We start from the raw sequence: 54,184 nt of genomic DNA, 5'->3' as shown, positions 1-54,184 counted from the left end.
AAAAGAGGGCCTGGTGTTAATTCTAGGACAACGCCAGTGAAATGCTTGGCAACTTCATGAATGCCAATTTTCATTTCCCCAGCCGCAGGGTCGAGGATGGTTGCTTTGCCTCTTCGGATGGATTTAAGCACAACAAAATGCTTGAAATCCCAATGCAGGATGCAAGGCATTTTTATCATGCTCAAGCTATCCATATCGATTCGAAGTGAGCGAGTAAGGAAATTCAGTTGTTCTGCAATTTCAATTATTTGAATAAGAGTGCTGCCTCGTGCAGAAATTGGAAATGACTGCCGAAGAGTGCGCAGATCAACCGAAAGACCATAACGTGAAGAAATCATGGCGAGACAGGCAAGACCACATTCGGCAGTCTGATCCTGCATAATCAATTTCATTTAATATGATCCGCTCGACCAGTAACGCCTGGAACGCCGGTATTCAAAATATCTACATTGACCAAGTCGGTTAAATACATGTTTATTTCTCGATCGTCGCCATCCAGTTTGGCTGAAAGTTCGGTCATGAGAATTCCGGGGTGTTTCTCGACAACCTTTAGGATGTCACAAGCCTCTTTGTCGATTCCAATAATATTTCCGTTGACAATTGCTGCGGCTTCATTTATTTGAAAGTATGTAGAGTTTAAATAAAGTGATAAATTGCCGCCCCTCATCTCATTGGGGCTGATTAGGTAGCTTAAATCAAAAGACGAATTGGATCGCCTTTTCTTTTGAGTGAGGAGTAGGTATTCGCTTTGAATTTCCGCGTTGACAATCAAGTCGGCTAATGTTTTTCCGAGATCATTCAAATTATTTTCTTTCTGAAAACTCTTGCGAGCGACCAGATAATCCGGAAGTTTTTGAGTGCAAACCCACGTTGCATAATCAATTACTTTGGGCGGATGTACACCTATTGCAACGTGAAAACTAGTCCCGGGTAATGGTTCTGTGTCATGCCACCAACCTCTGGGAAGATAAAGAATGTCGCCTCTTTCAAGAGTTAAATCCATAATTGGCATGGCCGGCCGCTTCGCCTTTTGAGTTTGGCTAGTCTCAAAATCCAGCGGCAAGACATGCGTTGGCTCAAATATCTGCCACCGCTTGCGGCCGATCTATTGCACGGCGAAGACGTCATGGGTATCCCAGTGCGCACCAAAAGAGCCGTCGCCACCCATACAAAGATAGCCATTGGCTGTAACAGGTGATTGTCCAAGTAGCGCACTGACTTCTCCGCACTGCGCGGCAATTGCTGGCGAGAGTCTGTGAATTTTATTTAGCGATAAAGTCGCACCTTGCCGAAGCAACGCTTGGAGTTTTCCAGGGTCAAATCGAAATTCCGAAGCTATATCAGGGTCGCCTCTCGATTGGGCATAGTATGACCAATGAATCACTCCTTTTAAAAATACATTCACGCGAGGCGGTTGAGCATTGATCGCATGAAGTATCGACTCCAAATCGGCTAATAAAAAAGGAATTTCTAATGCGGCACTCTTTAGCAAAAGAGGGCGCTTTTCAAGGTAATTCGATAGAAAATCTTCTCGATCGGGAAGCCTTAGCAGCGATTTCATTATTTACTTTTCGTCTAGAAAATACAGCGGTGCTGCGGCACCGAAGCCAAACTGCAAAATCTCTATGACATTCTTTTTTGCATAGCTCGAGCCTCCGACTTGATACACTCTTATCGAATTGATATTGAGCTGTGGCACCGCGCCTCCGAGAATTGAAACGTTAGGGTTTTTGCCAATCAGTTTGGTTGCCTCATCAGCAGAAATCTCGATCATTCCTGTGTTTGAAAGATCGTGTGTACCCACAAGTTCAGCATATTTTTCCAAATTGATGCTTGAAGGCTTCATTGCCGAGGTTGATGGTTGCCCGAGCGAGCCTGTCATTTGCATAACAAGCGCACCGAAAATAAATGCGTTTCGCAAAATCATTTGGCAGAAGACAGTCAATTATTCATCGCCATCTAGACCCCATCGACTCACATCAGAGCTAGGCCCAAAGAAGATTCGAAAGCATCCGATCCCCTCGCCGTCTACTGTAATGTTGGCGATGTTTTCTCCCATCACTGTGAGAACAGTCGTAACTGATTGGCCATTAGCCGCCGTTACAATACCGGTCATTGTGCCGGCGGCGTCGTCAACAGAGGCGGCATAAGTATTTCCGCCGACGACAAATTTAATTCCACTGGAGGTTTCAACGATGTCCTGAATGGTCACTCCATTTAGGGTAATAGGCTCAAATCCCCCTCCCACGATTAGCTCTTCAGCTCGCGATAAAGTTCGGGAGTTTGGGATTGGAGAAAAGTTGCTCACGCTTCTGTTTCGAATGCTAATAAACATGGGTTGTATTGTCTGGGTTACCTGGTTGTAATGTGGGCTGTTTTATAGAATCCGATGAGCGGTTCAAAAGCCCATTCCAATATAGATCGACGTTCCTTAAGAACGTCAGCGTCAACTGACATGCCGGGTACTACGTTGACTTTGGTTGCGCCGTGGCTTAGTTCTCCTCCTTTCAAAATCGCTTTAACTCGATAAAGTGGTTCATTGCTCTGCAATGATGTAAGACTTGGGAGTAGCCCTGCTGGCAATTCCTGCTGATTGATTGGCGCGCTGCTTATCGATTCCACGGTCCCTTGAAGCATTCCAAATTTTTGATACGGATAAGCGCCAACTCTGACCCATATTTTTTGACCTTGCTCAATGAAGCCAATATTTTTCGACGCCGCGTATAGCTCTATGCCAATAGTGTTCTTTTTGTCGTTGCCAAAGGATTGAATTGTGGCCAGCGACTGTCCGTTTTGCACGTTGCTCCCAGAGCGGACGTGAAGTGCTGCTAGACGCCCTTTCACCGGAGAAGTAATGACCCAACGAGTTCGATCATTTACTGCCGCTTCCTGATCCAATCCTGCCAAATCTCTTTCGAATTTGCTTAAGGCGGATTTAAGCAGGATTTCGTTGCTTTTAATATCGGCAGATACGTCATTTAAATCCCCGATGGAATTGGTTAGGGCTCTCCTGGCCGTGATTAATTTGCTTTGAATGTTTAATAGCCCTTCTTCTTTTTCATGGATTTGAAGTTTGGAGAAGAAGCCTTTTTCCTCTAGATCGCGATATTGATTGACGCGAGCGGCGGCGTGCTTCTCAATGCGACTGGATTTTGCAAGATCAAGTTTCGAATTTTCGATATTTGCTTCTATTCCGCGGCTCTTGGCGCGCAGCGCGATAGCTCGCTGCTGGGCCGTTTCTATCGTGATTTTTTTTCATCATTTATCGCTTTGCGGCGACGATCAATAGTCTTCGAAACTAGCTCGGAGAAATTTCCTTTTTCGGTGTTGTGATCACTCGTTATTCGAAAAAGACTCTGGCCTGCCTCTAGGGGAGCACCCTCTTTTGCCAGGATTTCAACAATGGTTCCAGCCTCCTTCGGCCCAACAGATATCACGCCTTCATTGAAAATCACCCAGCCTGGTAAGCGCGCCTTTTTTTGAAATTTTCCAAAATATGAAAACAAAAAGGCGGCAATTAAAATTATTGCAGCACAAATCGCAATCAAATCCAATGAGGCGTGTCTCGCCAGGTGAATGTTGCCTAAATATTGAGCCTGACTATTGCTGGCGGCTTGCCTTCTAAAAAGTAGGCTAATCTCGTCATCTTGTTTCATCTCTTTTCCACATCGTGTGCTCCTAAGGCCAAGTTCCACTTGCTCGTACTATGAGCATAACCTTGAGCAATAAGAAAAATGTCAGCGCTTTGTTGCCTATTGAGAAAAATGATGTGGGCGAGAAAAACGGTCTTGGAATTGAGTAAAAATTGCTAAGCAGACGTGCGTTTGTTGGTTTTGAATTGCGTCTAATTTGTGAAAGCAATGAGCGGGATTCATCCGTGAGTTTGGAACTCTCTGGCTCGAGGCGAGAGAGTCAGGCGTACAGAACCTGAGCAGAAATGAGCACTCGGGGCGTTAGTGCTCGAAAGGCGGGAGATCGACTGCGCCATCGGGCGGCGAACCTAGCGACTTTGCTCTGCTTAGGTCTGAGGCGGGAGAGGGGCAGAGGCTCGTGCGAGCCTTGGAAGAAGACGGAAGACCGGACTCGCCGATTTCGCTACGCTAGCAATGGTCACCCGTACGTGTAGGGGTGTACGAAGACCGCAAAGCGGGCAAACGGTATTGACAAGACCGCGTCAGCGGCAGGGCGTCGGTGTTACTTCGCCAGATGCCCTAGCGGCAGCGCGCTGCTGGCCTTCACCTCGCCCAGCGAGAAGCTGGTGTGCAGGTCCTTCACGTTCGGCAGGTTCATCAGGTGCTGGCGCGCGAAGGCCGAGAAGCTGTCGAGGTCCTGCGCCACCACCTGCAGCTCGAAGGTGCCGGTGCCGCTGATGTAGTGGCAGGCGATCACGTCGGGCAGCTTGCGGATCGCGTCTTCCAGCCGGCGGGTGGCCTCGTGGGTAACGCGCTCGGTATCGACCCGCACGAAGGCGAGCACGCCCAGGCCGATCTTGTGGCGGTCGATCTCGGCGTGGTAACCCTTGATGAAGCCGGCTTCCTCCAGCGCGCGCACCCGGCGCCAGCAGGGCGCGGCCGACAGGCCCACGCGCTGCGCAAGCTCGGCATTCGTGAGGCGGCCGTCGGCCTGCAGTTCTTGCAGGATTGCGAGGTCGAACTTGTCAATGCTTTCCATGGATGGCAATCTTAAGCAAGATTCTTTCTGGAAGCGGGTTTTTCAGGGCAAAGAACGCAAACACCTGTCGCGGACCCCGGCATACACTTTGCACGATCATGGGCTCGTGCCCTACCCGGGCACAGACCCACAGTAATCAGCCAGGCTCACAAGGCCCTGCCATACGGAGACAAAGAACATGAATGCACCGCTACCTGCGCACATTCGCAAGGCCCTGGAGACCGTCACGCTCGACGACAAATATTCTCTGGACTACGGCCGTGCCTTCATGAGCGGCGTCCAGGCCCTCGTCAAGCTGCCCATGCTGCAGCGCCTGCGCGACCAGCAGGCCGGCAAGAACACCGCCGGCTTCATCAGCGGCTACCGCGGCTCCCCGCTCGGCGGCTATGACCAGGCGCTGTGGAAGGCCAGCAAGTTTCTTAAAGAACAGAACATCGTCTTCCAGCCCGGCGTGAACGAAGAGCTCGCGGCCACCGCGCTCTGGGGCACCCAGCAGTTGGGCTTCTCCCCGCAGGGCACCAACAAGTTCGACGGCGTCTTCGGCATCTGGTACGGCAAGGGCCCGGGCGTGGACCGCTGCTCGGACGTCTTCAAGCACGCCAACATGGCCGGCACCACCGAGTTCGGCGGCGTGATCGCGGTGGCGGGCGACGACCACATCTCCAAGAGCTCCACCGCCGCGCACCAGAGCGACCACATCTTCAAGGCCTGCGGCACGCCGGTGTTCTTCCCGGCGAACGTGCAGGAAATCCTCGACCTGGGCATCCACGCCTTCGCCATGAGCCGCTTCTCGGGCGTGTGGTCGGGCATGAAGACGATCCAGGAGATCGTCGAGTCGAGCGCCACGGCCATGATCGATCCGGATCGCGTGGAGATCGTCATTCCCACCGACTTCGAGATGCCGCCCGGCGGCCTGCACATCCGCTGGCCCGACCATGCGCTGGAGCAGGAAGCCCGGCTCATGCACTACAAGTGGTACGCCGCGCTGGCCTACATCCGCGCCAACCGGCTCAACCACAACGTGATCGAGGGCCCCAACGACCGCTTCGGCATCATGGCCAGCGGCAAGGCCTACAACGACACCCGCCAGGCGCTCATCGACCTGGGCCTGGACGACGCGGCCTGCCGCCAGCTCGGCATCCGCCTGCACAAGGTGGGCGTGGTGTGGCCGCTGGAGGCGCAGCTCACGCGCCAGTTCGCCACCGGCCTGCAGGAGATCCTGGTGGTCGAAGAAAAGCGCCAGGTCATCGAATACCAGCTCAAGGAAGAGCTCTACAACTGGCGCCCCGACGTGCGGCCCAACGTGGTCGGCAAGTTCGACGAGGGCGAGGTGCACGCGGCCGAGGGCTACTCGGGCGGTGAATGGTCGATGCCCAACCCGACCTCGCACACGCTGCTGCGCGCCAACGCCGACCTGAACCCGGCGCTCATCGCCAAGGCCATCGCCACGCGCCTGAAGAAGACCGGCCTGCTGGCCGCCGCCGGCGCCGACATGGCCGCGCGCATCGACGCGCAGCTCGCCATCCTCGAAGCCAAGGAGCGTTCGATGGTGGTGCAGCAGGCTTCCACCAGCGTGGTCGACGCCACGCGCCAGCCCTGGTTCTGCTCGGGCTGCCCGCACAACACCAGCACCGTGGTGCCCGAAGGCTCGCGCGCAATGGGCGGCATCGGCTGCCACTTCATGGCGACCTGGATGGACCGCTCCACCATCGGCTTCACGCAGATGGGCGGCGAGGGCGTGCCATGGGTGGGCCAGCAGCCCTTCACGACCGACCAGCACATCTTCGCGAACCTGGGCGACGGCACGTACTTCCATAGCGGCCTGCTCGCCATTCGCCAGAGCATCGCGGCGGGCGTAAACATCACCTACAAGATCCTCTACAACGACGCGGTCGCCATGACGGGCGGCCAGCAGGTCGGCGAACGGCCCGAAGGCCACTCGGTGCTGCAGATTGCCGAGAGCCTGCATGCCGAGGGCGCCAAGAAGGTTGTCATCGTCACCGACGAGCCCGAGAAGTACGAGGGCGTGAACATCCCCGGCGACCACGTGCAGGTCAAGCACCGCGACCTGCTCGACGACGTGCAGCGCGAGTTCCGCAAGATCCCCGGCACCACGGCCATCATCTACGACCAGACCTGCGCCACCGAGAAGCGCCGCCGCCGCAAGCGGGGCACAGCCGTCGATCCGGCCAAGCGCGTGGTCATCAACGAGCTGGTCTGCGAAGGCTGCGGCGACTGCAGCGTGCAGAGCAACTGCCTGAGCGTGGAGCCGCTGGAGACCGAATTCGGCCGCAAGCGCACCATCAACCAGAGCAGCTGCAACAAGGACATGAGCTGCCTGAAGGGCTTCTGCCCGAGCTTCGTGACGGTCGAAGGCGGCCAGCTCAAGAAGAAGGGCAAGAACAAGGCGGCCACGCCGGCCGAGTTCGGCCTGCTGCCCGAGCCCGCGATTCCGTCGCTGGTGGGCGGCAAGGTCTGGGGCGTGGTGGTGGCGGGCGTTGGTGGCACCGGCGTGATCACCATCGGCCAGCTGCTGGGAATGGCTGCGCACATCGAGGCCAAGGGCATCGTCACGCAGGACGCGGCCGGCCTTGCGCAAAAGGGCGGCGCCACCTGGAGCCATGTGCTCATCGGCGACACGCAGGACGACATCCGCACCACGCGCGTGGGCACCGCGGCGGCCGACCTGATCCTGGCCTGCGATCCGCTGGTCACGGTGAATGCCGAAACCATGGCGCGCATGCGCGAAGGGCGCACGCACGTGGCGCTCAACAGCCACAGCGCACCGACGGCCGCCTTCGTGCGCAACGCCAACTGGCAGAACCCCGAAGACGCCTGCGCAGCCGAGATCACGCGCGCCGTGGGCATCGACGGCATGGGCACCTTCGATGCCGACGCCGCCGCGACCACGCTGATGGGCGACACCATCTACGTCAACCCGATGATCCTGGGCTACGCCTGGCAGAAGGGCTGGATCCCGCTGGAACACGAGTCGCTGATGCGCGCCATCGAGCTGAACGCCGTGGCGGTCGAGAACAACAAGACGGCGTTCGAATGGGGCCGCCAGGCAGCGGTGCGCCCCGAAGAGCTGCAAAAGCGCGTGCGCCCGGGCCAGGTCATCGAGTTCAAGAAGCGCGAGTCGGTCGAGGCCATCGTGGCGCGCCGCGTGGAGTTCTTGACCGGTTACCAGAACGCGGCCTATGCCGACGAATACAGGCAGTTCGTGGGCAAGGTGCAGCAGGCCGAGTCGGCCACCGGCAAGAGCACGGCGCTGACCGAGGCGGTCGCGCGCTACCTGTTCAAGCTGATGGCATACAAGGACGAGTACGAAGTCGCCCGCCTGCACACCGACCGCACTTTCCTCGACCGCGTCGAGGGCATGTTCGAAGGTGACTACAAGCTCAACTACCACCTGGCTCCGCCGATCATCGCGAAGAAGAACTCCAAGGGGCAGCTGCAGAAGCAGAAGTTCGGCCCCTGGATGCTGACCGGCTTCAGGTTCCTCGCGAAGCTCAAGGGCCTGCGCGGCACGGCGCTCGACATCTTCGGCCGCACTGAAGAGCGCAAGACCGAGCGCGCGCTGATCGGCGAATACCGCGCCAGCATCGAGGAAGTGATCGGCGCCCTGCGCGCCGACAACCACGCGCTGGCGCTGGAGATCGCCAGCCTGCCCGAGCAGATCCGCGGCTACGGCCACGTGAAGGATCGCAACCTGGCAGCGGCCCGCACCCGCTGGAGCGAACTGATGGCCAAGTGGCGCAACCCGCAGGCGCAGCGCGTGGCGGCCTGATTTTCAGGGCTGGTTGATCATGCAAAGGGCGCCCATGGGTGCCCTTTGCTATTGAAAACGTAGCAAAACACGATCAGCCCGAATAGCAGGAAAGCCCTCCCCACCGCGCCGGATAAGCGCCCGGAGCGGCTATCCGCCCCGAATACAATGCCCGGTGCTGTGCGCGGCCAAGCCCCGCCAAGCTTTGATTTGCGGCCCGTTTCCCTTGTGGCCGCGAAGCCGCGAAAGAGGCGGAATGACGGACCCCGGTCCGCGCTCCTCTCGTTTTCTCTTCCCTCTGCTGGAGACTCTCTTGTTCATTTCCTCTGCTTTCGCCCAGACCGCGCCCGCTGCAGCCGGCGGCGGTGACATGTTGTCTTCCCTCGGCAGCATGCTGCCCCTGGTGCTGATGTTCGTGGTGCTGTATTTCGTCATGATCCGGCCCCAGATGAAGCGCCAGAAGGAAGCCCGCGCCATGATCGAAGCCTTGGCCAAGGGCGACGAAGTCGCCACCGCCGGCGGCGTGCTCGGCAAGATCACCTCGCTGGGCGACCAGTACCTCGGCCTCGAGATCGCCAACGGCATCGAGATCAAGATCCAGCGCAGCGCCGTCGTGCAGGTCCTGCCCAAGGGCGCCGTCAAATAAAAGCGTGAGCCGAGCCTTGCGCTTTGCGGCGCAGGGCCCCATTTCACGCCGTGTTCCATTTCTGAAAAGCTTGTAAAAAGCGCCCTCTCATGAACCGTTACCCGGTCTGGAAGTACGCGATCATCGTGATCGTGTTGCTCGTGGGACTCGTCTACGCCCTGCCCAATTTCTTCGGTGAGGCGCCTGCAGTGCAGGTGTCGGCGGCCAAGTCCACCGTCAAGATCGACGCGGCTACCCAGGCCAGGGTCGAAGGCCTGCTCAAGACGGCCGGCCTCACGCCCGATCTGCTGAGCCTCGAACCCACCGCGGTGCGTGCGCGCTTTGCCACCACCGACGACCAGATCAAGGCACGCGACACGCTGCAGCAGGCGCTGGTGCCCGATGCGGACGACCCCTCCTACGTGGTGGCGCTGAACCTGGTGTCGCGCTCGCCCTCGTGGCTGACCGCGCTGCACGCCTTCCCGATGTACCTGGGCCTCGACCTGCGCGGCGGCGTCGACTTCCTGCTGCAGGTCGACATGCGCGGCGTGCTCGACAAGAAGGCCGAGTCCTTCGCCGGCGACATCCGCATGGGCCTGCGCGAAAAGAAGGTTCGCGGCAGCGCCGTGAACCGCAACGGCCAGACCGTCGAGATCACGCTGCGCGACGCCGACAGCGTGGAAACCGCCCGGCGCCTGATCCAGGACCAGATGCCCGACCTCACCACGGTCGAGAGCCAGCAGGGCTCCGAATGGCGCATCGTGGCCAGCATCAAGCCCGAAGCCGCGCGCCGCATCCAGGACGCGGCACTCAAGCAGAACGTGACGACGCTGCACAACCGGATCAACGAACTCGGCGTGGCCGAGCCGGTGATCCAGCAGCAGGGCATCGACCGCATCGTCGTGCAGTTGCCCGGCATGCAGGACCCGGCCCAGGCCAAGCGGATCATCGGCCGCACCGCCACGCTCGAAATGCGCCTGGTGGACGAAAGCGCCGAAGGCCGCTCGGCCGAACTGAACGGCGGTCCGGTGCCCTTCGGTTCCGAGAAATTCCTCGACCGCTCGGGCCGTCCGGTGATCGTGAAGAAGCAGGTGCTGGTCACCGGCGAGAACCTCACCGACGCGCAGCCCGGCTTCGACCAGCAGAGCAACCAGCCCAAGGTCGACCTGACCATGGACTCCAAGGGCGGCACCATCATGCGTGACGTCAGCCGCGAGAACTACAAGAAGCGCATGGCCATGCTGATCTTCGAGAAGGGCAAGGGCGAAGTGCTCACGGCCCCGTCGATCAACGGCGAGCTGGGCAACCGCTTCCAGGTGTCGGGCTCGATGACCGTGGCCGAAGCCAACGACCTCGCGCTGCTGCTGCGCGCCGGCTCGCTGGCCGCGCCGATGGAAATCATCCAGGAACGCACCATCGGCCCGACGCAGGGCGCCGAAAACATCAAGAAAGGCTTCGACAGCGTGATGTACGGCTTCGCCGCGATCATGGTGTTCATGTGCATCTACTACGCGCTGTTCGGCCTGTTCTCGTCGATCGCGCTGGCCGTCAACCTGATGCTGCTGGTGGCCATTCTCTCGATCCTGCAGGCCACGCTCACGCTGCCGGGCATCGCGGCCATGGCGCTTGCCATCGGCGTGGCCATCGACTCCAACGTACTGATCAACGAACGCGTGCGCGAAGAACTTCGCAACGGGGCGTCGCCGCAGGCGGCCATTCATGCGGGCTACGAACGCGCCTGGGGCACCATCCTCGACTCCAACGTGACCACGCTGATCGCGGGCATCGCGTTGCTGGCCTTCGGCTCGGGTCCGGTGCGCGGCTTCGCGGTGGTGCACTGCATCGGCATCGTCACCTCGATGTTCTCGGCGGTGTTCTTCTCGCGCGGCCTCGTGAACTTCTGGTACGGCCAGAAGAAGAAGCTCAAGACGGTGTCCATCGGCACGGTCTGGCGCCCCAAGATCGACGGCGCTGCCGTGGCCGAAACGAAGTAAGAGGCAGAAGAGACAGTCATGGAATTCTTCCGCATCCACAAGACCATCCCGTTCATGCGCCACGCGCTGGTGCTGAACATCGTTTCCTTCGTCACCTTCGCGCTGGCGGTGTTCTTCCTGCTCCACCGCGGGCTGCACCTGTCGGTGGAATTCACCGGCGGCACGGTGATGGAAGTCGCCTACACGCAGTCGGCCGATGTCGGCAAGGTCCGCGAAATCGTCGGCACGCTGGGCTACACCGAAGTGCAGGTGCAGAGCTTCGGCAAGTCGGTGCAGATCCGCCTGCCTGTGAAGAAGGGCGCAACTTCCGCCCAGCAGAGCGCCGAGGTGATGACCGCGCTGAAGGCGGCCGAGCCGACGGTGGAACTGCGCAGCAACGAATTCGTCGGCCCGCAGGTCGGCGACGAGCTCACCACCAACGGCCTGAAGGCCCTGGCCATGGTGGTCGTCGGCATCATGATCTACCTGGCGTTTCGCTTCGAATGGAAGTTTGCGCTGGCTACCGTGCTGGCCAACCTGCACGACGTGGTGATCATCCTGGGCTTCTTCGCCTTCTTCCAGTGGGAGTTCTCGCTGGCGGTGCTGGCGGCGGTGCTGGCGGTGCTGGGGTATTCGGTGAACGAGTCGGTCGTGATCTTCGACCGGATCCGCGAGAACTTCCGCCGCTACCGGAAGATGTCGACCACCGAGATCATCGACAACGCGATCACCTCGACCATCAGCCGGACCATCATCACCCACGGCTCCACCCAGCTGGTGGTGCTGTCGATGTTCTTCTTCGGTGGCCCGACCCTGCACTACTTTGCGCTGGCGCTGACCATCGGCATCTGCTTCGGCATCTACTCGTCGGCCTTCGTGGCGGCGGCAATCGCCATGTGGCTCGGCGTGAAGCGCGAAGACCTGATCAAGGGCGGCCCGGCCAAGCGCGACGGCGAGTCCGAAGACGACCCGAACGCCGGCGCCGTGGTCTGACGGATACTTCGGGGTTCAACAAAGCGGTGGCGGCAATGCTGCCACCGCGGTCCGCAGGCAACGCCGGGTACTCTTCGCACTTGTGCGGTAGCGCTTCCCGATGCAAGCTCGCGGTTGTTGCCGATGAATCGATCACCCAGGCCTTTCCGACTTTTCAATGAGCATTGCGCGGTCCGCCTCTTCCCTGCAGCTCGCACGCGAGACGCGTGAGCGTTTCGTATTGGCCACGGAAGGCGCCATTGCGCCGCTGGCCCGCGCGATCCGGGACCGGCTGACGTCGCTGTCCTCCGAGGCCGGCACCGCCCGCGCCATGCAGGAAAACCGCGACGACTTCGTCGCATTCCAGGGGCAGGCCACGCAGTGGGTGACGCTCTCGCAGACCGGCTGGCGCAAGGCGCTGGGCGCCGGCTCCGGCAGTCCGTCGACGCTGCCTTCGGCGCTGCGGCTCGAGCTGATCGGCGACGAAGTGGTGGAAAGCAACATCCTCTCCTCGCGCCTCGCGCAGCTGATCCACGACAAGGCCAGCTTCGAACTCAGCGACCTGCGCCTGCGCATCCAGCACCTCGAAGGCACCACCGAACTCGACGCCAAGGACGTGCTCAAGCCCGAGACGCTGGCCAAGCTGCTGGTCGAGCAATGGCTGGCGGTCGGCCTGAGCCGCGGGCTCTGGACCCGGGTGCAGGACACGGTGCAGCAGGGTCTGGTCGAAGTGGTCGTCAAGGCCTACGAGAGCGCCAATGCCTACCTGATCGCCAACGGCGTGATGCAGGAGATCGACCTCAAGAGCTTCGTCCGTCGCACTGGCAGTGCGGGGGGCGGCGGTGGCAGCGGTGGTGGATCGGGCGCCGCACCGGTGGACAGCGGCATGTCCTCCGGCGGACCCCACAGCGCGCAGCGGCCTGGTTATGGATTCGGAGGACAGCAGGCATCCGTGCCGTCGACCGTGGCCGCGGCGCCCGCATCGACCACCGGCGGCTCGCCGCTCTCAATTGCGCGGCAGCGAGCGCAGACCGCGCTGTTGAGCCTCAAGCGCTTCGTGACGGCGCGCATCGGCGGCGAGGCGGGCGGCTCCGCCGCACAGTTCCAGACTGCAGGCGCGGAAGGGCGCGCCACGGGTGGCAGCGGCCAACCGGGCCAGGGCGGCGGCATTGCGGCGCCCCGCGTGTTCTCCAGGACCTTCGCCGGTGCCATCGCCGACGCCGAGGTCGCCTACCGGATGGCTGCCACGCAGTACATGGACGGCGCGGCCGAACAGGCCACGCTGATCCAGCAGACGGCGGTCGACCTGCGCCGGCGCAGCACCGAGCTCAAGAAACGCGCGCCCACCACGGCCGACAAGGCCACGGTCGAGATCGTGGCGCTGATGTTCCAGGCCATCCTTGCCGAGGAGCGCATTCCGTTTTCGGCGCGCGTGTGGTTCGCGCGCCTGCAGATGCCCGTGCTGCGCGTGGCCATTGCCGAGCCCGAGTTCTTCGGCACCCTGCAGCACCCCGCACGCATGCTGATCGACCGCATGGGCTCGTGCGTCATGGGCTTCGACGCGGCAGCCATCACCGGCAGCGCGCTCGAAGGCGAGATCCGCCGCGTGGTGCAGGTGATCGAGCAATACCCCGAAACCGGCCAGCGCGTGTTCAAGCTGGTGTTCGACGAATTCGTCGCCTTCCTCAACCGCTATCTGACGCAGAGCGACACCACGCAGCGCGTGATGAGCGTGGCGCAGCAGGTCGAGCAGAAGGAAACGATGGCGATCCAGTACACCATCGAGTTGCGCAAGATGCTCAACGACATGCCGGTGCGCGACGAGATCCGCGAGTTTCTCTTCAAGATCTGGGCTGAGGTGCTGGCCATTGCCGCGCTGCGCTACGGCGCGCAGGGCGAGCAGACCGTCATGCTCAAGCGCGTGGCCTCCGAGCTGGTGTGGGCCGCGAGCGCCAAGCCCAACCGCACCGACCGCGCCCGCGTCATCCAGGACCTGCCGCAGCTGCTGCAGCGCCTGCGCCAGGGCATGGCGCTGCTGGGCATCGTCGACGAGCCGCAGGAAGCCCACATCAAGACCATCGGCGCTACGCTGTCCGACGCCTTCCTGTCGAAGACCGAAGCCATTCCGCAGGCCAAGATCGAGGCGATGGCCGAGCGGCTGGCGCACCTGGAAGACTTCGTGAGCGACGTGGGCGGCACCGCCGACCTGCCGCTCGATGCCCACAGCATCGAACTGCTGCTGGGCGTGGATGCAGCGTCGATCGAAGTCATACCGGACGCCGCCGGCGCCAGGGTGCCCGAGGACATGATTGCCTGGGCGCACGAGCTGCAGGTGGGCAACTGGTTCATGCTCGACCACAACGACCGCGTGAGCCAGGTGCAGTTCGTCTGGCGCAGCGAGCGCAAGCAGCTGCATCTGTTCGCGACGTCGGATGGGCGCAGCTTCCTCATTCAAGCCGGCCGGCTTGCAACCTACCTGCAGGCGGGCCTGCTGGTGCCGGCGGAAGAAGAAACGCTCACGGTGCGCGCCACGCGCGAGGCGCTGGCGAAGCTGGATGCCAACCCGGAACGGCTGCTGAACTAACGGCGAGCCTGGTCAGTGAGCCGTGCGGCCTTCGCGGCTTTCGCACAGTTCGTCGAGCACCAGCGCATCGGGCTCGATGCCAGTGCTCCAGTGCACCATCAACACGATGATCTTCAGCTCGTCGAGCGCCACCGGGTCGCCGGGCGCCGCCATTGCGCGCTCGACGACGATCTCGCGCAGGCCGCAGGGCAGCACGTTCGACGATTCGAGAAAGCGGATGAAGCCGAGGCATTCGGCACCAAGGTGCTCTTGCTCGGCCTGCGAGTAGATGCGCATCGCGTCGTCAGATTGGGGCATTGCCGCTTCGGGTGTGCCCCGAAGAATGACCGTGGCGCTGGCCTCGTCGTTGGCGCTGCGTTCGATCTGCATGCCTTGCGTTGCAAGGCTGAGGCCGTCGAGCCAGTGAAGGGCCTCGCGGATTTCTTCTGCCTCGAAGCCGTGTGCACTGAGCTTGCGGCCCAGTTGCTCCGGCTCTGGGCAGGCATCGCCGCGCCAATAGTTTTCGTACACAAAAACAAGCACTTCGAACATGAGCCCAATATAGCCGACGTTCGTGCAATCCAGACTAGGTGGAAGCCGCTCGCTGGAAGAGTCCGCCCGGCAGGCGTGAGATATGGCCTTCCAGCTCGAGTTCGAGCATCTTCGCCTGCAGCGCGGCCGCACTCCATCCGGTGCGCGCGCTCAGTGCGTCGAGGCTGACGGGGTCGAAGCCGAGGGCCTCCAGCAGCGGGTCTTCGGTGGTGGCGGCCGGGTGCCCGTTGCCGGCAGAGGGCGCGGCCGCAGCTGGTGCCCCGAGGGGCGGAAGTTCTTCGAGGATGTCGCTCACCGACTCCACCAGCTTCGCGCCCTGGCGGATCAGCGCATGGCAGCCGCGCGATTGCGGCGAATGGATCGAGCCCGGAATGGCGAACACTTCCTTGCCCTGCTCCGAAGTGAGCCGCGCGGTGATCAGCGAGCCCGATTGCAGCGCCGCCTCGACCACCAGCGTGCCGCGCGCCAGCCCGGCGATGAGCCGGTTGCGCTTCGGAAAATTCTGCGTGAGGGGCGGCGTGCCCAGCGGCAGCTCGCTCACGATCAGCCCCTGCAGCGTGATGCGGTGCGCCAGGTCGCGGTGCCGCGCGGGGTAGACGCGATCGAGCCCGGTGCCCACCACGGCCACCGTCGCGAGCCGCGGGGCGTCGCCGGCCGCATCGAGCGCGCCCTGGTGCGCCGCGCCGTCGACGCCCAGCGCGAGTCCTGAGACCACGGGCAGCCCCGCCTCGCCCAGCGCCCGAGCGAAGCTGCGCGCATTGGTCGCGCCCTGCGGCGTTGGATTGCGGCTGCCCACCACGGCAATGCTGTGGCCGAGCTGCGTGAGGTCGAAGCCGGCGGCGCCGACTACATAGAGCATCAAGGGCGGGTCGGCCATTTCGAGCAGCGAGGTCGGGTAGCTGGCATCGCCCAGCGTCACGACGCGGCGCGAGACACCGTTGTCGGTCGTGTGGAGCCACTGCCAGGTCTGGTCGATCTGTGTCTGCAAGCCCACGGGCGGTTGCAGCAGCGCCTCGGCCTGCGCAGAAGAGACGACCTCGCGCAGCGCGGCATGCGGCTGCGCGAAGACGCCCTCGGGCAGGCCAAAGGCCGCGAGCAAACGGCGCGCGGCACCGTCACCGATGCCGGGCGTCAGTGAAAGTCGCAGCCAGCCTGCGAGTTCTGCGCGTTCCAAACGAGTGTCGAGAAGGAAAGCCGGAGTCGCAGGTCAGGGATTGACGAGGAAGTCGCCGGCGCGCGGAGTGTCGTTGATTTCGAGCACCAGCGCGTACGAAACCTTCTCGAAGGTGCGGAACACCATCAGCAGGCCGATGCGTTCGTTCGGCAGCTTGATGGTTTCCTTGCGGGCGCCGGTGCGGTCGAGGATGGTTTCGCCGTTCTTCAGGATGGCCAGCACGTGGCCGTTGTCGATGCCGTCGCGCGTGCCCTTGTTGATGGCCACCACCTGGTTCTGCGCCGCGAACTGCACCGCGTTGCCGTAGACCGAGATGATGCGGCCGTCGACCTGTGTCGACGGTGCGCGCGGCACGTAGCTCAGCAGCTGGCGCGGCGGCTCGGGCAGCAGGCGGTCGCCGGCGCGCATTTCCTCGCGCGACGCGATGATGTCGATGCTGGCCGGCACCACGGTGATGACGTCCTTGTCTTCCACCGTTTCGACGGTGGTCGATTCGCCGCGCTGCAGCCGGGCCTTGCCCAGGTACTGCGCCTCGTAGCCGAGGATTTCGCCCGTGCCCGGGTCCTTCAGCGGCGTGGCGTTGCGGAAGATGCGGAAGTTCTGCACCGGGCCCGGTGTCTCGACCAGCGGCGATTCGGCGTTGCCGCGGGCATAGGCTCGGTCGCCGCGCGACAGCAGCACGCGGCTGTCGTTGCCCGCAACGATGCGCGGGGCGCTTTCCAGCGTGCCGGCGTCCACCACGATGGGTTCGCTGAGGAAGGGCTCGATGATGCTCGGGTTGAGCGTGGGCAGTGCCATGCCGGCCAGCGAGTCGAAACGGGTGCGAGGTGACAGCTTGATGGTTCCGCCGTCGCCGCTGAAGCCGCCGCGGCGGGTGGTCAGGCGGGCGCGGCCACCGCTCTTGTCCAGGTAGAGCACCTGGCCCGGATAGATCCGGTGCGGGTTGGCGATTTCATTGATGTTCATGCCCCACAGCTCCGGCCAGCGCCAGGGGTGCAGCAGGTAGAGGCGGGAGATGGCCCAGAGCGTGTCGCCGGACTTGACGGTGTATTCGTCGGGTGCCTTGGGCGACAGTTCGTTCAGCGGCACGCCGGCCTGGGCGGTCTGCTGGGCGGTGGCGCGTTGTTGCGGCGTGACGGGGTAGTTCTGAGCCCAGGCTGTCGTGGCGCCGCAACTGCCGATCACCGCCAGGGCTATCAGCGTGGCAAGGAGGGAGGGGCGCTGGCGGTCGGTGAGTCTGAGCTTTTTCATGTCTGGATGGGTGAGCGCGCGACGTATCGCTGCGCATACGAATCTCACAATTTGCTACGAATTCTGCGCTGAACCCCTTGGGAGGGCAACGTTTTCGGGGCCAGATGGCGCGTCACGTCGCGGAATTGGCGAAAATAGCCACAACTTTCCCCCGATTTCATGGCCAAACGAATCATTCTGAGTTACCCGGACAAACGCCTGCACACCGTGGCCAAGCCGGTGCAAGGCGTCGACGCACGCATCAAGACCCTGGTCGCCGACATGCTGGAAACCATGTACGACGCCAACGGCATCGGCTTGGCAGCGACCCAGGTCGACGTGCACGAGCGCCTCGTCGTCATCGACGTGTCCGAGGAGCGTAACCAGCCGATCGTGCTCATCAATCCCGAAATCACCTGGGCCAGCGACGAAAAGGTGCTGAACGAAGAAGGCTGCCTGTCGGTGCCCGGCATCTACGACGGCGTGATGCGCTCGACATCGGTCAAGGTGCAGGCGCTCGACGAGAACGGCGAATCGCGCAGCATCGAGGCCGACGGTCTGCTGGCCGTGTGTATCCAGCACGAACTCGACCACCTGCTGGGCAAGGTGTTCGTCGAATACCTCTCCCCCCTGAAGCGCAACCGCATCAAGAGCAAGCTGCTGAAGCAACAGCGCGAAGACATGCGGGAACGGGCTTGAACGCCATGGCGGCACGGCGCTTCGGCTCCCTTGCGGCACTGGGGGTCTTCGCGGTCGCCGGGCTGGGGCTCATTGCCGGCTGCGCCAACGAACCCACGCGCGTGCAACCCGGTGCCACCGCCGCCGACACCCTGCAGCGCCTGGGCGCCCCCACCGGTCGCTACCCGCTCACTGGTGGTGGCGAGCGGCTGCAGTACTCGCGCATGCCGGCCGGCTTTGAAGTCACCGACATCGACGTCGACGCTTCGGGCAAGGTCGTTTCGGTGACGCAGGTGCTCAGCGAAGCGCGCTTCGGCTACGACATCAAGGTCAACCAGTGGCGCCAGAACGACGTGATGGCCTTCTATGGCCGTCCCTATGAAATCACCCGTGTCAGCTCTTTCGACGGTGCAGTCTGGACCTGGCGCTACAAGGCCGTGAACGAGCGCCGCATGCTGTACATCTACATCGATCCGACCGGCGTGGTCCGGCGCTATCACACGGGGGACGATCTCGATTTCGATCGGATCCGGGATTGAGCCGCCTCAGAGTCGTTTTTGCGGGCACGCCCGAGTTCGCGCGCGTCGCCCTCGAAGCCATTGCCGCCGCCGGCCATGACATCGTGCTGGTGATGAGCCAGCCCGACCGCCCCGCCGGCCGCGGCATGAAGCTGCAGGCCTCCCCCGTCAAGCAATGCGCTGTTGCCAACAACTGGCCCGTGGCGCAGCAGCGCAGCCTGCGACTGGACGGCAAGTACCCCGACGAGGCCTCGGCCGCGCGCGACACCCTGCTGGCCGCCAGGCCCGACGTGATGGTGGTCGCGGCCTATGGCCTGATCCTGCCCCAGTGGGTGCTCGACCTGCCGGCGCACGGCTGCCTCAACATCCACGCCAGCCTGCTGCCGCGCTGGCGCGGCGCTGCGCCCATCCACCGCGCCATCGAGGCGGGCGACGCCCAGACCGGCATCACCATCATGCAGATGGACGCCGGCCTCGACACCGGCGACATGCTGCTGCGCGAGGCCGTCGACATCGGCAGCGATGACAACACCGCGCGCCTGCACGACCGCCTGGCCGATCTGGGCGGAAAGATGATCGTCGAGGCGCTGGCGCACATCGGTACGCTCACTCGCACGCCGCAGCCCGCCGAAGGCGTCACCTACGCCAACAAGGTCGAGAAGCACGAAGCGCTGATCGACTGGGCCCAGCCGGCCGACGCCATCGTGCGCCGCATTCGCGCCTTCGACCCGTTCCCGGGGGCCAACAGCCCGCTCGACGGCGAGACCGTCAAGCTCTGGGCCGCCCACTCTGCAGGCTCGCCCGAGGCGTCCGCCGCGCCGGGCACGATCCTGGCCGTCAGCGATGCCGGCGTGGCCGTCGCGGCAGCCGACTCGGTCGTGAACGTCACCGAACTCCAGCGTCCGGGCGGCAAGCGCCTGCCCGTGGCCGATTTCCTGCGCGGCTTCGACCTGAAGCCCGGGCAGGTGTTCGGCTGATGTTTCTCTCGAAAAGCATCCGCAGCCGCCCTGAATTCCGCGTCGGCATGCGCGACATGTCCCCGGTGGCGATGGGCATCGGCGCGTGGGGGCTCATGACCGGCGTGGCCATGGTCAAGTCGAACATGAGCACGGTCGAGGCGCTGGCGATGACGCTGCTTGTGTACGCGGGCAGCTCGCAGCTGGCGGCGATTCCGCTGCTGTTCGCGGGCGCCCCCGCCTGGGTGATCCTGGCCACGGGCTTCTGCGTCAACCTGCGCTTCGTGGTGTTCAGCCTGCACCTGCGGCCCTACCTCATGCACATGCCGCGCTGGCGCCGCATGACGCACGGCTACCTCACGGCGGACATGAGCTACGCGCTCTTCACGAAGAAGTACCCGAAGCCGCCGCTGACCATCGCCGAGCAGGAGTCGCAAGAGGCCTACCTCACCGGCAATTACTTCGTGACCTGGGGCGCCTGGATGGGCATGAGCCTGCTGGGCGTGGCGCTGGCCAACTTCATTCCGCAGACCTGGGGCCTGAGCTTTGCTGGCGTGCTGAGCCTGGTGGCCATCGTCTGCTCGATGGCAACGACGCGCCTGCGCGTGCTGGCCGCGCTGATTGCCGGCGCCACTGCCGTCGCGGCTTACTCGCTGCCGCTGAAGCTCAACATCGTGGTCGCCATCGGCGTGGCCGTGCTGCTGTGCTTCTGGCTCGAAAAGCAGTTCGGCCTCGACCCCACCGCGGAGGACGACAAGTGAGCGGAACGGGCGCGAGCACCGACTGGTGGACCATGGGCGTGATCGTCGGGCTGGCGCTCGTCACCGTGCTCACGCGCTGCTTCTTCTTCATCCTCGACCGGCCCTGGGGCCTGCCCGAGTGGGCGCACCGCGCGCTGCACTACGCGCCGGCCGCCGCGCTCGCGGGCGTGATCGCGCCCGAGATCGTCATGACGCAGGGCCATCTCATCACCACGCTGCACGACGCCCGCCTGTATGCGGCGGTCGTCGGCGCGGCTTACTTCTACTGGCGACGCGGCGTGCTGGGCACCATGCTCGCCGGCATGGCGGTGTACCTGCCGCTGCACCTCGGCCTGGGCTGGTAACGGGCGGCCGCCGCCGGGCCGCCCCAAGGCGGGCCGCGCCTCCCCCTTGGGGGGTGGAGTTACACGCAGCGAAGCGAAGTGAAAAGCCCGGGGGGCTCGTGGCTCGTCAATCCAGCTTCACGCCAGCGGCCGCAATGATCTTTCCCCAGCGCTCGCTCTCGGCGCGAGACAGCTTGTAGAAATCCTGCGGCGTTCCGGGCAGCGCCTCGAAGCCGAAGTCCGCGAACAGCTTCACCACCTTCGGCGCCTTCATCGCCTTGTGCAGTTCGCCGTTGAGCCGCGCCACCGTTTCGGGCGGCATGCCGGCCGGGCCGATCAGGCCGTGGAAGGCGTAGGCGTTGACGTCGCTGAAACCAGCCTCGACGAAGGTCGGCACCTCGGGCAGGGCGCTCGCGCGCTGCGGCAGCGCTATGGCCAGCACCCGCACCTTGCCCGACCTGATGATCGGCAGGCCCGAGGCCAGGTCCAGCATCATCGTCGGCACCTGGCCCCCCATCACGTCGGTCATGGCGGGCGCGGCGCCCTTGTACGGCACGTGCGTGATCGTCAGGCCGGCCTTCTGCTTGAAGAGCTCCATCGCCATGTGGTGCGGCGAGCCGTTGCCGGGCGAGGCGTAGCTCACCTTGTCGGGGTTGGCCTTCACGTAGCGCACGAACTCGGCCACGTTCTTCGCGGGAAAGTCGGGGTGCACCACCAGCGCCACCGGAAAGCGGCCGATGGTGCCGATGTAGGTGAAGTCGCTTGCAGGCTTGTACGGCAGCTTGGCGAACATGTGCTCGTTGAAGAGCAGCGCCGCGTTCTCGGCCTGCATGATCGTGTAGCCGTCAGGCTTGGCCTGCATCATCACGGACACGCCGATGTTGGTGGACGCGCCGGGCCGGTTGTCGATGATGAGCGGCTGCCCGAGCGAAGGCTGCATCGCCTCGGCGAGCGTGCGAGCCAGGTTGTCGGTGCCACCGCCGGCCACGTAGGGCACGATCCATTTGACGGGCTGGCTGGGGTAGGCGGCCGGCTGCGCCGATGCAAGGCTGCTGGCCAGCGTGAGGGCTGCACTCAGCAGGGGCAGAAGGAATCGCTTCATCGTCTCTTGTCTCCGTTGCTTGTTTTGAAATCGGTTCAGGTCATTCGCCGCGCAGCGTCTGCCAGAGCTCGCGGTCACGCTCCGCGGTCCACACCACGGGGTGCTCGATGCCGCGCAGTTCGTCGTACGCGCGCGAGACGTCGAAGGGCAGCACGTGCTGGAACACGGGCCAGTCGCCGAAGCGCGGCGTCATCGCCGCCTCGGCGCGCGCAAAGCAGCCCTTGAGCGTGTCGCCCGCGGCGATGCCGGCCTTCACGCTGTCGAGCAGCGTCGAGAGAAATGCCTTGGTCAGGCCGATGGCCTCGGCGCATGCGGCTTCGTCCTGCAGCACCGCGCCGCGCCCGGGCACCAGCATGCGCGGCTTCAGCGCCGCCACCGCGTCGAGCGTGCCGGCCCAGTCGCCGATGTAGGCGTCGCCCGCGTACACGCCGCAGCGGTTCTCCACCACGTCGCCCGAGAACAGCACGCCGCAGTCGGGCAGCCATGCGACCGTGTCGCCGCCCGAGTGACCGCGGCCCAGCGCCTTCAGATGCATTTCACGGCCACCGCCGAGCTGCAGCGTCATCTCGCGCTCGAAGACCTTCGTTGGAAGAGTCAGGCCAGGAATCTCCTCGACGCCGGCGAACAGGCGCGGAAAGCGGCCGACCTCCGAATCGAAATCGGCCTGGCCGCGCGTGCGGATCCAGTAGAGCGTGCCGTTGCTCGCGATGATGTCCTTCACTTCGTCGAAGGCGCTTGCGCCCATCACGCGCACCGCGTGGTAGTGCGTGAGCACGATGGTGCGGATGGGCTTGTCGGTCACCGTGCGAATGGCCGCGAGAAAGTCGCGCGCCATGCGCGGCGTGGGGCGCGTGTCGATCAGCACCACCTGCTCGTCGCCGACGACGAAGCCGCAGTTGGGATCGAAGTCGCTGATGTAGCCGTAGACGTCGGGCGCGAGCTCGCGCAGTTGCGGCTTCTGCTCGCGGGTGTCGGACGCAGAGGCGAAAGAGACGGAAGTGGTCATGGGGCGGTTGTTGTCGTGGTGTCTTCGGCGGCTGCGCGGATGCAGGCGAGCAGCACGTCTTGGTCGGCGCACTGGTTGGCCAGCAGCAGCACGAGGCGGGCGTTGAGGTCGGCGCTCTGCGCGTCGGTGCGGCCTTCGTGCGCGGCGAGCAGGGCCGCGTAGAAGCCATCGGGGTCGGGAATGCGGGGCTCGGTGATCATGGGTTGCTGTCGTGGCCCAGCGCGGTGCGCAAGGCGGAGGCGATGATTTCCGGTGTGGCATTCGCCAGCACGGCGGCGCGATAGGCGTCGGGCCGCACGAGAGCAAAGCTGCCCGCATCGCCGATGCCGAGATGGCTCGCGAGCCTGTCGTCGGCCTGCAGCGTGGGTAGGCCGCTGTCGCCGCCCACGGCCAGCAGGTGCAGCGGCAGCGACGCCGTGGCGTCGAGGGCCGCCTTCGCCTGCTCGCGCGTCGGCGCGAACCAGAGGCCGATGCAGTGCGTCCCTTCGGACAGCAGCTGCATCAGCGTCGTCTCGCGGCCATCGGCCCAGCGCAGCGGCAGGTTCTGCACCGAACGCGCGCCCTCGGGTAGCAGCGGCGCGGCGGGGTAGTCGTTGGCGACCGACATGCGCCCGGTGTTCACCAGCGCCCGCGCAAACGGATGGCGGGCCGCCAGCGCCACCACGGCGCGGCGCAGCGTGTGCTCGGCCGGCGAGCGCGGCGCCAGGAAGCGTGCCGATCGGCTCGTCACCTGCAGGTTCTGCTGCGCGGCGGGTTGGCGTTCCGCGTCGTAGCTGTCGAGCAGGGTGTCGCCGGCCTTGCCCTGCGCGACCAGCGCGAGCTTCCAGCCCAGGTTCGCTGCATCCTGGATGCCGCTGTTGCCCCCGCGCGCGCCGAACGGACTCACCACATGCGCCGCATCGCCGATGAAGAACACGCGGCCATGCCGGAAGCTGTCGAGCAGGTGGTCGCGGTAGCCGTACGGCCCGATCCACACGAACTCGAACTCCACGTCCGGCCCGAGTTGCTCGCGCAACCGCGCACCCGCCACTTCGGGCTGGCTGATATAGGCCGTGTCGCAGTCTTCGGGCATCTGGTAGTCGATGCGCCACACGCCGTCGGCCATCAGGTGCTGCCATACGCCGCGGCCTTCGTTGAAGGGCGCATCGACCCAGGTCCAGCGCTCGGTCGGCAGAGGCTTCCTGAAGCGCACGTCGCTGATGCACCAGCGGTCGGTGCTGCGCGACGCGTGCGCCTCGATGCCCAGCTGGGTGCGGATCGGGCTGTTGGCGCCCGTCGCGTCGATCAGCCGGTCCGCCTCGATGGTGTAGCTGCCGGCGGGCGTTTCGATGTCCAGGCGCACGCCATCGGCCAGCTGCTCGACGCGCGTGACGCGGCTCTTCCAGCGCACGTCGGTCAGCCCGAGTTCGAGGATGCGCTCGACCAGAAACCACTCGACGTAGAACTGCTGCAGGTTGATGAAGGGCGGCTGCCTCGAGACGCTGTTGGCCTGCAGGTTGAAGTTGTAGACCTCCTGCTCGCCGGAGAAGGTGCGCCCGAACGACCAGGTGATGCCCTTGGCCGCGATGCGTTCGTAGATGCCCAGGCGTTCGAAGATCTCCAGGCTCTTCTGCGCATAGCAGATGCCGCGCGACGAGGCGCCGCGCACGCCGACGGTGTCGTCTTCGTCGAGCAGCACGGCGCGCACGCCGCGTTGTGCGAGGTCGCAGGCCAGCGTGAGGCCCGAGGGGCCGGCACCGACGATCACTATGGGGTGGCGCACGGGCTTCGTGCTGCCCAGTTCGGGCGGTGGCGTGAAGGGCCAGACCGGCAGCTCGTAGGCCGGCGCGAAAGCAAAGTTTTCCATGTCTCTTCTACAGCGCGTGCGCGAACTCGGCGATGGCGTCCGCCGCCTTGGGGATCAACTCCGGCTGACCCGCGAGATAGTGGTTGCCGCCGACGATGTCGACGTTGCGGATGCGCGACTCGCCCGCGGCCATCCACGCATCGCGCGTGCTCGGAAAGGTCGACTGGTCGCCCGTGTAGGTCAGCAGCAGCTTCGGCACCGTGGTTCGCGCGAGGTTCGTCGGCCCGTCGGCCTGCGAGCGTGACGACCATTGCGAGAGAAACGCCGTCAGCGAGGTGGTACGCCCCATCGCATTGGCCGAGTAGTTCACCTGCCGGGCGTCGCCCCACACGCTGCCCGGAAGGCGGTCGTTGGGGTCGAGCGACAGGTCCACGCAGCGCGGATCGGCATGCGTGCGATAGACGATGAAGGTCTGGTCGCGCGGCGCGCCCGGCGTGTTGCGCAGCAAGGCAAGCCGGTCGATGGCCCATTGCTCGATGCGGTCCAGCCGTGCCTTCTGCGCCGCGCTGAAGCGTGCGAGAAAGTCGCTGTCGTAGGGCACGCGGTGGCGCGGGTCGTACATGTCGAGTTCGGGGTTCACCGAGAGCGGGTCGTGCTCGTCGGTGACCGACGGGTCGATCCAGTCGCGCATCAGCCGCGTGCGGCCCAGGTGCGCGGCGCACAGCGCGATGCCGTCCACGGGCGGAAGGTCGCTCGGGTGCAGGTGCGTGGGGTCACCGTCGGGCAGGTGCGTGGCCGTGAGCTTCTCGGCCTGCGCCTGGTAGAAGCTCGCGAGCGCCGCGCCGCCCGAGTTGCCGACGAGAAACACCTTTTCGTAGCCGGCAGCGCGCAGGTACTGCACGCCGGCGCCCAGGTCTTGAATGGCACGCTCCATCAGCAGCACCGTGTCGTTGCCCACGAAGCGCGAGTTGAGCCCCATGCAGCAGATGCCGCGCTCGGCCAGCGGGCCGATCAGGTAGTGGCCCATGAAGTTGCTGGTCGGGTGCATCACGATGGCGGCGACCTTCTTCGGGCCTTGCGGTGCGCGGAAGGCGCCGTAGATGCGCGGGCGCAGCATCTGCAGGCCCGACTGGCTCTCCATCGCCGCGCCGGGCTTCACGTCGATGACGGCGAGTTGCAGCTCAGACATTCGGCGCACCCTTTGCTGCTGTCGCACGAAGTTCGGCCTTGCGCGCGGTCCACGCATCGAGGTCGGCGCGAGCGCGCAGCGCGTGCGCGTCCATCTCCGTTTGCGGCACGGTCGGCGTGGTCAGTTCCACGCGAATGCCGTTGGGGTCGAAGAAGTAGATCGATTCGATGATGTGGTGGTCGGTCACGCCCAGTACCTCGACGCCCGCGCCTTCGAGCCGCGCCTTGGCCGCCAGCAGGTCGGCCACCGAATCGACCCGCAGCGCGATGTGGTTCACCCACGAGGGCGTGTTGGGCGAGGGCAGTGCGGCGATGTCGTCGCCGAGGTCGAAGAAGGCGATGTACGAGCCGTCGCGCATCTGGAAAAAGATGTGCACGTAGGGGCAGTACTCGCCCGTGCTCGGCACGTGGTCGCTCTTGATGACGTGGGCCAGCGGCAGGCCCAGCAGGTCTTCGTAGAAGCGGCGGGTTTCCTCGCTGTCGCGGCAGCGCCAGGCGAAGTGGTGCAGCCCGCGCACGGGTGGGGGGATCGGCATGGCTCGTGTCTCCAGTGAGCCGTTATTGGGCGATGCCGCGTCTTATGATGCAATCGAAATTAATTCATCGATTGATGAAATAACCGTATATATGAATCTCACCCTGCGCCAGTTGCGCGCCTTTGCCGCCGTGGCCGAAACCGGCAGCTTCACCGCGGCGGCGCTGCAACTTCATCTCACGCAGTCGGCGCTCAGCGTGCTGGTGCGTGAGTTGGAGCGAGAGATGGGTGTGCAGCTGCTCGACCGCAACACCCGCAGCGTGCAGCTGTCGGAGGCGGGGCGCGAGTTCTTGCCGTCGGTGCATCGCCTGCTCGGCGACCTGACGAGCGCGGTGGCCGGCGTCACGGATTTGCGTGACAAGAAGAAAGGCTTGCTACGGCTTGCGGCGCCGCAGCTCATGGCCTGCACGTTGATGCCACGCGTGATCGCGCTCTACCGCGAGCAGTACCCCGACGTGGATGTGCGCCTGACCGACACGCTGCCCGAGAACCTGCTCGCGGGGGTGACGGCCGGCGACGTGGAGTTGGCCGTGGGGCAGGACGTGGCCGTCGACAGCGCCATCGAGCGCCGCACGCTGCTGCGCGACCGGCACTGGCTGATCTGCCCGCCCGGCCATGCCTTTGCCAACCGCCGCAAGGTGCGATGGCACGAGCTCGAGCCCTACACCTTCATCGCCCCCACGCGCGACTTTCGCCAGCGCGTGCTGCCCGAGCTGGCCCCGGCAGAGCGCGACTACATGTTGCGCCCCGCCACGCAGGAGGTGTCGTACATGACCACCGCCCTCGGCATGGTGGCCTCTGGGCTGGGGCTCACGGTGTGCCCGACCTATTCGGCGCCGCTGGTGCGTGCCCATGGCCTGCAGATGGTGAGGCTCGAATCGCCCGACTTTCACCGCGAGGTGTGCGTCTACAGCGCGGCGCGGCGCTCGCTGTCGCCGGCCGCCGCGAGCTTTGTCGGCGTTCTCGAAAGCTTCGCCAAGGCGCAGCAAAAGGGCTGAAAAGCATCGGAGCGCTGCAACAGGCGCGTAGAGCGGCAGTGGGGCCAAACCTACAATGCAGGCCGACCCGTCTTCCACCTCCTCCAGATCCATGAACGTCATTCGATTCACCGACCTCTGCGCACAGGGCAAAGCCGCCGGCCAGCGCGTCTTCATCCGTGCCGACCTCAACGTGCCGCAGGACGACGCAGGCAACATCACCGAAGACACGCGCGTGCGCGCCTCGGTGCCTTGCATCCAGCTGGCGCTCGACGCTGGTGCAGCAGTGATGGTCACGTCGCACCTGGGCCGCCCGACCGAAGGCGAGTTCAAGCCCGAAGACTCGCTTGCCCCCGTCGCCAAGCGCCTGGGCGAGCTGCTCGGCCACCCGTACGAAAATGGGGTGCCGCTGGTCTCCAACTGGGTCGACGGCGTCGACGTCAAGCCCGGTCAGGTCGTGCTGCTCGAGAACTGCCGCGTCAACAAGGGCGAGAAGAAGAACGACGAGGCACTGGCCAAGAAGCTGGCCGCCCTCACTGACATCTACGTGAACGACGCCTTCGGCACCGCCCACCGCGCCGAGGCCACCACCTACGGCATTGCGCAGTTCGCGAAGATCGCCGCGGCCGGCCCGCTGCTGGCGGCCGAGATCGACGCCATCACCAAGGCGCTGGCGCAACCCAAGCGGCCGCTGGTGGCCATCGTGGCCGGCTCCAAGGTCAGCACCAAGCTCACCATCCTCAAGAGCCTGTCGGCCAATGTCGACCAGCTGATCGTGGGTGGCGGCATCGCCAACACCTTCATGCTGGCGGCCGGCCTGAAGATCGGCAAGTCGCTGGCCGAGCCCGACCTGGTCGACCAGGCCAAGGCGGTGATCGACGCCATGCGCGCGCGCGGCGCCGACGTGCCGATTCCGGTGGACGTGGTCACGGCCAAGACCTTCGCGGCCGACGCGGCTGCCACCGTCAAGGACGCAAGCGATGTGGCCGACGACGACCTGATCCTCGACATCGGCCCGAAGACGGCCGCGATCCTGGCCGCGCAGCTGCGCGAAGCCGGCACCATCGTCTGGAACGGCCCGGTGGGCGTGTTCGAGTTCGACGCCTTCGCCAATGGCACCAAGGCCATCGCGCAGGCCATTGCCGAGAGCAGTGCCTTCTCTATCGCCGGTGGCGGCGACACGCTGGCGGCCATCGCCAAGTACGGCATCGAAAAGCAGGTCGGCTACATCTCGACCGGCGGCGGCGCCTTCCTGGAAGTGCTGGAAGGCAAGACTCTGCCGGCCTTCGAGATCCTGTCGAAGCGCGCGGCCGGTTGAGCAAGGCCCTGCGCGGGAAAACCCATGGGTGACTTCCGTCCGACACACAAAGTGTATACAGTAGCGAATACAAAACGGAGACTACCCTCATGAGCACGGACCGCATCCCCCGCCACGCCACCAAGATCGTTGCCACGCTCGGTCCGGCGTCCAGCACCCCCGAATTGCTGGAAAAGATGATCCAGGCCAAGGTCAGCGTGGTGCGGCTGAACTTCAGCCACGGCACCGCGCAAGACCACATCGACCGCGCCGCCATGGTGCGCGAAGCCGCCCGCAAGGCCGGCCGCGAAGTGGCCATCATGGCCGACCTGCAGGGCCCCAAGATCCGCGTCGGCAAGTTCGCGCAGGGCAAGGTCTGGCTGGAGCCGGGCGCCAAGTTCGTGCTCGACGCCTCGCGCACCGAACTCGGCGACGCCGATGCCGTGGGCCTCGACTACAAAGACCTCCCGCGCGACGTGAAGCCCGGCGACAGGCTGCTGCTGAACGACGGCCTCATCGTGCTGACTGTCGACGCCGTCAAGGGCGAGGCCGTGCACACCACCGTCAAGCTGGGCGGCGAGCTGTCGAACAACAAGGGCATCAACAAGCAGGGTGGTGGCCTCACGGCGCCCGCGTTGACCGCCAAGGACATGGAAGACATCAAGACCGCGATGAGCTTCCAGGCCGACTACGTGGCCGTGAGCTTCCCGAAGAACGCCACCGACATGGAAATGGCGCGCCAGCTGTGCAACGTGGCCGCGGCCGAGTACGGCCACAAGCCCGGCATGATCGCCAAGATCGAACGCGCCGAAGCCATCCCCAAGCTGGAAGAAATCCTGCGCGCCAGCGACGGCATCATGGTCGCGCGCGGCGACCTCGCGGTCGAGGTGGGCAATGCGGCCGTGCCGGCGCTGCAGAAAAAAATGATCCGCATGGCGCGCGACATGGACAAGGTGGTCATTACCGCGACCCAGATGATGGAGTCGATGATCACCAACCCCGTGCCCACGCGCGCCGAAGTGAGCGACGTGGCCAACGCCGTGCTCGACGGCACCGACGCCGTGATGCTCTCGGCCGAGACCGCCTCGGGCCGCTACCCGCTCGAGACCGTGCAGGAGATGAGCCGCATCTGCGAAGCCGCCGAAGCTGCCGAAGACAAGACGCTCGACGCCGATTTCAGCGGCAAGACCTACAGCCGCATCGACCAGTCGATCGCCATGGGCGCGCTGTTCACGGCCCACCACCTGGGCGCCAAGGCCATCGTGGCGCTGACCGAGTCGGGCTCCACCATCCTGTGGATGAGCCGCCACCGCGCGCACATTCCCATGTACGCGCTGACCTCGCGGCTGGCCACGCAGCGCAAGCTGGCGCTGTATCGCAACGTGCGTCCGCTGCTGATGGATTCGGAAAGCGACCGCGACACCGCGCTGCAGCAGGCCGAAAACCACCTGAAGAAGCGCGGCATCGTGCAGAGCGGCGACGTCTACGCCATTACCTGCGGCGAGCCGATGGGTGCCCCGGGCGGCACCAACATGCTCAAGATCTGCCGCGCGAGCTGAATCGGCTCAACCGTTGCGGAACAGGAAGCTGTAGGCGTTCAGCGCGGGCACCCCGCCCAGGTGCGCATACAGCACCTTCGAGCCGGCCGGGAATTCCCCCAGCCGCACCTTCTCGATCATCCCGTGCATCGACTTGCCCTCGTACACGGGGTCGGTCAGCATGCCCTCGAAGCGCGCGCACAGGCGAATGGCTTCCAGCGTGCCGTCGTTCGGCAGCCCGTACTCGGGGCCGCCGAAGCGGCGGTCGAGCACCACGTCTTTCTCGGTGATGTCGCGGCCCAGCTCCACCAGCTCGGCCGTGTTCTTCGCGATGCGCAGGATCTGGTCGAAGGTCTGCTGCGGCTTGGCCGAGGCGTCGATGCCGATCACGCGGTCGGCCCGGCCGTCGGCCGCGAAGCCCACCACCATGCCGGCTTGCGTGCTGCCGGTGACCGCGCAGACCACGATGTAGTCGAACTTGAAGCCCAGCTCGGCCTCCTGCTGGCGCACTTCTTCGGCAAAGGCGACGAAGCCGAGCCCGCCGCGCGGATGCTCCGAGCAGCCCGCCGGAATCGGAAACGGCTTGCCGCCTGCCTTGCGCACGCTCTCCATCGCGTCTTCCCAGCTCTTGCGGATGCCGATGTCGAATCCTGCCGCGTCCAGCCGCACGTCGGCGCCCATGATGCGTGACATCTCGATGTTGCCGACCCGGTCGTACACCGCGTCGGAGTAGTTGACCCAGTTCTCCTGCACCAGCACGCATTTCAGCCCGAGGTGCGCGGCCACCGCGGCCACCTGCCGCGTCTGGTTCGACTGGATGCCGCCGATGGACACCAGCGTGTCGTAGCCGCCCTCGAGCGCCTCGGGGATCAGGTATTCGAGCTTGCGCGTCTTGTTGCCGCCGAAGGCCAGGCCGCTGTTGCAGTCCTCGCGCTTGGCGTACAGATCGACCTTGCCGCCGAGGTGCGCGCTCAGCCGCTTCAGCGGGTGAATCGGCGTGGGGCCGAAGGTCAGGGCGTAGCGGGGAAACTTCTTCAGATTCATGGGAGCGGCTCCAGGGAGTTGAAGCCTTAGATCGTAGAAAGAAGCGAACGCAACGTGCTTGCGAAGTTTTGTGGATTCTCTAGAGAAAAAAAGGCACTATGGCCAGATCGAAAACTTTCAAGCCGAAAAATAAGGCATGAACACAACAAAATTGCGTATCGCGCCGGAGCTCGATCGCACCGACCGCGCCATCCTCCGCGCCCTTCAGCGCGACGCCTCGCTGTCGAACGTGGCGCTGGCCGCCAAGGTCAATCTCAGTGCAGCCGCCTGCCTGCGCCGCGTCGAGCGGCTCAAGGCGGAGGGGTTCATCAAGGGCATCGTCGCCCTGCTCGATGCCGACGCGCTCGACGTCGGCATGCTCGTGATGATCGGCGTGGTGCTCGACCGCTCCACGCCCGACTCGTTCGCCGATTTCGAGAAGGCCGCGCAGAAGGTGTCGGGCTGCCTCGAATGCCATGTGGTCACGGGCGAGTTCGATTACTTCATGCTCGTGCGCACGCGCGACAACGACAGCTTCAACCACCTGCATGCCGAGCAGCTGCTGTACCTGCCGGGCGTGCGGCAGGTCCGGACTTTCGTTGTGCTCAAGCAGGTGCTGTCGACCACGCAGTTGCCGATCTGACGAAACCGGCGCCCGCCCGCGTGCGTACTGTTGCGATGAGTCTTCCCACCTTCGCGTCACTCCGCCGGCGCCGCGGCGCTTTCTTCATCGCCCTCTGCGTCATCGCCGCCGCAGTGCTCCCGGCCTGCTCGCCGGTCAAGGTGCTCAACGGCCTGGTGCCCACCGACACCTACCGGTTCCAGGGCGGCATCGCCTACGGCCAGGCGCCCCGCCAGTTGCTCGACGTGTACCAGCCGTTGCCGGCCACCCGGCCGGCCCAGGGTGTGCGGCCGCTGGTCGTGTTCTTCTACGGCGGCACCTGGACGACCGGCGACCGCGCCAGCTACAGGTTCGTCGGCGAGGCGCTGGCCGCGCGCGGCGCGGTGGTGGTGGTGCCCGACTACGGGCTGTCGCCGGCCTTCACCTACCCGGCGTTCGTGCGCGACAGCGCGCTGGCCGTCAAATGGGCGCTCGACAACGCGGCCCGGCTGGGTGCCGATCCGAAGCAGGTGTTCGTGATGGGGCACAGCTCGGGTGGCTACAACACCGCGATGGTGGCACTCGACGAGCGCTGGCTCGGCGAGGTGGGCGCCAGCCCGAAGCAACTCGCGGGCTGGATCGGCCTGGCCGGCCCCTACGACTTCCTGCCCATCGGCGACCCGCAGGCGCAGGCCGCCTTCAACTGGCCGGACACGCCGCCCGACTCGCAGCCGCTGGTGCATGTCACGCCAGCCTCGCCGCGCGCGCTGCTCATGGCGGCATCGAAAGACGACCTGGTCTACCCCGACCGCAACACCGGGCAGATGGCCACGGCGCTGCGCGCGGCGGGCGTGCCGGTGCAGGTCAGGCTGTTCGACAACCTGAGCCACGTGACGCTGATCGGCGCTTTCGCCAGGCCCATCCAGTGGCTGGGTGGGCCGGTGCTGCCGCCGGTGATGGAGTTCCTCGGGTTGGCGTCAGTCCTGTCCCACAAGGGGGCTCGGTAGAATTGCGGCAGTTTTCTCCTGTCTTTCAGCCTTCTTCTTTCCCTAATTTCCGCGAGGTATTTCCATGGCACTCGTCTCGATGCGCGAACTGCTCGACCATGCCGCAGCCAATGGCTACGGCATTCCGGCCTTCAACGTCAACAACCTCGAACAGGTCCAGGCCGTCATGGAGGCCGCCAAGGAAACCGGCGCGCCCGTCATCCTGCAAGCCAGCGCAGGCGCCCGCAAATACGCCGGCGAAGCCTTCATCAAGCACCTGATCCAGGCCGCCATCGAGCAGTACCCGAACATCCCGCTGGTCATGCACCAGGACCACGGCCAGAACCCCGACGTCTGCAAGGGCGCCATCGACCTGGGCTTCAGCTCGGTCATGATGGACGGCTCGCTCGAGGCCGACGGCAAGACCATCGCCAGCTACGACTACAACGTTGACGTCACCAAGAAGGTGTCGGACATGGCCCACCGCCTGGGCGTTACCGTCGAAGGCGAGCTCGGCTGCCTCGGTTCGCTCGAGACCATGAAGGGCGACAAGGAAGACGGCCACGGCACCGACGACACCATGACGCGCGAACAGCTGCTCACCGACCCCGAGCAGGCCGCCGACTTCGTCAAGCGCACCCAGATCGACGCGCTGGCCATCGCGATCGGCACCAGCCACGGCGCCTACAAGTTCACGCGCGAGCCCACCGGCGACATCCTGGCGATCGACCGCATCAAGGAAATCCACCGCCGCATTCCCAACACCCATCTGGTGATGCACGGCTCGTCGAGCGTTCCGCAGGAACTGCTGGCCATCATTCGCCAGTACGGCGGCAACATGAAGGAAACCTACGGCGTGCCCGTCAAGGAAATCCAGGAAGCCATCAAGCACGGCGTGCGCAAGATCAACATCGACACCGACATCCGCCTGGCCATGACCGGCGCGGTGCGCAAGTTCCTGGCCGAGAACCCCGAGAAGTTCGACGCCCGCGAGTGGCTCAAGCCCGCGCGCGAGGCCGCAAAGCTGATCTGCAAGCAGCGCTACATCGAGTTCGGCTGCGAAGGCCAGGGCGCCAAGATCAAGGGCGACACGCTGCAAGTGGTCGCCGCCAAGTACGCCAAGGGCGAACTGGCTCAGGAAGTCGTCTAAAAACTTCCCTGCGATTCGAGGGCCACCGTTCGCGGTGGCTTTTTTCTGCGCGCACAATCCGCTTTCCCGTCATCAGTTTCCCCACAGCATCTGTTCCCATGACCACCGTCCACACCTCCTCCATCCAGAGCCTGCCCCTGCTTGCGCGCGGCAAGGTGCGCGACAACTACGCCGTCGGCGAAGACCGCATCCTGATGGTCGCGAGCGACCGGCTCAGCGCCTTCGACGTGATCATGGGCGAGCCCATTCCCGGCAAGGGCGAGATCCTCACGCAGATGGCGCTGTGGTGGTTCGAGCGGCTGGGCCAGATCTGCCCCAACCACCTGACCGGCGACGCGCCCGAAAGCGCTGTAACACCCGACGAGGTGCCTCAGGTCACGGGCCGCTCGATGCTGGTCAAGCGCCTGAAGCCCATTCCGGTCGAGGCCGTGGTGCGCGGCTACCTGGCCGGCAGCGGCTGGAAGGAATACCAGGAAAGCCGATCGGTCTGCGGCGTGCCGCTGCCCGAGGGCCTGACCAACGCCAGCAAGCTGCCGCGCCCGATCTTCACGCCCGCCGCCAAGGCCGCGGCCGGCGAGCACGACGAGAACATCAGCTACGACCGCGTGGTCGAGATCGTCGGCCCCAAGCTGGCCCAGCAGATCCGCGAGACCAGCATCGCCATCTACGAAACCGCCGCCCAGATCGCCCTGACCAAGGGAATGATCATTGCCGACACCAAGTTCGAGTTCGGCCTGGACGAGGCCGGCACGCTCGTGCTGATGGACGAAGTGCTCACGCCAGACAGCTCGCGCTATTGGCCGGTCGAGGGCTACCAGGCCGCGCTGGCCACCGGCGCCAACCCGCCGAGCTATGACAAGCAGTTCGTGCGCGACTGGCTCGAAGCCACCAAGATCAACGGCAAGCCGTGGGACAAGACGCCCCCGGCGCCGCGCCTGCCGGCTGAGGTCATCGAGAAGACGGCTGCCAAGTACCGCGAGGCGCTGGAGCGCCTGACGGGCTGATCCTTCAGCGCGACGTTCCCGAATTCAACAGCGCCACCGTCCGCCCGCCGCCGTCCAGCAGCGCCAGCCGGCTCGGCCCCGCCAGCCGGTAGCTCGCGGTGCTCTGCAGCGCGGAAATGAACTGCGCTTCATTGGCCCCACGCGCCGGGTCCGCGCAGGCCATGCGGGTAGAGGCCAGTTGGCCGATCTTCAGTGTGATGCCGCTGCGCGTGAATGTGCCGGAGATGCGGTTGCAGCCGCCCGATCCGCTGACGCGGCCGCTGCTGCGGTCGAACTGAACTTGCGCTTCGCTCTGCCCGACCGGCTCTTCACCCAACTGAGCAAGGCGCCAGACCGGCCCTTCGATTGGTTCGTCGAGGCTGATGCCGCTGCCGCAACCGGTCAGGGCGGTCAGCAGCGCCGTCGTGGCAAGAAGGGGAAACACGATACGGCGGGCGAAGGAGCGCATGGCCAGTCTTCCTTTTCAATCTGCAACAAGTTGAATCGGGCGTGATCGTATTCGAGGCGGCCACGAAAAAGCGACCCCGAGGGTCGCTTTGTGGATCCGCTTTCCGGATCAGCTCAGCACGATGCTGCTGAGGCGGCGGCGATAAGTGGCCACCACCGGATCGTCCGGCGGGATCTGCCCGTCGGCCACCTTCACCTTCGGCGGCTCGATCAGGTCGAGGATGGCGATGTAGGTCTTGCGGGCCAGGTCTTCGCTCCAGGTCTTGTCGCGCATCAGGATGTCGAGCAGCTCGTCCATCGCGTCGGTCCAGCGCTGTGCGGCCATCAGCAGGCGGGCACGGCCGAAGCGGGCGTCGAAGTCGCGCTTGTTGGCGGCGATCTTCGCCTCGAACTCGGCGATCGCAGGCGCGGCGCCTGCCACCGGTGCTGCGAAATCGATAGCATCCATCCAGCGCTGCAATGCATCGAAGCGGCGTACCAGCGTGGTCTTGGCGATCACCGGGGCAAAGGCGACCTTGGCGTCGTCGACGCGGCCTTCCTGCAGCAGCAGCTTGATGTAGTCGAAGCGGGCGTCGTCGTTGGCCGGGTCGGTGGCCACGGCGTGCTGCAGCCGTTCGAGCGCGCCCTGGGTGTCGCCCTCGGCCAGCGCTTCCTGCGCGGCGGCTTCTTCAGAGGCGGCCTCGGCCTCGTCGGCGCCCGGCACGTGCTTGTCGAGGAATTCGCGGATCTTCTCGGCCGGAATGGCGCCGACAAAGCCGTCCACCGGCTGGCCGTCCTTGAACATCACGCAGAACGGGATGCTGCGCACGCCGAACATTTCGGACAGCTGCGACGAAATCTGCGGCACCTTGTCGGCGTCGAGCTTGGCCAGCGTGAAGCGGCCGGCGTACTCGACTTCGAGCTTTTCGAGCACCGGGCCCAGCTGTTTGCAGGGGCCGCACCATTCGGCCCAGATGTCCAGCAGCACCGGCGTGGCCACTGAGCCTTCGATCAGTTCGGCCTGGAAATTTTCGAGAGTGATGTCGATCATCGGAACCAGCTGAGGGTGAAACGTAAAATTGAAACCATGAACGAAACCATTCAGGTCGGTGTAGTGATGGGCTCGAACTCCGATTGGGAGACGATGCGCAACGCGGTCGAGATTCTCCAGCAATTCGGAATCAGTCACGAAGCAAAGGTGGTCTCGGCCCACCGGATGCCCGATGCGCTCTTCGCGTACGCCGAAAGCGCCGCCGGGCGCGGGCTCACCGCAATCATCGCGGGCGCGGGCGGCGCGGCCCATCTGCCGGGCATGCTGGCCTCCAAGACCACGGTGCCGGTGCTGGGCGTGCCGGTGGCCAGCCGCCACCTGCAGGGCGTCGATTCGCTCTACAGCATCGTGCAGATGCCCAAGGGCGTGCCGGTGGCCACTTTTGCTATCGGCAATGCGGGCGCGGCCAACGCGGCGCTGTTCGCGGTGGCAATGCTGGCGGTGAACGACCCGGCGCTGCGCGCGAAGCTTGATGCCTTCCGCACGGCGCAGACCGCCGCCGCCGAGGCCATGACGCTGCCGCCGGCTCCTGCCGGCGGTGTTGGAGAAGTGCCCCCCGTGTCCCCTTTCTCGCCGCAAGGCGGAGGTGCCCTGTGAGCAACAGCAAGAACGGTGACCTGCCCATCCTCCCGGGCGCCACGCTCGGCGTGCTCGGCGGCGGCCAGCTGGGGCGCATGTTCGCCCATGCGGCCCAGCGCATGGGCTACTTCACGGCGGTGCTCGATCCCGACACCGACAGCCCCGCCGGCCGCGTGAGCCACCACCACATCCACACCGACTACGACGACGTCGACGGCCTGGCCCGCCTCGCCGGCCTGGCCGATGCGGTGACGACCGAGTTCGAGAACGTGCCAGCGCCCTCGCTGGAGCACCTTGCGGTCGCGCGGCCGGTGTCGCCCGGCGCCTCGGCCATCGCCATCGCGCAGGACCGCATCGCCGAAAAGGCCCACTTCACCCGCTGCGGCGTGCCCTGCGCGCCCTACGCGGTCATCGAGACCGCGGCGCAGCTCGCCGCCGTTGAAGACAGCCTGCTGCCCGGCATCCTGAAGACCGCGCGGCTGGGCTACGACGGCAAGGGCCAGCAGCGCGTGAAGACGCGCGCCGAGCTGGTCGACGCCTGGCAGGCCACGGGCTGCGTGCCCTGCGTGCTCGAGAAGATGCTGCCGCTGGAGTTCGAATGCTCGGTCATCCTCGCGCGCAGCCGCGACGGGCAGATCGTGCACTTTCCGCCGCAGCGCAACCTGCACCGCGACGGCATCCTGGCTGTCACCGAGGTGCATCCGCAGAACATGCCGAAGACGGTGGCGCAGGGCGCGGTCAATTCGGCGAAGAGCATCGCCAACGGCCTGGGCTATGTGGGCGTGCTGTGCGTCGAGTTCTTCGCGCTGGCCGATGGCTCGCTGGTCGTCAACGAGATGGCGCCGCGCCCGCACAACAGCGGCCACTACACGATGGAAGCCTGCGACGTGTCGCAGTTCGAGCTGCAGGTGCGCACGCTCGCCGGCCTGCCGCTGGCCGCGCCGCGCCAGCACAGCCCCGCGATCATGCTCAACCTGCTGGGCGACCTGTGGTTCACCGCCGAGGGCGGCGACAAGCCGGTTTCGCCGCGCTGGAGCGAAGTGCTCGCGCTGCCGGGCGTGCACCTGCACCTCTACGGAAAGATCGACCCTCGGCGCGGCCGCAAGATGGGCCACCTCACGCTCACCGGCGCCACGCTCGAAGCCGTGCGTGCCACCGCCTCGCAGGCCGCGCTGCTGCTGGGCCTGCCGGCGGTGACTACCGCCGATCTCGCATGATCCTCGACGGCCGCTCCCCCGAGTCCATTGCCGAAGCCGCGCGTGTGCTTCGCGCGGGCGGGCTGGTGGCCTTTCCGACCGAGACTGTCTACGGCCTGGGGGCCGACGCGAGCAGCGACATGGCCGTGGCAGGCATCTTCAAGGCCAAGGGGCGGCCCGCCGATCACCCGCTGATCGTCCACGTGGCGGCCGGCATCAAGGGCACCGAGTCGTTGTCGCGCTTCGCCCAGCCGCTGCCGCTCTTCGCGCAGAAACTCGTGCAGGCCTTCTGGCCCGGGCCGCTCACGCTGATCGTCACGCGCCAGCCCGGCGTGGGCGCGGCGGCGGCCGGCGGGCAGGACACCATCGGCCTGCGCTGCCCCTCGCATCCTGTGGCGCAGGCGCTGCTCGAAGCCTGCGCCCAGCAGGGTGTGCCCGGCCTTGCGGGGCCCAGCGCCAACCGCTTCGGCCGCGTCAGCCCGACCACGGCGCAGCACGTGCACGACGAGTTCGGCGACGCGCTGCTGGTGGTCGACGGCGGAGCCTGCGAGGTCGGTATCGAGTCGACCATCGTCGACTGCAGCCGCGGCGCCCCCGTGCTGCTGCGGCCCGGCCTGATCACGCGCGCGCAGATCGAGGCCGCCTGCGGCGAGAGGCTCAGCGACCGCGAAGTGCTCGAAACACCCGACCCGCGCGCCTCGGGCACGCTGGAGGCGCACTACGCCCCGGACGCCAAGGTGCGGCTGATGGACGCCAAGGCGATCCAGACCGGCCTCGACGTGCTGGGCGCGAATGCCGCGCACATCGCCGTGTGGTCGCGCACCGTGGTGCGCAGCCGCTCGCAGCGCGTGCTGCAGCGGCGCATGCCCGACGATGCGGCGGCCAGTGCGCAGCAGCTCTTCGCGGTGCTGCGCGAGTTCGATGCGCAGGGCGTCAAGCTGATCTGGGTCGAGATGCCACCCGACACGCCCGATTGGGAAGGCGTGCGGGATCGGCTGCAGCGCGCGTCAGCGGCCTGATCCTCGATCAGCCCCCAGCGGCGAGCACGCCCTGGAAGAAGCCACGGGCGGAGGCCAGGCAGAACGGCGGTGCCAGCGTGCCGTGGTACGCCAGCGTGACCGCCTGCGCCTTGTCAGATGCGCTGCCCGACGTGTTCTGCGCCAGCAGGGCCTTGGCCTGCGCGAAGCCGGCACGGGCCGTCGAGTAGGCGTCGATCGCGGCCGAATCTTCCAGGTCCACCACTGCCAGCGCGGTGGCCGGCACGCCCTTGGCGCGGAAGTAGCCTGACGTGGCGCGGGTGCTCACGAAGTTCACCGTCGGATCGTTGGCGCCGCCGCACATCAGCATCGGCCGGGTCGGCGTCCAGTTGCGCAGGTCGTTGGCGAGCGCCGCCTTGCGGAAGCCCGTGGACGGCTTGCAGTCCAGCGGCGATGCCGTGCTCAGCGACGCCGATGTGGGCGGCAGCGCGTTGCCGGGGCAGGGCGTGGCCTGGATGTCGCCGGCGGCCTGCGTCAGGAAGCTCTGCTTGATGAGGTTGTTGGCGCCGTAGAAGATCGACAGCGAGGGGCTCACCGGCCCCGGCGTGGCGTTCGCCGGGAACAGCGCCAGCTGCGGCAGCTTGCCGCTGGAGAACAGCGTGCCGGGCGAGGTGCTCGGCAGCAGGGTGTCGATGCCGTTGGCGTACTGCGCTTCATACACGTCGCTGGTGGAGCTGTAGACGTTGCCGAACTGCTGCTGCCAGCTGGTCGACAGCAGCGGCACGAACAGCGTGGCGCCCAGCGCCGGCCAGCCCTGGTAGGTGTAGTCCGTCAGCAGGCTGATGGCCGAGGGTGCCGACAGTGGCGCCGACGCCGTCACCGTCTTGCCCGTGGCCTGCATCTCGCGGTGCGCCGCCATTGCCACGTAGCCGCCCTGCGAGTAGCCGGTGATGAACAGCGAGCCGGCGTCGTTCGCGCCGATGCCCGAGAAGGTCTTGCGCGCGGCGGTGAGCGCGTCGACCATGTCCTTGCCCTGCTGGTCGCCGTTGAGATACGGGTGGTAGGGCAGGGTCGACTTGTCGTAGCCCGCGTAATTGGGCGCCACCACGATGTAGCCCTGCGCCGCGAACATGGCGGCAACCATCAGGCCCTCGCCGGCAGCCGCCTGCGTGCTGTCGGTCCACTTGGCCAGGTTGTAGGCCTTGGCGGCGGTGGTGCCGTGGGCATAGAGCACCACTGGACGCTGGCCGCCGCAGGCCACGTCGGAGCCGGTGGGCACCATGATCGCGGCGGTGGCGTTGGTGGCCTCGCTCTTCGCGCCGATGGTGCGGTATTCGAGATAGCGCAGGTCGATGCCGCACTTGGGCGTGCCCGCCACCTGCAGCAGCGCCTTGCCCTGGTCGCTGGCCTGCAGGCTGGCGGTGAACTGGTCGGCGGTCAGCTTCGCCGTCTGCTCGGGCGGGTTGGTGACCACCGAGCCCCGGCCGTCGTCGGTGGCGGGCGGCGGAACGCCCACCCCGATGCCGATACCCCCGCCACCACCACCGCCTCCGCAGGCGGCGAGCAGCAACAAGGTTGCGCCTGCGAGCGCCGTCAGGGCTGCTGTCTTGCGCATCGGGACGGACGAATGGGGGTGGGGCTTTGTCAAGGCATGTCTCCTGCGTTGGTTTTGTACGGAAAAGAACGACCGTCCGATTCTGTGCAGGGGCATGCCCGCGCGCAAGCGGGCGTTTGCCCTCAGAAGATTTCAGTACACGGCCGCTGGCCGTGCGCCTTGTCGAGCCGTCGGCCTCAGTTGTCCTGCGAGGCCCAGTCGACCAGCGCGTCGAACGCCGCGCGCGCCGCGCCCGCGTTCTCGCCGTTGGCAATGGCCACCAGCACGTAGCGGCGCCCGCTTGCGCCGTCCACGTAGCCGGCCACGCCGGATGCGTCGCGCAGAGTGCCCGTCTTCAGGTGGGCCGAGCCGCCGGAGCGCAGCGTGCGCTTCTTCAGCGTGCCGTCCACGCCCATGGCCGGCAGCGAGGACATCAGCTCCGGCATCACCGGCGAGCGCCACGCCACCTGCAGCATCTTGCCGAGCGCGGCGGCGCTGATGCGCTCGTCGCGCGACAGGCCAGAGCCGTTCTCGAACACCGGCTGCGCCTCGCCCGTGCCGATGCGCTCGCGCCACCACTGGCCCAACGCGGCGCGCGAGGCCTCGAAGGTGCCGCGGTTCTTCTGCGTGAGCCCGATCGTGAGGAACAGCTGCTGCGCCATCACGTTGTTGCTGTACTTGTTGATGTCGCGGATCACCTCGGCCAGCGGCGGCGATTCGAACTCGAAGGCCGGCTTCAGCCCCGCCGGCACGCGCCCCTCGCGCATTTGCCCGCCCACGCGCCCGCCCATCTCGGCCCACATGCCGCCGATGGCGCGCATGGCGTAGGTGCGCGGATCGCCGTAGGCCACGGCCCAGCTCTTCTCGCCACAGCCGGCCGGGAAGCCGCCGTTGAAGCGGATGCGGTTCACGTCGCTGAAGTCGGTGCGCAGCGCGGCGCGCCAGTCGCCGCATTCGCCGGGCACGATCGCCACGGTTGGCGGCATGGCCACGCTCGCCAGCGGAGGCTCGTAGCTCACCCGCGCGATCTGGCCGGCGCGGTCGGGCGCGAAAGTCATGTTGACCGACTTGAAGTTCACCAGCAGCGCGTCGGGCGAGGCGTTGTAGGGGCGCAGCGGCTCGCCGTCGAAGGCGCCAGGGTCGCCCTCGACCGTGGTCTCGAAGGCGCTGCGGTCGATGACGATGTCGCCGCTCACCGTGGTGATGCCCAGCCCCTGCACGTGGCGCAGCAGCAGCCACACGCGCTCCAGCACCAGCTTGGGGTCGCCCTGGCCCTTGATGTAGAGATTGCCGTTGAGCACGCCGTTGTTCACCGTGCCTTCGACGTAGACCGGCGTGGTCCAGCTGTAGGCCGCGCCGAGCAGGTCGAGCGCGGCGTAGGTGGTGACCAGCTTCATGATCGACGCGGGGTTCACCGGCGCCTGCGTGCGCCAGGCCAGGCGCGGCTGGCGCGTGCCGTCGGCCTCGACCACCAGCATGGTCACGGACTCGCGCGGCACCTTGGCACGGGCGAGGGCGGCATCGACCTGGGTCGGGAGTGCTTGCTGGGCGAAGGCGCCAGCCGGGGCCAGCAAGGAGAGAGTCAGTGCGCAGGCCGCGCGGCGGAAGGCAAGAGGCATCCGGCGATTATCCCGGCGCAAACACGTGAAGCTTCGCGTGATACAGCAGCATCACCGTCTTGGCGTCGGCGATGCGGCCGTCGGCCACCATGGCCAGCGCCTCGTCGATGGCCAGCTCCAGCACCTCGATGTCCTCGCCCTCCTCGGCCAGCCCGCCGCCCGCGCCGATGCGCATCGAGGGCTCGTAGGGCGCGACGAAGAAATGCAGCTTCTCGGTAACGGAACCCGGGCTCATGAAGCTCTCGAAGATCTTCTGCACCGTGCCGAGCCGGTAGCCGAGTTCTTCCTCGACCTCGGCGCGGATGCGCTCCTCGGGCTCCGCGTCGTCGAGCAGGCCGGCCGCGGCCTCGATCAGCAGGTCGTCGTGGCCGTTGACGAAGGCCGGATAGCGGAACTGGCGCGTCAGCAGCACGGTGCGCTGCGCGAGGTTGTAGGGCAGCAGGGTGGCGCCGTTGCCGCGGTCGTAGGTTTCGCGGTGCATGCGCTGCCATTGGCCGTCGTTGCGCCGCCAGTCGAAGGCGGTGGTGCGCAGCGTGTACCAGTTGTCGGAAAGCAGGGTGACTTCGTGCACCCGGACGCGGTCGTGGATGGTCATGGCGGCGAGCATATGTGCGAATTCGTGCAAAAACAAGAAAAAACGTGCAATAAACGGCGCGCACCGATACCATCGGCCGATGCTCACCAGCCAGCGCAAGCAACACATCCTCTCGGTCCTGCGACGTGACGGAAACGTCGTCGCGAAGTCGCTCAGCGAAGAACTCGGCCTGTCGGAAGACACCATCCGCCGCGACCTGCGCGAGCTGGCCGCCGAAGGCCTGTTGCAGCGCGTGCACGGTGGCGCGCTGCCGGTCGCGGCGGCCGAGGCCGACTTCGCGGGGCGCCAGCAACTGGCTCCTGATGAAAAGGTGGCCATCGGCCGCGCCGCTGCGCGCCTCGTGAAGCCGGGACAGGTGGTATTCATCGATGGCGGCACCACGGCAGTGCAGCTCGCGCGCCACCTGCCGGCGAATCTGCAGGCCACCGTGGTCACGCACAGCCCGTCGGTGGCCATCGAGCTGGTGGCGCATGCCGGCATCGAGGTGGTGCTGATCGGCGGGCGCCTCTTCAAGCACTCGGTGGTGGCGGTCGGCTCGGCGGCGATGGCGGCCATTGCGCGCATCCATGCCGACACGTATTTCATGGGCGTCACCGGCGTGCACGCCGAAGCAGGGCTGACCACGGGCGACCTGGAAGAGGCCGAGATCAAGCGCGCGCTGATGGCGTCGGCGGCCGAGACGGTCGTGCTGGCCTCGTCGGAAAAGCTCGGCGCAGCGTCGGCCTGGGTGGTGAACCCCGTGACCTCGGCCACCAGCCTGCTGGTATCGCCGGACGCTCCTGCCAAGGCGCTGGCGCCGCTGCGCAAGGCGGGGCTGACCATTTTGCGCAGCGATAACGGCGCGTGACCCTGGGGATTGGCCGCCCCTCGATAATCGGCGGATGCCCCTCGCCCTGCCCAAGCTGCTCGCCTTCGACACCAGCACCGAGCACCTGTCCGTGGCCGTGCTTCACGGCGACAGGCTGCTCGCGCACAACGGCGTTGGCGGCGCGCAAGCCTCGACCACCCTGCTCCCGCTGATCCAGCAACTGCTGGGCGACGCCGGGCTGGCACTGTCCGAGCTCGACGCCATCGTCTTCGGCCGCGGCCCCGGTTCGTTCACCGGGCTGCGCACCGCCTGCTCGGTGGCACAGGGACTGGCCTTCGGCGCCAAGGTGCCGCTGCTGCCGGTCGACACGCTGCTCGCCGTGGCCGAGGAAGCGCGCCATGCCTTCGGTGCCCAACAGGTGGTGGCCGTGCTGGACGCCCGCATGGACCAGATCTATGCCGCGCGCTACGACTTCGCGGCCAACGGCCCGCTTGGTGGCGACGACGAGCCTCTGCTGCTGTCGCCCGAAGACCTCGAAGTGCCCGCCGGCTGGGCGCTCGCCGGCAATGCCTTCGCCGCCTACGGCCTTCGCCTGGCCCCGCCCGCCACCCGCCACGAGGCGCTGCCGACCGCCACCGCCATGCTGCGGCTGGCCCCCGCGCTGCTCGCGGCCGGGCGCACAGTGCCGGCCGCGCAGGCCTGGCCGCTCTATGTTCGCGATAAAGTGGCGCAAACCACCGAAGAGCGCGCCGCCATCAAGGCGGCCGCAGCCGCCGCCAACTGACCCGCATGAGCGCCGTCCTCCAGCCCGTCGAAGCCCGCCTCGAACCGCTCACCGTCGAGCGGATCGATGCCGTCTGCGCGGTCGAGCAGACGGCCTACAGCCATCCCTGGACGCGCGCCAACTTCACCGATTCCATGGCCGTGGGCTACCACTGCCAGTGCCTGCTGGCGCCCGGCGTGGCACCGGGTGTGAGCTCGCCGGTCACGGAGCTGGGCGAAACGCTGATCGGCTACTTCGTCGCCATGAAGGGCGTCGACGAGGTGCACCTGCTGAACATCACCGTGGCGCCGGCCTTCCAGCGCCAGGGCTGGGCGCCGCTCATGCTCGAGGCGCTGGGCGGCTGGTCTCGCGGCGAGGGCGCGCAGTGGCTGTGGCTCGAAGTGCGCCAGAGCAACCAGCGCGCGCTCGACATCTACATGCGCCAGGGCTTTCGCAGCGTCGGCGTGCGCAAGGGCTACTACCCGGCGCACGACGGCAAGCGCGAGGACGCCGTCGTCATGAGCCTGCGTTTGAACGAATCAGGCTCCGCCTGGGGAGCCTTGCGATGAGTGCGGTACAGACATTGAAGCTCGACGCCCGCCAGCGCGCGATGCTCGACGAAATGGGCGTGAAGGTCTGGTGGCCCGTGCCCGAGGCTGTCGAAATGGCGGTGCCTGAGACGGCTGCTGTTGCCGAAGAAGAGGTGGCCGTGGCCGAGGAACGCGTGCAGGTCGAAGCACCCGTTGCCGCGCCAGCACCAGCCGCCCGGCCTGCTGCGGCACCAGCACCGGCTGCCCGCCCGGCGGCTGCGCCGCTGTCCCAGGGCGCTGCCGTACTGGTCGAGGCGCCCTGCCGCCTCTACGCCGACGCCGGCGCAGCCGAATCCACGCAGGGCGGCTGGCTGGTCGTGGCCGACATGCCGCCCGAAGCCGACGGCCGCCACGGCGAGCCCTTCGAGGGCGACGCCGGCCGCCTGCTCGACAACATGCTGCGCGCCCTGAAGCTGCACGACGGCCATACGCCAGTGCACCTCATGCGCACCCACCGCGGCGTGGCCGCCGGCCAGCCCGGCAGCCCGCGCGCAATCGATGAGGCCTTCGACGAGCACGCCGCAGCGCTCGCACCCCGCATCGTGCTGGCGATGGGCCCGCTGGCGGCGCAAAGCCTGATGCGCAGCGGCGACCCGCTGGGCAAGCTGCGCGGCCGCGTCGTGCCGCTGGATTCCGTCGGTGGCGCGGCGGTGGTGGCGACCTACCACCCCGCGTATTTGCTGCGCAACCCCGCCGACAAGGCACGCGCCTGGGCCGACCTCTGCCTGGCCGCCGAACAGCACACGCCCGCGCCCAACTGAGGGCCGAAAGCGGGCCGCCTAAAATCAGGCCCCATGACTTTCCTCGACAAGCTGGCCGCCGCACAGCAAAAAAACGGTTCCTTGCTCTGCGTGGGGCTCGATCCGGAGCCAGCCAGATTCCCGGGGCAGTTCAAGGGCGACGCCAGCCGCATCTATGACTTCTGCGCGCGCATCGTCGACGCGACGGCCGACCTGGTCATCGCCTTCAAGCCGCAGATCGCCTACTTCGCGGCCCACCGTGCCGAAGCCCAGCTCGAACAGCTGATGGAGCACATGCGCCGCAACGCGCCCCACGTGCCCACGATCCTCGACGCCAAGCGCGGCGACATCGGCTCCACCGCCGAGCAATATGCCCTGGAAGCCTTCGAGCGCTACGGTGCCGACGCGGTGACGCTGTCGCCCTTCATGGGCTTCGACTCGGTCGCGCCGTACCTCAAGCACGAGGGCAAGGGCGCCTTCCTGCTTTGCCGCACCAGCAATCCCGGCGGGTCCGACCTGCAGGGGCAGCGGCTGGCGGATGTAGCGGGGCAGCCCTTTTTGTACGAACACGTCGCCAGGCTGGCGCAGGGGCCGTGGAACCTGAATGGCCAGCTCGGCCTGGTGGTGGGTGCGACCTACCCCGCCGAGATCGAGCGCGTGCGTGAGCTCGCGCCGACGGTGCCGCTGCTGATTCCGGGCGTCGGCGCCCAGGGCGGCGATGCTGTAGCCACGGTACGCGCCGGCTGGCGTGCCGATGCGCCGATCGTCGTGAACTCGTCGCGCGCGATCATTTATGCGTCGTCGGGCGACGACTTTGCCGAAGCGGCAAAAATCGCCGCGCGCACCATGCGCGACACCCTGGAAGCCGCCAAGCCCTGATCGGCCCCGGGTTCAGCCCCGGCGCAGGCGGGTGAAGAGCTCGAATTCCCAGTTGCGCATGCCCAGCAGCAGCGTGTAGCCCTCGCGGTCCTTGGCCGACAGCTTCTGGTCCGTCTGGTGCTGCTGCGCGAAGTCCTGCGCCACGCGCTGCAGGCGCTCCAGGAAGGCTGGCGCCAGTGAGCGGCTGATCGAGCCGTGCACCAGCAGCAGGCCCTCGGCCGGGCCGTCGAAGCCGCCGCGGTAGTAGTCGAGCACCACGTTCTCGCGGAAGAACTCCATCACCGGGCCGTGCGGCCGCCAGCGGAAGGTCTTGGCGAGCTTCAGGCGATACCGGTTGAGCGGGCGCAGTTCGATGATGCCGATGCGGTCCAGCTGCGCCAGGCAGCCGATGCACTCGGCCTCGCTCACGCGGTAGGCCGCCACGATCTGCTCCAGCGTCCACTGGCTCAGCACGCTGATGGCCACCAGCAGCAGCTTCTTGTCCTTGACCACGGCCTTTTCCTGCTCGTGCGTCAGCTCCTTCAGCAGCGGCTGGGCGTCGGCCACGCGGCGCGCCAGCTCGGCGAAATCGATCTTCAGCGCCCGGCAGATGGCGTCCACCCGCGACAGCGGCATGTCGCTCTTGGCCAGCATCCGCTTGACGCTGGATTCGGCCATGTCGAGCGACCGCGCCAGGTCGGCGTAGGTCATGCGGGCGCTCTTGAGTTCGTTCTTGAGGGCTTGGACGAGATCGACGGTGGTGCTCATGGGGCGGAAGCGTACACGGGCGCCGGCAAGTATCGATTGAAGATACCGTCAGGTGTGAATTAGTGCCACGTATCGATTCTCGATGCCTGTGGAGCGGCCCGCCACTAAATTCCGCGGCTCGTACAGACCACCCACCGAGGACCGCCATGCTCTTGCCCTCTCTCAGCCGCCGCGAACGCGGGTTGCTTTTCACCTTCGTGCTGCTCGCGCTGATCGCCTTCTTCGGGCCCGAGCTGCCGGCCGCCGAAGTCGCCATCGCCTCGGTGTTCGCCGACGACCGCGCCTGGCACGGCCTGCCCAACGCCATGGACGTGCTGAGCAACATCCCCTTCGTGGTGATCGGCCTGTGGGGCCTGTACCGGCTCAACCGCATCGACCGCTCGCACCAGGAGGCGCTGTCGCAATTCCCCCTGGCCCCGCCCGCCAGCGACCCGCCCGACAACACGCTGGACTGCGCCTGGCTCTTCTTCGCCGGCCTGATCGCCACCGCCGCGGGCTCGGCCTTCTTCCACCTCGTGCCCGACGCCCCCCGGCTCGCGGCGGACCGCGCCGGCATGGCGGTGGCCTTCGCAGGCTTGATCGGGGTGGCGGTCTGCGAGCGGGTGAGCCAGCGCGCCGGCTGGCCCGCCGCCTGGTTCGTACTGACGGCCGGCCTGCTCTCGGCCGAGGTGTTCCAGGAAACCGGCAACGTCATGCCGTGGGCGCTGGTGCAGTTCGGCGGCATGGCGCTGGTGGTGACGCTGGCGCTGGCCACGCCGATGCGCAAGTCGGTCGGGCTGAAGCTGGGCTGGGTCATCTTCTTCTACGTGCTGGCCAAGGCTTTCGAGCTGGCCGACCACCAGATCTACGAATTCACGCGGCACACGGTTTCGGGCCATACGCTGAAGCACCTGACGGCCTCGCTCGCCGGGCTGCCCGTGGTGCTTGCGCTTCACAAGCTCGAAATGCGCTGGGAAGCCGCACTACGGCACAATCCGGGCGCCGCCGCCGTGGCCGCCTGAGGAGCACTCTTCGAATGACAAATCCCGCCGCTGCCGCAGCCACACCCGTGGCCCATGAAGCGAACGCCCACGCCAACCAGTTCGCCCTCCTCAAGCAGCGGCGCTTCGCGCCTTTCTTCTGGACCCAGTTCGCCGGCGCGGCGAACGACAACCTCTTCAAGTTCGCCTTCACCGTCATGGTGACCTACCAGCTCCAGCTGGGCTGGATGCCGCCGGCCATGGCGGGGCTGGTGATCGGTGCGCTGTTCATCTTGCCGTTTTTGCTGTTCTCGGCCACGTCCGGCCAGCTCACCGACAAGTTCGACAAGACGAAGATGATCCGCTTCGTCAAGAACCTCGAGATCGTCATCATGCTGATCGCCGCCTGGGGCTTCGTCACGGCCAATGCCGTGGTGCTGCTGGGCTGCGTGTTCCTCATGGGGCTGCATTCCACGCTGTTCGGGCCGGTCAAGTTCGCCTACCTGCCGCAGGTGCTCGACGCGCGCGAACTCACGGGCGGCAACGGCATGGTCGAGATGGGCACCTTCGTCGCCATCCTGCTCGGGCAGGTGGCGGGCGGGCTGCTGGTGGCGATACCGCAGATCGGCCACATGAGCGTGGCCGTGGGCTGCGTGCTGCTGGCGCTGGTCGGGCGGGGCGTGGCGCAGGCCATTCCGAAGGCGCCGGCCACCGATCCGGGGCTGGTCATCAACTGGAACCCCATCAGCGAGACCTGGCGCAACCTCAAGCTCGCGAACGAGAACGTGGTGGTGTTCCGCTCGCTGCTGGGCATTTCGTGGATGTGGTTCTTCGGCGCAGTGTTTCTGAGCCAGTTTCCGAGCTTCGCCAAGGAAGTGCTGCACGGCGACGAGCAGGTGGCCTCCCTGCTGCTGGTGGTGTTCTCGGTGGGCATCGGCGTCGGCTCGCTGCTGTGCGAGACGCTGAGCCGCCGGCAGGTTGAAATCGGCCTGGTGCCGCTGGGCGCCATCGGCATGAGCGTGTTCGCGATCGACCTGTACTTTGCCTCGCGCGGCCTGCCCAAGGTGCCCGAGATGGGCATCGGCGCCTTCGTGCACCAGGGCGCGCACTGGCGCGTGATGGCCGACCTGGCACTGCTGTCGCTGTTCGCGGGGCTCTACAGCGTGCCGATGTACGCGCTGATCCAGCTGCGCAGCCAACCCACGCACCGCGCGCGCATCATCGCGGCCAACAACATCCTCAATGCGCTGTTCATGATCGGCAGCTCGGTCATCGCCGGCGCGCTGCTGGGCGCGGGCTTCACCATTCCACAGATCTTTTTGTTCACAGGCATCGCCAACGCGGTGGTGGCGTTCTACATCTTCATGCTGGTGCCCGAGTACCTGCTGCGCTTCGTGGCCTGGGTGCTGTCGCGCTTCGTCTACCGCTTCGATATCAGGGGCGAGTCGCACATTCCCACCGAGGGCGCGGCCGTGCTGGTGTGCAACCACGTGAGCTTCATCGACGCGGTGCTGCTGATGGCGGCGAGCCCGCGGCCGATCCGCTTCATCATGGACCACCGCATCTTCAAGGTGCCGGTGCTGGGCTGGCTGTTCAGGCTGGCCAAGGCGATCCCCATCGCGCCGCAGAAGGAAGACCCGGCAGCGTACGAAGCGGCCTTTGCCAAGGCGCTGGGCGTGCTGCGCGAGGGTGACCTGCTCGCCATCTTCCCGGAGGGCGCGATCACGCGCGACGGCACGCTGCAGCCCTTCAAGGGCGGCGTGATGAAGATAGTCGAGAGCGCACGCGCCGAAGGCCTGGAGCCGCCGGTGATCCCGATGGCGCTGATCAATCTCTGGGGCTCGTACTTCAGCCGCATCGAGCTGCGCGGCGGCGAACAGGTGGCCATGGCCAAGCCTTTCCGCCGCGGCTTCTTCAGCCGCGTGGGCCTGAACGTCGGCGGCCCCGTGCCGCCGGCCGAGGTGCAGCCCGAGTCGCTGCGCCAGCGCGTGAGCGCCCTGCTGGGCGCCTGAAACACCTCAAAAGTATCGGCTACAGATACCAGTGGCGCTGAAAGCCGCCACTGGTGCAAGCATTCAAGCCTCGCGGTGCGGGGGCGAACCATCATTCGCTCACCTTCACTACGCCGCGAGGCACACATGCAACCCCTCTCATCCACCTCGACCGTTTTCATCCAGCGCGACACGCGGGCCTGGCAGTTCCAGGCCTGGGCTTCGTTCGCGATCGCCGTCTTCCTGTGCGCCACCGGGCTGAGCTGGCTGCCAGGGGAGGCGCTGGACCGGGCGTTCATGGTGATGGGCTACGTGTTCTGCCTGAGCACCGCCTTCATGCTGGCCAAGTTCGTCCGCGACAGCCAGCAGGCCGCCGAGCGCGGCGCCGATGCGGGCCGTGACGTGCCGATGTGGAAGCTGGTCGTCTGGGGCAGCTTCTTCACCGCGATGGGCCTGACCGGCTGGGGCCTCGTGCGCATGGAGATCAACGAGGCTTACAAGGCCTTCCTGGGCGTGAGCTGGCTGTTCCTCATCAGCTCGGCCTTCACGCTGGCCAAGACGCTGCGCGACCGCCATGAGGCCGACATGGCCGAAGCCCGCATGCAGGGCCGCCGCATGGCCCGCGCCGAAGCCGCTGCTTCCTCTGCCGAATAACCCGTGTCCGATCAACGAAAGCCCATCATGAAAAAGTCGATTGCCGCTGTCCTCGTCGCTGCCTGCACCGCCTTCGCCGGCGTCACGGTTCCCCTGCTTGCCCAGGCGCAGAGCGAAGCCTCGGTTGCTCTCTCTTTGATGCCTGTGGCATCGGTGGTGGTTACCGCCTCCGCCGTCGGGGCTTCTGCCACCACGGCGGTTGCGCTGCCTGCCGCGCTGTCGGTTGCCGGCTCTACGCTCACCGTGGTCGCGGTCGAAGCCTCTGCCGATGGCACGGTGTACGTACTCGAACGCGCCTCGGACGGCGCGCGTGCCAGCATCAAGGTGGCGGGGCGCGCGGCCAACGGCCTGTCGAATGCGGTGGGCACCAGCGTCGTCGTCAGCGTGATCGGCACGGGCGTCGTGCTGTCGGCCGCCGGCGAGGTGCTGGCCTTCGTGCCCAACGCCATCGGCCGCGCGCTGCTCTACAACGAGAGGCTGTCATGAAGCGCGGCGCGCTGCCCGTGTTCTGCGGGTTCGCCACCATCGTCGTCTTTGCCGCGATGGCCTTGCTGCCGATGCAGGCGCAGGCCGGCCGCTCGTGCGAGCAGGTCAAGCCGACGCCCGACGTGATCGTCAAGGGCATGCAGATGGCCGAGCGCACCTCGCAGGCGCTCGACGCCAGCGGCGCGCGCGTCGTGATCCTCGCGCGTGCCGGGCAGGACCTGAGCAAGTACGGCCTGCGCTATTCGCACCTGGGCTTCGCCTACAAGACCGATGCCGGCCCGTGGCGCGTGGTGCACAAGCTCAACCAGTGCGGCACCGCGGTGGCCGCCGTCTACCGCCAGGGGCTGGGCGAGTTCTTCCTCGACGACCCGTGGCGCTACGAGGCGGCCTGGGTCGTGCCCACGCCCGACGTGCAGACGCATCTGCTGGCCGCGCTGAACGAATCGCCCGCGCGCATCGTGCGGCTGCACACCGCGCCCTACAGCATCGTGAGCTACGTCTGGGGTCAGAAGTACCAGCAGTCGAACCAGTGGGCAGTGGAGACGCTGGCCGCCGCCATGGAGCCCGCCACCATCAACAGCCGCGCGCAGGCGCAGGCCTGGATGCAGTTCAAGGGCTACGAGCCGACCACGCTGAAGCTCGGGCCGCTCACCCGGCTGGGCGGGCGCGTAGGCTCGGCCAACGTGGCCTTCGACGATCATCCGAACGACAAGCGGTTCTCGGACCGCATCGAGACGGTGACGGTCGATTCGGTGTTCGCGTGGCTGCCGCGTGCGGGGCTGGGTGCGGCGCCGGTGACACTCAGGCTTCAATGAAGAAAGACAAGAAGGAGAAAACAACATGAGCAAATCCCTGCGCCTTTCCGAAAAATGGTTCCGCCGCGGCCTCTGGCTGGTGGCGCTGGTGTTCGCGAGCTTCCTCATCGGGCTCGGCAGCACCGTCGTGAGTGACCTGCCGCAAGTGGAGCGCGTGCGCCAGCTCGACGACTTCATCGACAAGCCCAGGGCCGAGCCGCTGCGCGCCACCATCAAGGCCTCGGAAGCCGCGGAGCTGCAGGCCGCGCGCGACCTCGACCAGATCCGCCTGCAACTCAACGCCGCGCAGCAGGCCAGCGCCAATGCACGCGAAACCTTCGGCAACTGGATCGCCACGCGCCGCGCCACCGCGCAGCCCGACCAGGACACCGAGCTCATCGCGCGCACCAAGACGCTCGACGCCTTCAAGCAGAAGGAAGACGAGCTGCAGCGCAAGGTCAACGCGCAGCAGCAGATCACGCTCGATGCGCGCCAGGCCGAGCAGCGCGCCCGCACGGCGCTTTCCGACCTGGAGCGCGACGCGCAGATCAAGCTCGACGCCGAATACCGCCGCATCGAGCTGCGCGTGTTCGCCTACCGGCTGGCGCTCACGCTGCCGTTGCTGCTGGTGGCCGGCTGGCTGTTCGTGAAGAAGCGCAAGAGCACCTACTGGCCGTTCGTGTGGGGCTTCATCTTCTTCGCGCTTTTCGCTTTCTTCGTCGAGCTGGTGCCCTATCTGCCGAGCTATGGCGGCTACGTGCGCTACGTGGTGGGCATCGTGCTCACGGTGCTGGTGGGGCGCTATGCCATCGTCGCGCTCAACCGCTACCTGGCGCGGCAGAAGCTGGCCGAGCAGCAGCCCGACCAGGTGCGGCGCGAAGAGCTCAGCTACGACACCGCACTTGCGCGCCTGGGCAAGAGCGTGTGCCCCGGCTGCGAGCGGCCGGTGGACCTGAAGAACAACGAGATCGACTTCTGCCCGCACTGCGGCATCGGCCTGTTCGACCACTGCGGCAATTGCGAGACGCGCAAGAGCGCGTTCTCGAAGTTCTGCCATGCCTGCGGCACCTCGGCCGCGCCGCGCGTTCTGCCGCCCATTGCGTCACCTGCCGCGTAGTCTGCGAATTCGGTCACAGGAGGCGGTCCGATCGACACACCGTGTAGCTGGTATGCCGCACGGTCGTGCTACAACCGCCGACTGCGACACAAACGTTGCCGCAGACTTCCAGCCAACCCCTTCGACGGAGCACCAGCATGAGCATTTTCGGCAGCATCCTTTCCAAGATTTTCCCGTCCGCAAACGCCGCGCCCGCACCTGCTGCGCCGGCCCCCGACGCACCCGCAGGCGCCCCCGCCGCAGCGGCGCCGCCGCCCGCCATCACCGTGGTGGACGTCGAGGCCCTGCTCGACGGCATGCCCGGCGCGAGCAGCCTGAACTGGCGCACCTCCATCGTCGACCTGATGAAGCTCCTGGGCCTGGACAGCAGCCTCGACGCACGCAAGCAGCTGGCCGCCGAGCTGAGCTACGGCTCGGACACCAGCGACAGCGCCAAGATGAACATCTGGCTGCATCGCCAGGTGATGACCAAGCTGGCCGCGAACGGTGGCAAGGTCCCTGCCGAACTGCGCGACTGATCCGCTCGCAGTGCAAACAAAAAAGCCCGGCATGCCGGGCTTTTTGCTTGGGGGAGAAGGCGAAGAAAGGCTTCAGGTCCAGCCTGCATCGACCACATAGTCCTGCGCTGTGCACATGCGCGAATCGTCCGCCGCCAGGAACA

The 54,184-nt window shown here is 66.0% G+C and carries 55 protein-coding genes and 1 pseudogene (2 of these 56 only partly in view); 32 read left to right on the top strand and 24 right to left on the bottom strand.

Going from position 1 to position 54,184, the window contains the following annotated elements:
- The 7 genes and pseudogenes from AC07O3_RS06685 to AC07O3_RS06655 form a co-directional block, all read right to left on the bottom strand.
- A protein-coding gene (locus AC07O3_RS06685; protein ID WP_495338886.1) for a peptidase domain-containing ABC transporter crosses the window boundary here: on the bottom strand, window positions 1–392 show its 5' end (the start). 1,717 nt of this gene lie to the left of the window's left edge; only the first 392 of its 2,109 coding nucleotides appear in the window; its start codon is at window positions 390–392; its stop codon lies beyond the left edge, outside the window.
- Window positions 389–1,561, bottom strand: a pseudogene (locus AC07O3_RS06680) (cupin domain-containing protein). Before AC07O3_RS06680 ends, AC07O3_RS06685 begins: the two are co-directional and overlap by 4 nt.
- A 3-nt stretch (window positions 1,562–1,564) precedes the next feature.
- The gene (locus tag AC07O3_RS06675) at window positions 1,565–1,927 is read right to left on the bottom strand and encodes a hypothetical protein (RefSeq protein ID WP_495338885.1); all 363 of its coding nucleotides are present in this window, start codon (window positions 1,925–1,927) and stop codon (window positions 1,565–1,567) included.
- An 18-nt stretch (window positions 1,928–1,945) separates the two neighbouring features.
- Entirely contained in the window at window positions 1,946–2,335 is a 390-nt protein-coding gene (locus tag AC07O3_RS06670) for a hypothetical protein (RefSeq protein ID WP_495338884.1), read from the bottom strand.
- A gap of 17 nt (window positions 2,336–2,352) precedes the next feature.
- Window positions 2,353–2,799 carry a beta-barrel domain-containing protein gene (locus AC07O3_RS06665; protein WP_495338883.1) on the bottom strand — a complete coding sequence of 149 codons (447 nt, stop codon included), beginning with the start codon at window positions 2,797–2,799 and terminating at the stop codon, window positions 2,353–2,355.
- Window positions 2,800–3,239: 440 nt separating this feature from the next.
- Complete coding sequence (locus AC07O3_RS06660; RefSeq protein WP_495338882.1) at window positions 3,240–3,656, bottom strand: hypothetical protein; 417 nt, start codon at window positions 3,654–3,656, stop codon at window positions 3,240–3,242.
- Between the two features lie 538 nt (window positions 3,657–4,194).
- Entirely contained in the window at window positions 4,195–4,671 is a 477-nt protein-coding gene (locus tag AC07O3_RS06655) for an Lrp/AsnC family transcriptional regulator (protein ID WP_495338881.1), read from the bottom strand.
- A gap of 178 nt (window positions 4,672–4,849) precedes the next feature.
- Here AC07O3_RS06655 and AC07O3_RS06650 point away from each other — a divergent pair, with 178 nt between their 5' ends.
- The 5 genes from AC07O3_RS06650 to AC07O3_RS06630 all read left to right on the top strand — a co-directional run bounded on the left by AC07O3_RS06650 (window position 4,850) and on the right by AC07O3_RS06630 (window position 14,594).
- Window positions 4,850–8,461 carry an indolepyruvate ferredoxin oxidoreductase family protein gene (locus tag AC07O3_RS06650; protein WP_495338880.1) on the top strand — a complete coding sequence of 1,204 codons (3,612 nt, stop codon included), beginning with the start codon at window positions 4,850–4,852 and terminating at the stop codon, window positions 8,459–8,461.
- Window positions 8,462–8,753: 292 nt separating this feature from the next.
- Window positions 8,754–9,086, top strand: coding sequence for a preprotein translocase subunit YajC (yajC, locus tag AC07O3_RS06645; RefSeq protein ID WP_013544185.1), 333 nt, complete (start codon window positions 8,754–8,756; stop codon window positions 9,084–9,086).
- A gap of 89 nt (window positions 9,087–9,175) precedes the next feature.
- The gene (gene secD, locus AC07O3_RS06640) at window positions 9,176–11,059 is read left to right on the top strand and encodes a protein translocase subunit SecD (RefSeq protein ID WP_495338879.1); all 1,884 of its coding nucleotides are present in this window, start codon (window positions 9,176–9,178) and stop codon (window positions 11,057–11,059) included.
- Between the two features lie 18 nt (window positions 11,060–11,077).
- Window positions 11,078–12,031, top strand: a complete 954-nt coding sequence (gene secF, locus AC07O3_RS06635) for a protein translocase subunit SecF (RefSeq protein ID WP_093055365.1) — start codon at window positions 11,078–11,080, stop codon at window positions 12,029–12,031.
- 157 nt (window positions 12,032–12,188) lie between these two features.
- Window positions 12,189–14,594, top strand: a complete 2,406-nt coding sequence (locus AC07O3_RS06630; protein WP_093076210.1) for a DUF1631 family protein — start codon at window positions 12,189–12,191, stop codon at window positions 14,592–14,594.
- 12 nt (window positions 14,595–14,606) lie between these two features.
- Here AC07O3_RS06630 and AC07O3_RS06625 read toward each other — a convergent pair whose 3' ends face one another.
- From AC07O3_RS06625 to AC07O3_RS06615, 3 genes are read right to left on the bottom strand one after another with little or no spacing between them, the layout of a single operon-like run.
- On the bottom strand, window positions 14,607–15,125 hold the full coding sequence (locus AC07O3_RS06625) for a Smg family protein (protein ID WP_495338878.1): 519 nt from the start codon (window positions 15,123–15,125) through the stop codon (window positions 14,607–14,609).
- Between the two features lie 34 nt (window positions 15,126–15,159).
- Window positions 15,160–16,299: a DNA-processing protein DprA gene (gene dprA, locus AC07O3_RS06620; RefSeq protein WP_495338877.1), complete on the bottom strand. Its 1,140-nt coding sequence runs from the start codon at window positions 16,297–16,299 to the stop codon at window positions 15,160–15,162.
- 33 nt (window positions 16,300–16,332) lie between these two features.
- The gene (locus AC07O3_RS06615; protein ID WP_495338876.1) at window positions 16,333–17,550 is read right to left on the bottom strand and encodes a LysM peptidoglycan-binding domain-containing protein; all 1,218 of its coding nucleotides are present in this window, start codon (window positions 17,548–17,550) and stop codon (window positions 16,333–16,335) included.
- Between the two features lie 159 nt (window positions 17,551–17,709).
- On the opposite strand from AC07O3_RS06615, the gene def reads away from it, so the two are divergent.
- The 5 genes from def to AC07O3_RS06590 are packed head-to-tail and all read left to right on the top strand — an operon-like array spanning window position 17,710 to window position 20,786.
- Window positions 17,710–18,228, top strand: a complete 519-nt coding sequence (gene def / locus AC07O3_RS06610) for a peptide deformylase (protein WP_093055375.1) — start codon at window positions 17,710–17,712, stop codon at window positions 18,226–18,228.
- Window positions 18,229–18,233: 5 nt separating this feature from the next.
- Window positions 18,234–18,746 carry a hypothetical protein gene (locus AC07O3_RS06605; RefSeq protein WP_093055377.1) on the top strand — a complete coding sequence of 171 codons (513 nt, stop codon included), beginning with the start codon at window positions 18,234–18,236 and terminating at the stop codon, window positions 18,744–18,746.
- The gene (gene fmt / locus AC07O3_RS06600; protein ID WP_495338875.1) at window positions 18,743–19,702 is read left to right on the top strand and encodes a methionyl-tRNA formyltransferase; all 960 of its coding nucleotides are present in this window, start codon (window positions 18,743–18,745) and stop codon (window positions 19,700–19,702) included. Before AC07O3_RS06605 ends, fmt begins: the two co-directional genes overlap by 4 nt.
- Entirely contained in the window at window positions 19,702–20,442 is a 741-nt protein-coding gene (locus tag AC07O3_RS06595) for an AzlC family ABC transporter permease (RefSeq protein ID WP_093055381.1), read from the top strand. Before fmt ends, AC07O3_RS06595 begins: the two co-directional genes overlap by 1 nt.
- 32 nt (window positions 20,443–20,474) lie before the next feature.
- Complete coding sequence (locus AC07O3_RS06590) at window positions 20,475–20,786, top strand: AzlD domain-containing protein (RefSeq protein ID WP_093055509.1); 312 nt, start codon at window positions 20,475–20,477, stop codon at window positions 20,784–20,786.
- A 106-nt stretch (window positions 20,787–20,892) separates the two neighbouring features.
- Here the strand turns inward: AC07O3_RS06590 and AC07O3_RS06585 are convergent, their stop codons facing one another.
- Genes AC07O3_RS06585 through AC07O3_RS06560 form a run of 6 tightly spaced genes read right to left on the bottom strand, consistent with a single transcriptional unit; the run spans window position 20,893 to window position 26,383 of the window.
- On the bottom strand, window positions 20,893–21,867 hold the full coding sequence (locus AC07O3_RS06585) for a Bug family tripartite tricarboxylate transporter substrate binding protein (RefSeq protein ID WP_093076202.1): 975 nt from the start codon (window positions 21,865–21,867) through the stop codon (window positions 20,893–20,895).
- A gap of 40 nt (window positions 21,868–21,907) precedes the next feature.
- Complete coding sequence (locus AC07O3_RS06580; RefSeq protein ID WP_495338874.1) at window positions 21,908–22,873, bottom strand: MBL fold metallo-hydrolase; 966 nt, start codon at window positions 22,871–22,873, stop codon at window positions 21,908–21,910.
- Window positions 22,870–23,073, bottom strand: a complete 204-nt coding sequence (locus AC07O3_RS06575; RefSeq protein WP_093055387.1) for a DUF2783 domain-containing protein — start codon at window positions 23,071–23,073, stop codon at window positions 22,870–22,872. Before AC07O3_RS06575 ends, AC07O3_RS06580 begins: the two co-directional genes overlap by 4 nt.
- Window positions 23,070–24,719 (bottom strand): FAD-dependent oxidoreductase, encoded by a 1,650-nt coding sequence (locus tag AC07O3_RS06570; protein ID WP_495338873.1) that lies wholly within the window; start codon window positions 24,717–24,719, stop codon window positions 23,070–23,072. The genes AC07O3_RS06575 and AC07O3_RS06570 overlap by 4 nt, the downstream gene beginning before the upstream one ends.
- A 7-nt stretch (window positions 24,720–24,726) precedes the next feature.
- Window positions 24,727–25,848, bottom strand: coding sequence for an alpha/beta hydrolase family protein (locus tag AC07O3_RS06565; protein WP_093174343.1), 1,122 nt, complete (start codon window positions 25,846–25,848; stop codon window positions 24,727–24,729).
- On the bottom strand, window positions 25,841–26,383 hold the full coding sequence (locus tag AC07O3_RS06560) for a VOC family protein (RefSeq protein WP_093174341.1): 543 nt from the start codon (window positions 26,381–26,383) through the stop codon (window positions 25,841–25,843). The genes AC07O3_RS06565 and AC07O3_RS06560 overlap by 8 nt, the downstream gene beginning before the upstream one ends.
- Window positions 26,384–26,474: 91 nt before the next feature.
- Between AC07O3_RS06560 and AC07O3_RS06555 the strand changes: the two genes are divergently transcribed.
- From AC07O3_RS06555 to pyk, 3 genes are all read left to right on the top strand, one after another.
- A complete protein-coding gene (locus tag AC07O3_RS06555) occupies window positions 26,475–27,380 on the top strand; it encodes a LysR family transcriptional regulator (protein WP_093174339.1) in 906 nt (301 codons plus the stop codon).
- A 91-nt stretch (window positions 27,381–27,471) separates the two neighbouring features.
- Window positions 27,472–28,677, top strand: a complete 1,206-nt coding sequence (locus AC07O3_RS06550) for a phosphoglycerate kinase (RefSeq protein ID WP_093174294.1) — start codon at window positions 27,472–27,474, stop codon at window positions 28,675–28,677.
- 89 nt (window positions 28,678–28,766) lie between these two features.
- Complete coding sequence (gene pyk / locus AC07O3_RS06545) at window positions 28,767–30,215, top strand: pyruvate kinase (RefSeq protein ID WP_093055398.1); 1,449 nt, start codon at window positions 28,767–28,769, stop codon at window positions 30,213–30,215.
- A gap of 6 nt (window positions 30,216–30,221) precedes the next feature.
- Here the strand turns inward: pyk and AC07O3_RS06540 are convergent, their stop codons facing one another.
- Window positions 30,222–31,238 (bottom strand): 1-aminocyclopropane-1-carboxylate deaminase, encoded by a 1,017-nt coding sequence (locus tag AC07O3_RS06540; RefSeq protein WP_093055400.1) that lies wholly within the window; start codon window positions 31,236–31,238, stop codon window positions 30,222–30,224.
- 136 nt (window positions 31,239–31,374) lie between these two features.
- Between AC07O3_RS06540 and AC07O3_RS06535 the strand changes: the two genes are divergently transcribed.
- From AC07O3_RS06535 to AC07O3_RS06520, 4 genes are all read left to right on the top strand, one after another.
- Entirely contained in the window at window positions 31,375–31,860 is a 486-nt protein-coding gene (locus AC07O3_RS06535; RefSeq protein WP_495338872.1) for an Lrp/AsnC family transcriptional regulator, read from the top strand.
- A 35-nt stretch (window positions 31,861–31,895) separates the two neighbouring features.
- Entirely contained in the window at window positions 31,896–32,825 is a 930-nt protein-coding gene (locus tag AC07O3_RS06530; RefSeq protein WP_495338871.1) for an alpha/beta hydrolase, read from the top strand.
- A 64-nt stretch (window positions 32,826–32,889) separates the two neighbouring features.
- Window positions 32,890–33,954: a class II fructose-bisphosphate aldolase gene (gene fba, locus AC07O3_RS06525; RefSeq protein WP_013544161.1), complete on the top strand. Its 1,065-nt coding sequence runs from the start codon at window positions 32,890–32,892 to the stop codon at window positions 33,952–33,954.
- Between the two features lie 98 nt (window positions 33,955–34,052).
- On the top strand, window positions 34,053–34,958 hold the full coding sequence (locus tag AC07O3_RS06520; RefSeq protein ID WP_093055406.1) for a phosphoribosylaminoimidazolesuccinocarboxamide synthase: 906 nt from the start codon (window positions 34,053–34,055) through the stop codon (window positions 34,956–34,958).
- A 4-nt stretch (window positions 34,959–34,962) separates the two neighbouring features.
- Here AC07O3_RS06520 and AC07O3_RS06515 read toward each other — a convergent pair whose 3' ends face one another.
- Both AC07O3_RS06515 and AC07O3_RS06510 read right to left on the bottom strand, forming a co-directional pair.
- Complete coding sequence (locus AC07O3_RS06515; protein WP_495338870.1) at window positions 34,963–35,406, bottom strand: META domain-containing protein; 444 nt, start codon at window positions 35,404–35,406, stop codon at window positions 34,963–34,965.
- A gap of 108 nt (window positions 35,407–35,514) precedes the next feature.
- Window positions 35,515–36,435 (bottom strand): tetratricopeptide repeat protein, encoded by a 921-nt coding sequence (locus tag AC07O3_RS06510; protein WP_093076187.1) that lies wholly within the window; start codon window positions 36,433–36,435, stop codon window positions 35,515–35,517.
- Window positions 36,436–36,471: 36 nt separating this feature from the next.
- Between AC07O3_RS06510 and purE the strand changes: the two genes are divergently transcribed.
- From purE to AC07O3_RS06495, 3 genes are read left to right on the top strand one after another with little or no spacing between them, the layout of a single operon-like run.
- Window positions 36,472–37,032 (top strand): 5-(carboxyamino)imidazole ribonucleotide mutase, encoded by a 561-nt coding sequence (gene purE / locus AC07O3_RS06505; protein ID WP_093055414.1) that lies wholly within the window; start codon window positions 36,472–36,474, stop codon window positions 37,030–37,032.
- Entirely contained in the window at window positions 37,029–38,231 is a 1,203-nt protein-coding gene (locus AC07O3_RS06500; protein WP_093055416.1) for a 5-(carboxyamino)imidazole ribonucleotide synthase, read from the top strand. The genes purE and AC07O3_RS06500 overlap by 4 nt, the downstream gene beginning before the upstream one ends.
- Window positions 38,228–39,229: an L-threonylcarbamoyladenylate synthase gene (locus tag AC07O3_RS06495; protein ID WP_093174282.1), complete on the top strand. Its 1,002-nt coding sequence runs from the start codon at window positions 38,228–38,230 to the stop codon at window positions 39,227–39,229. Before AC07O3_RS06500 ends, AC07O3_RS06495 begins: the two co-directional genes overlap by 4 nt.
- A gap of 7 nt (window positions 39,230–39,236) precedes the next feature.
- Here the strand turns inward: AC07O3_RS06495 and AC07O3_RS06490 are convergent, their stop codons facing one another.
- The 3 genes from AC07O3_RS06490 to AC07O3_RS06480 all read right to left on the bottom strand — a co-directional run bounded on the left by AC07O3_RS06490 (window position 39,237) and on the right by AC07O3_RS06480 (window position 42,995).
- On the bottom strand, window positions 39,237–40,802 hold the full coding sequence (locus tag AC07O3_RS06490) for an alpha/beta hydrolase family protein (RefSeq protein WP_495339006.1): 1,566 nt from the start codon (window positions 40,800–40,802) through the stop codon (window positions 39,237–39,239).
- A gap of 176 nt (window positions 40,803–40,978) precedes the next feature.
- On the bottom strand, window positions 40,979–42,400 hold the full coding sequence (gene dacB / locus AC07O3_RS06485) for a D-alanyl-D-alanine carboxypeptidase/D-alanyl-D-alanine endopeptidase (RefSeq protein ID WP_495338869.1): 1,422 nt from the start codon (window positions 42,398–42,400) through the stop codon (window positions 40,979–40,981).
- Between the two features lie 7 nt (window positions 42,401–42,407).
- On the bottom strand, window positions 42,408–42,995 hold the full coding sequence (locus AC07O3_RS06480; RefSeq protein ID WP_093076638.1) for an NUDIX hydrolase: 588 nt from the start codon (window positions 42,993–42,995) through the stop codon (window positions 42,408–42,410).
- Window positions 42,996–43,074: 79 nt separating this feature from the next.
- On the opposite strand from AC07O3_RS06480, the gene AC07O3_RS06475 reads away from it, so the two are divergent.
- Genes AC07O3_RS06475 through pyrF form a run of 5 tightly spaced genes read left to right on the top strand, consistent with a single transcriptional unit; the run spans window position 43,075 to window position 46,775 of the window.
- Window positions 43,075–43,842, top strand: coding sequence for a DeoR/GlpR family DNA-binding transcription regulator (locus AC07O3_RS06475; protein ID WP_495338868.1), 768 nt, complete (start codon window positions 43,075–43,077; stop codon window positions 43,840–43,842).
- 34 nt (window positions 43,843–43,876) lie between these two features.
- Window positions 43,877–44,587 (top strand): tRNA (adenosine(37)-N6)-threonylcarbamoyltransferase complex dimerization subunit type 1 TsaB, encoded by a 711-nt coding sequence (gene tsaB, locus AC07O3_RS06470; protein WP_093174276.1) that lies wholly within the window; start codon window positions 43,877–43,879, stop codon window positions 44,585–44,587.
- Between the two features lie 5 nt (window positions 44,588–44,592).
- The gene (gene rimI, locus AC07O3_RS06465; protein ID WP_093055428.1) at window positions 44,593–45,135 is read left to right on the top strand and encodes a ribosomal protein S18-alanine N-acetyltransferase; all 543 of its coding nucleotides are present in this window, start codon (window positions 44,593–44,595) and stop codon (window positions 45,133–45,135) included.
- A complete protein-coding gene (locus AC07O3_RS06460; RefSeq protein WP_495338867.1) occupies window positions 45,132–45,917 on the top strand; it encodes a uracil-DNA glycosylase family protein in 786 nt (261 codons plus the stop codon). Before rimI ends, AC07O3_RS06460 begins: the two co-directional genes overlap by 4 nt.
- A 33-nt stretch (window positions 45,918–45,950) precedes the next feature.
- Window positions 45,951–46,775 (top strand): orotidine-5'-phosphate decarboxylase, encoded by an 825-nt coding sequence (pyrF, locus tag AC07O3_RS06455; protein ID WP_093076177.1) that lies wholly within the window; start codon window positions 45,951–45,953, stop codon window positions 46,773–46,775.
- Window positions 46,776–46,787: 12 nt separating this feature from the next.
- On the opposite strand, the gene AC07O3_RS06450 is transcribed toward pyrF, so the two are convergent.
- On the bottom strand, window positions 46,788–47,522 hold the full coding sequence (locus AC07O3_RS06450; protein WP_093055434.1) for a helix-turn-helix domain-containing protein: 735 nt from the start codon (window positions 47,520–47,522) through the stop codon (window positions 46,788–46,790).
- Window positions 47,523–47,668: 146 nt separating this feature from the next.
- On the opposite strand from AC07O3_RS06450, the gene AC07O3_RS06445 reads away from it, so the two are divergent.
- From AC07O3_RS06445 to AC07O3_RS06415, 7 genes are all read left to right on the top strand, one after another.
- Window positions 47,669–48,523 carry a hypothetical protein gene (locus AC07O3_RS06445; RefSeq protein WP_093055436.1) on the top strand — a complete coding sequence of 285 codons (855 nt, stop codon included), beginning with the start codon at window positions 47,669–47,671 and terminating at the stop codon, window positions 48,521–48,523.
- A gap of 14 nt (window positions 48,524–48,537) precedes the next feature.
- Window positions 48,538–50,493 (top strand): MFS transporter, encoded by a 1,956-nt coding sequence (locus AC07O3_RS06440; RefSeq protein WP_495338866.1) that lies wholly within the window; start codon window positions 48,538–48,540, stop codon window positions 50,491–50,493.
- A 126-nt stretch (window positions 50,494–50,619) separates the two neighbouring features.
- A complete protein-coding gene (locus AC07O3_RS06435) occupies window positions 50,620–51,126 on the top strand; it encodes a YiaA/YiaB family inner membrane protein (RefSeq protein WP_093076174.1) in 507 nt (168 codons plus the stop codon).
- A 27-nt stretch (window positions 51,127–51,153) separates the two neighbouring features.
- Window positions 51,154–51,612: a hypothetical protein gene (locus tag AC07O3_RS06430; RefSeq protein ID WP_495338865.1), complete on the top strand. Its 459-nt coding sequence runs from the start codon at window positions 51,154–51,156 to the stop codon at window positions 51,610–51,612.
- The gene (locus AC07O3_RS06425) at window positions 51,609–52,427 is read left to right on the top strand and encodes a DUF2145 domain-containing protein (RefSeq protein WP_495338864.1); all 819 of its coding nucleotides are present in this window, start codon (window positions 51,609–51,611) and stop codon (window positions 52,425–52,427) included. Before AC07O3_RS06430 ends, AC07O3_RS06425 begins: the two co-directional genes overlap by 4 nt.
- A 25-nt stretch (window positions 52,428–52,452) precedes the next feature.
- Window positions 52,453–53,523 (top strand): serine endopeptidase, encoded by a 1,071-nt coding sequence (locus tag AC07O3_RS06420; RefSeq protein ID WP_495338863.1) that lies wholly within the window; start codon window positions 52,453–52,455, stop codon window positions 53,521–53,523.
- A 137-nt stretch (window positions 53,524–53,660) separates the two neighbouring features.
- Complete coding sequence (locus AC07O3_RS06415; protein ID WP_093055446.1) at window positions 53,661–54,041, top strand: DUF3597 domain-containing protein; 381 nt, start codon at window positions 53,661–53,663, stop codon at window positions 54,039–54,041.
- 72 nt (window positions 54,042–54,113) lie between these two features.
- Here the strand turns inward: AC07O3_RS06415 and AC07O3_RS06410 are convergent, their stop codons facing one another.
- On the bottom strand, window positions 54,114–54,184 hold the 3' end of the coding sequence (locus tag AC07O3_RS06410; RefSeq protein WP_495338862.1) for an SDR family NAD(P)-dependent oxidoreductase. The gene runs 712 nt beyond the window's last position; the window shows 71 of its 783 coding nt (coding positions 713–783); its start codon lies beyond the right edge, outside the window — the gene reads right to left on this strand; it ends in the stop codon at window positions 54,114–54,116.

The sequence above is a fragment of the Variovorax sp. GW821-FHT09D05 genome, assembly GCF_059416325.1.
The sequence above is the reverse complement of the archived record's forward strand: the minus strand, read 5'-3'. Positions and strand labels throughout refer to the sequence as shown.

What these genes read in the sequence shown, in the direction of transcription:
- AC07O3_RS06675 (WP_495338885.1), bottom strand. Translation starts at nt 1,927, where the DNA reads ATGATTTTGCGAAACGCATTTATTTTCGGTGCGCTTGTTATGCAAATG.
- AC07O3_RS06670 (WP_495338884.1), bottom strand. Translation starts at nt 2,335, where the DNA reads ATGTTTATTAGCATTCGAAACAGAAGCGTGAGCAACTTTTCTCCAATC.
- AC07O3_RS06660 (WP_495338882.1), bottom strand. Translation starts at nt 3,656, where the DNA reads ATGAAACAAGATGACGAGATTAGCCTACTTTTTAGAAGGCAAGCCGCC.
- AC07O3_RS06655 (WP_495338881.1), bottom strand. Translation starts at nt 4,671, where the DNA reads ATGGAAAGCATTGACAAGTTCGACCTCGCAATCCTGCAAGAACTGCAG.
- AC07O3_RS06650 (WP_495338880.1), top strand. Translation starts at nt 4,850, where the DNA reads ATGAATGCACCGCTACCTGCGCACATTCGCAAGGCCCTGGAGACCGTC.
- secD (WP_495338879.1), top strand. Translation starts at nt 9,176, where the DNA reads ATGAACCGTTACCCGGTCTGGAAGTACGCGATCATCGTGATCGTGTTG.
- secF (WP_093055365.1), top strand. Translation starts at nt 11,078, where the DNA reads ATGGAATTCTTCCGCATCCACAAGACCATCCCGTTCATGCGCCACGCG.
- AC07O3_RS06630 (WP_093076210.1), top strand. Translation starts at nt 12,189, where the DNA reads ATGAGCATTGCGCGGTCCGCCTCTTCCCTGCAGCTCGCACGCGAGACG.
- AC07O3_RS06625 (WP_495338878.1), bottom strand. Translation starts at nt 15,125, where the DNA reads ATGTTCGAAGTGCTTGTTTTTGTGTACGAAAACTATTGGCGCGGCGAT.
- AC07O3_RS06615 (WP_495338876.1), bottom strand. Translation starts at nt 17,550, where the DNA reads ATGAAAAAGCTCAGACTCACCGACCGCCAGCGCCCCTCCCTCCTTGCC.
- def (WP_093055375.1), top strand. Translation starts at nt 17,710, where the DNA reads ATGGCCAAACGAATCATTCTGAGTTACCCGGACAAACGCCTGCACACC.
- AC07O3_RS06605 (WP_093055377.1), top strand. Translation starts at nt 18,234, where the DNA reads ATGGCGGCACGGCGCTTCGGCTCCCTTGCGGCACTGGGGGTCTTCGCG.
- AC07O3_RS06595 (WP_093055381.1), top strand. Translation starts at nt 19,702, where the DNA reads ATGTTTCTCTCGAAAAGCATCCGCAGCCGCCCTGAATTCCGCGTCGGC.
- AC07O3_RS06590 (WP_093055509.1), top strand. Translation starts at nt 20,475, where the DNA reads ATGGGCGTGATCGTCGGGCTGGCGCTCGTCACCGTGCTCACGCGCTGC.
- AC07O3_RS06585 (WP_093076202.1), bottom strand. Translation starts at nt 21,867, where the DNA reads ATGAAGCGATTCCTTCTGCCCCTGCTGAGTGCAGCCCTCACGCTGGCC.
- AC07O3_RS06580 (WP_495338874.1), bottom strand. Translation starts at nt 22,873, where the DNA reads ATGACCACTTCCGTCTCTTTCGCCTCTGCGTCCGACACCCGCGAGCAG.
- AC07O3_RS06575 (WP_093055387.1), bottom strand. Translation starts at nt 23,073, where the DNA reads ATGATCACCGAGCCCCGCATTCCCGACCCCGATGGCTTCTACGCGGCC.
- AC07O3_RS06570 (WP_495338873.1), bottom strand. Translation starts at nt 24,719, where the DNA reads ATGGAAAACTTTGCTTTCGCGCCGGCCTACGAGCTGCCGGTCTGGCCC.
- AC07O3_RS06565 (WP_093174343.1), bottom strand. Translation starts at nt 25,848, where the DNA reads ATGTCTGAGCTGCAACTCGCCGTCATCGACGTGAAGCCCGGCGCGGCG.
- AC07O3_RS06560 (WP_093174341.1), bottom strand. Translation starts at nt 26,383, where the DNA reads ATGCCGATCCCCCCACCCGTGCGCGGGCTGCACCACTTCGCCTGGCGC.
- AC07O3_RS06555 (WP_093174339.1), top strand. Translation starts at nt 26,475, where the DNA reads ATGAATCTCACCCTGCGCCAGTTGCGCGCCTTTGCCGCCGTGGCCGAA.
- AC07O3_RS06550 (WP_093174294.1), top strand. Translation starts at nt 27,472, where the DNA reads ATGAACGTCATTCGATTCACCGACCTCTGCGCACAGGGCAAAGCCGCC.
- pyk (WP_093055398.1), top strand. Translation starts at nt 28,767, where the DNA reads ATGAGCACGGACCGCATCCCCCGCCACGCCACCAAGATCGTTGCCACG.
- AC07O3_RS06540 (WP_093055400.1), bottom strand. Translation starts at nt 31,238, where the DNA reads ATGAATCTGAAGAAGTTTCCCCGCTACGCCCTGACCTTCGGCCCCACG.
- AC07O3_RS06535 (WP_495338872.1), top strand. Translation starts at nt 31,375, where the DNA reads ATGAACACAACAAAATTGCGTATCGCGCCGGAGCTCGATCGCACCGAC.
- AC07O3_RS06530 (WP_495338871.1), top strand. Translation starts at nt 31,896, where the DNA reads ATGAGTCTTCCCACCTTCGCGTCACTCCGCCGGCGCCGCGGCGCTTTC.
- fba (WP_013544161.1), top strand. Translation starts at nt 32,890, where the DNA reads ATGGCACTCGTCTCGATGCGCGAACTGCTCGACCATGCCGCAGCCAAT.
- AC07O3_RS06520 (WP_093055406.1), top strand. Translation starts at nt 34,053, where the DNA reads ATGACCACCGTCCACACCTCCTCCATCCAGAGCCTGCCCCTGCTTGCG.
- AC07O3_RS06515 (WP_495338870.1), bottom strand. Translation starts at nt 35,406, where the DNA reads ATGCGCTCCTTCGCCCGCCGTATCGTGTTTCCCCTTCTTGCCACGACG.
- AC07O3_RS06510 (WP_093076187.1), bottom strand. Translation starts at nt 36,435, where the DNA reads ATGATCGACATCACTCTCGAAAATTTCCAGGCCGAACTGATCGAAGGC.
- purE (WP_093055414.1), top strand. Translation starts at nt 36,472, where the DNA reads ATGAACGAAACCATTCAGGTCGGTGTAGTGATGGGCTCGAACTCCGAT.
- AC07O3_RS06495 (WP_093174282.1), top strand. Translation starts at nt 38,228, where the DNA reads ATGATCCTCGACGGCCGCTCCCCCGAGTCCATTGCCGAAGCCGCGCGT.
- AC07O3_RS06490 (WP_495339006.1), bottom strand. Translation starts at nt 40,802, where the DNA reads ATGCGCAAGACAGCAGCCCTGACGGCGCTCGCAGGCGCAACCTTGTTG.
- dacB (WP_495338869.1), bottom strand. Translation starts at nt 42,400, where the DNA reads ATGCCTCTTGCCTTCCGCCGCGCGGCCTGCGCACTGACTCTCTCCTTG.
- AC07O3_RS06480 (WP_093076638.1), bottom strand. Translation starts at nt 42,995, where the DNA reads ATGACCATCCACGACCGCGTCCGGGTGCACGAAGTCACCCTGCTTTCC.
- AC07O3_RS06475 (WP_495338868.1), top strand. Translation starts at nt 43,075, where the DNA reads ATGCTCACCAGCCAGCGCAAGCAACACATCCTCTCGGTCCTGCGACGT.
- tsaB (WP_093174276.1), top strand. Translation starts at nt 43,877, where the DNA reads ATGCCCCTCGCCCTGCCCAAGCTGCTCGCCTTCGACACCAGCACCGAG.
- rimI (WP_093055428.1), top strand. Translation starts at nt 44,593, where the DNA reads ATGAGCGCCGTCCTCCAGCCCGTCGAAGCCCGCCTCGAACCGCTCACC.
- AC07O3_RS06460 (WP_495338867.1), top strand. Translation starts at nt 45,132, where the DNA reads ATGAGTGCGGTACAGACATTGAAGCTCGACGCCCGCCAGCGCGCGATG.
- pyrF (WP_093076177.1), top strand. Translation starts at nt 45,951, where the DNA reads ATGACTTTCCTCGACAAGCTGGCCGCCGCACAGCAAAAAAACGGTTCC.
- AC07O3_RS06450 (WP_093055434.1), bottom strand. Translation starts at nt 47,522, where the DNA reads ATGAGCACCACCGTCGATCTCGTCCAAGCCCTCAAGAACGAACTCAAG.
- AC07O3_RS06445 (WP_093055436.1), top strand. Translation starts at nt 47,669, where the DNA reads ATGCTCTTGCCCTCTCTCAGCCGCCGCGAACGCGGGTTGCTTTTCACC.
- AC07O3_RS06440 (WP_495338866.1), top strand. Translation starts at nt 48,538, where the DNA reads ATGACAAATCCCGCCGCTGCCGCAGCCACACCCGTGGCCCATGAAGCG.
- AC07O3_RS06435 (WP_093076174.1), top strand. Translation starts at nt 50,620, where the DNA reads ATGCAACCCCTCTCATCCACCTCGACCGTTTTCATCCAGCGCGACACG.
- AC07O3_RS06430 (WP_495338865.1), top strand. Translation starts at nt 51,154, where the DNA reads ATGAAAAAGTCGATTGCCGCTGTCCTCGTCGCTGCCTGCACCGCCTTC.
- AC07O3_RS06425 (WP_495338864.1), top strand. Translation starts at nt 51,609, where the DNA reads ATGAAGCGCGGCGCGCTGCCCGTGTTCTGCGGGTTCGCCACCATCGTC.
- AC07O3_RS06420 (WP_495338863.1), top strand. Translation starts at nt 52,453, where the DNA reads ATGAGCAAATCCCTGCGCCTTTCCGAAAAATGGTTCCGCCGCGGCCTC.
- AC07O3_RS06415 (WP_093055446.1), top strand. Translation starts at nt 53,661, where the DNA reads ATGAGCATTTTCGGCAGCATCCTTTCCAAGATTTTCCCGTCCGCAAAC.